We start from the raw sequence: 57,671 nt of genomic DNA, 5'->3' as shown, positions 1-57,671 counted from the left end.
GTTGACGACAGAAGAGGCTGCGGCATCGGTCCAGACGGTTGAGCTTGAATCGAGATTGGCGGCAGCCGTAACGAAGAGATGGCCTCCGAAGCTCGTACCGGACGAGCTGGGGTCGCCGGTAAGACCCGCGTAGAGTACCTCCGATCCGGCGTTCTGGGCGGAGGTGCCGGCGCTGACTGCGCCACCCGCCGCGAGAGACCGCACCACCGGAAGATTGGATGGGCAAGCTGTGGCTGCAGCAGCGGCGAACGGTCGGCTGAGGAGGTTGGAGCTGGACCAGAGGGAGCCGCTGGAGGCTGGGCCTCGCCAGATGCGGCAGGTGCCTATGACGAGATTTGAGGGCAAAGAGGGATCGAGCAACCAGGGGGCGTCGATGGCCGAAGGATCGTTCGAGACCTGGGCTTCACTGATCGTCGGCGTGCCTGCGAAATCGGCTGCAGTGCAGGCCGACCCCTTGCTGCAACGAGCGATGCTGACTCCGGCGGCGGTCGAGAGATACCAGAGCGAAGGAGTTGCAGGATCGATTGCGACGGCTCCTCCTTCGCCAGGAGCCAACTGCGGCCAGGTGTTTGGCGAGTAGGACGTCCCCGCGGTACCCAGGGCTCCCAGGCCGGCCAGGAGTGTGTTGGGATCGGCAGGATCTTGCGCGAAGGAGACTACCTCCGACAGAGAGCCCAGACCGGCGTTCAGGTTCTGGAAGTGGCTTGCGTCGTCGATCGAACAGGGTGCGGCTTGCTCGTTCACCGCATCGGTTGAACGATAGAGACCGCCGTCATTGCCGAGGAACACCAACGCGTCGAGGACTGCGATTGCATGTTGAGCGGGAGCTACGCCTGCGGGGTTAGTACATCCGTTGGCTGCGTTGGTCGTATTCCGCAACTGGCAACCGGACGCCAGGCTGCAGCGATAGAGGTCGATCGTGCCTGCGTAGAGGAGCGTATCGGTGCCAGACGGAACGGCGGCGAGTGCGAGGTTGTAGTCTGCCTGCTGAATCGCGGTGATGCCATTGCCTGTCTCAAGCGGGGTAGAGGTGAGTTGATTGGCGAAGAGAACGGTGTTGCTTGCACAGGCAGAACCCGTGAGGTTGCATGCGTCCTGATAGAGGCCCTGGTCGTTGTTTGTGCTGTCGACCGCCAGGGCGAAGAGATCGCCCGTCGTGGGCTGAGCTGCCAGGACACCCCGGAAGATTGGGCAGGAGGAGGTGGCGGTGTTGGTTGGACAGGCGGCCTGCGTGAGCGATGCAGCGGGCTGATGGATGAGTCGAGTCCAGGTCTGACCGTCTTTCGACTCATAGTAGCCGTGGAAGCGGATTGCGGCGTAGAAACGCTGGCGGATAGGGTTCCAGACGACGGAGGTTGCGGCGTTGTTGGAGGGCTTCTGGGCCGACTGAACGACCTGGCTGCCGTCATAGACGCTTGCCATCTGCCAGGTCTGGCCGGCGTCGGTGGAGAAGTAAAGGCCCATCACGCTGCTCGTCGCATAGGGAGCGTTCACGAGCGTTCCCTCAGTCGCCTGTGAGACGGCCGCTACCGCGAGTGTGGGGGTTGCAGTGGAGAAGGCCAGGCCAGCGAACGACAGACCGAAGAAGCGATGAATTCCAGCGACTCCGTCTTGAGAACTTTGGATGAGAGTCCATGTGAGACCGCCATCGGTGGAACGGAGAAGGCCTGAGCCAAAATAGGAGTCGGAGCTGTCGTTTGGATCTCCGGTACCGGCCAGCAGTACGCCGTTGGCCATGGCGAGCGCACCAATGCTCAACGATGCCGTTGCGCCGGTGCCCGCGTTGGCTCTGAAGACCGGAAGCGTGTCCGTCAGCGGTGTAAAAGTGACCGAGGCGGCTGGACCGGAGGCGTTGGTCGACTTCCAGACGCCGCCACCTGTCGTGCCAACGTAAAGCGTGTTCCCGCTGGTGTCAGACGGGTCCAGGGCAATGGAGGTGATGCGTCCGGTCACCAATCCGTAGGCTGAGCTAAGGACCTGCGCTGGACCAACGGGCATCCAGGGCGCACTGAGCGTAGAGGCCTGGGGTTGGGCCTCCGCCAGAACAGCGTGCTCCGCGCGTGCTTGTGCAAGACGCTCCGCAGCTCCAACCCCGGTCCGTCTTCCACGCAGAAATCTTTGAGATCGAAGTGCGCGAGGCGCAAGCTTTGGTCTGGTCTGGCAGGTCGCGGGAGAGATGGAACCGAGCAGCATCAACGCGCCAAGGACGAGGCTGCGCGGACGCAATACGCGACGGTTTAGAAAACCGGCTTGAGGCATGTTTCGTTTCATCCCGCGGTGCATAAAACCCTAAGGGCGGTATCGGCGGAGAGACGAGGAACTTGAGACAGATCTTGATTTAATGGCGGCTTTTGGTCACTTTACGGGGTGAGGGAAAGAAAGGCAATGCAAAACCTCACGCCATTAGCAGCGGACGATCTTTGCGAGCAGCTCCGGCTCTTCCAGCTTGAGATGACGGGTTGCATTTCTCGTGTCGATCACCAGGCGGGAATGAGACACGATGTCGTCATAGTCATAGGCTGAATGATCGGTGACGATGAGCACACAGTCAAAGCGTTCAAGATCCACGAGAGGCGTGGATTCCATCTTCAGATCGTAATGGCGACCCGTGCCCACGCGCGGCAGAAATGGATCGTTGTAGGAGATGATCGCGCCTTCTGTACGAAGGAGATGGATGATCGTCAGAGCGGGAGACTCCCGCAGATCGTCTACGTCACGTTTGTACGCGACGCCGAGGATAAGGATCTTTGCTCCGTTGAGAGATGCGCCGTTGCGCTCCAAGGCACGAGCCGTGGTCTGGACGACGTAACGCGGCATGGATTCGTTCACCTCACCGGCGAGTTCGATGAAACGCGTGGGGAAGCCGTACTGCTTTGCCTTCCAGGTGAGATAGAACGGGTCAACGGGGATGCAGTGACCGCCCACGCCAGGTCCAGGCTGGAAGGCCTGAAAGCCGAAGGGCTTGGTGGAGGCTGCGGCGATGACCTCCCAGATGTCGATGTTCATCGCAAGGCAAAGCTGCTTCAGCTCGTTGACGAGTGCGATGTTGACGGAGCGGTAGATGTTTTCCAGCAGCTTGGTCATCTCCGCTGCGGCGGGCGTCGACATGGGGACGACATGAGCGAAGAGCACACCGTACAAGGCGCATGCGGCGGCTGTGGCGCAGGGATCGACTCCGCCGACGACTTTGGGAATGTCACGGCGAGGCGTCGTCGTATTGCCGGGGTCTTCGCGCTCCGGCGAGAAGGCCACCATGACTCCATCGAGCGACTGCTGCAGGTCTCCTGAGGTGGCGCGCATGACCTTGTTGCCGTGACGCTCGATGGTAGCGACGATGATCTCTTCCGTGGTGCCTGGGTAGGTTGTGCTCTCAAGCACCACAAGCTGTCCGGGACGCAGATGGGGTGCGATGGCTTCGATGGTGGAGACCACGGAGCGCATATCGGGGGTGTGATCGGGGTAGAGCGGCGTGGGAACGCAGATCAGGATCGCATCAAGCGCACGGACTGCGGAAAAGTCTATGGTGGCGCGGAAGCCAGTGGATTGCGCCTTCTGAATATGTGCGGGTTCGATGCGATGAATGTAGGTTTGCCCGGCGTTCAGGGTGCGGACCTTCTCCTCATCGATGTCGAGGCCGGTAACCCGGAAGCCGTCTTCGCTGAGAAGAAGCATCAACGGAAGCCCGACGTAACCGAGGCCGATTACGCCTATTTCAGCGAGACGCATCCCAGTTTCATTGGGGGCGATGCGTGCGAGCCATTCAGCCAAAGTCATGGGAGTAGAGATGATGCTCAAGAGGAGACTGATTCCATTTTCAGGGACGCTCCATATTGAGCGACGTACCATGCAACGGTGCGCCGAAGACCTTCTTCAAAGCCGACCTGCGGAGCGTAGGCGAAGGCCTCTTGCGCGGCTGAGATATCCGCAAGCGAGTCGCGGATGTCGCCAGAGCGTTCCGGGCCGTACTGGGGAGGCGCTTCATGACCGAGAAGACCGGCAAGGATGCTGTATGTCTCATTAAGCGTATGGCGCTCACCGGTCGCGACGTTGAAGACCCGCCCGGCTACCTTCTCTGCCGGTGCGGTCAAGGCTTTCAGATTTGCTTCAACGGCGTTATCGACGTATGTGAAGTCGCGACCTTGTTCTCCATCGCCATTGATGACGGGCTGCTCACCACGCATCATCTGGAGGATGAAACGTGCCATCACGCCGGAGTATGGGGAGTCAGGCGTCTGGCCCGGGCCAAAGATATTGAAGTATCGGAGACAGACGGTTTCAAGGCCGTAGACCTGCCAGTAGGAACGCATGTAGAGCTCGCCGGTCAGCTTCTGGACGGGATAAGGTGCGATGGGCTGCGGCACCATCGTCTCACGGCGAGGGAAGCCGGGCTGATTTCCATACGCAGAGGAAGAGGCGGCATAGACGACGCGCTTGACGCCGGCGGCGCGGGCTCCTTCAAGGAGGTTGAATGTTCCGTCAATGTTGCTTTCATGGCTGGTCCGTGGGTCCTTCACTGAGCGGGGGACGCTGGGGAGCGCTCCCTGGTGAAGGATGTAGTCGATCCCCTGACACGCTTCTTCCACTGCTGCGGCATCGCGAAGGTCGGCTTGCCGGAAATCAATTCCGGGGATGATGTCCGACAGGTTGGCGAGAGAACCGGTGGAGAGATTATCGAGACCACGGACGGAATCGCCGCGACGCACTAGCGCGTGGGCCAAGTGAGAGCCGATGAAGCCTGCGATGCCGGTGATGAGATAGCTTGCCAATGTTTGAGCGACCAGGCTCAAGTTTATCAGGCTGACTTGACGCGCCCTTCCGGAACTCAGAAGGTCAACTGGTTGCACCAAAGTCGTAGAAACCGGGCGGAACGAGGGCGCACCTCCATGAAACGATTGAAGATGCAGTATTGAGGGCTGGGCAAAGAGCATGGCGGGAGAGATGGAGCAAGCGGTTGACGCAGGGGCACTGGAACAAAGGCGCCTGGCAGCGTTGCGCGAGTGCAATCTCCTCGATACGGAGCGCGAGCTTGAATACGATCAGTTGATCGCGCTGGCTGCAGGTGTGTGCGCTACTCCCATGGGCTTTTTCACGCTGGTCGATGAAGACCGGCAGTGGTTCAAAGCCTCCATGGGTTTAGAGGTCTCCGAAACAAGCCGCGAGGTCTCCTTTTGCTCCCACGCGATCAAGCAGACGAATCTCTTCGTCGTAGAGGACGCAACAGAAGACATACGCTTCAAGGAAAATCCCCTTGTGCTCGGTGGACCCACCATCCGCTTCTATGCGGGGATGCCTGTGGCGGGGCCCGGCGGAGAGTTGATCGGCACAGTGTGCGTGGCCGATGTGGTCCCAAGAAAGCTGACTGCGGAACAGCGTTCGGCGCTGGAGATCCTGGCGATGCAGGTCAGAACCCGCATGGAGATGAGGATTCAGCAGAAGAAGCTTCAGGAGGCTTTGAGCGCGCGGGAAGAACTTCTGTCGGAGCTGCGTTCCAGCGAGCTACGCTTCCGCACATTCATGGATAACGCGCCTTTCCTTGGATATATGAAGGATTTCCAAGGCCGGTTTCTGTATTACAACGAGGTCATGGCGGAGCGCTTCAGAGTCAGCAAGGACCAGTGGCTGGGAAAGAGCGTCATTGACCTTTGGCCGGGTGAACTAGGCGAAAGCATCGTGCGCAACGACCGCGAAGTTCTGGAGGGTGGCCGGCTGATTGAGAGGTTTGAGGAGACGATCGACGAGTTCGGCCAGGTCTTTAGCTGGAAGTCCTCCAAGTTCCCTTGCCTGAATGAAAAAGGACAAATGCTTCTGGGGGGCTTCTCGGTGGATGTGACCGAGGATGTGGCGCGTCAGAAGGCGCTGGAGGACGCGAACCTGAAGCTGGAGCAACTGGCCACACGCGATGGTTTGACTGGACTTCTGAATCGGCGCGCCCTGGACGAAAAGATCGAACTGGAGTTTGAGAACGTAAGGCGCCACAAGGAACCGCTTTCAATCGTCCTGCTGGACGTTGATAACTTCAAGCGACGGAACGATCAGTTCGGACATGCGTCAGGCGATCAGGTTCTGCGGCAGTTGGGCCATCTGGTTTCAAACACCATGCGCGTCCTCGATACGGCGGGCCGCTATGGGGGCGAGGAGATCGTCATCCTTCTTCCGAAGACCGACTACGAGGGTGCTCTCCTCTTCGCGAAGCGGCTGCACGACGGAATTCACCGGGAGCGGTGGGCAATCGAGCCAGTCACGGCCAGCCTCGGAGTCGCTACGACGAGCGCAACGACCAAGGATAGCAATCGTCTGCTGGCACAGGCGGACGATGCAATGTACGAGGCGAAGCGATCCGGCAAAGACCGCATCGTCGCGCACCGGGATGTTCTGGAACGCAAGATGGCGGAGTTGCTGTATGAGCGGTCAGCCTAAGCAACCCCATCCGATTCGCAAATAAATTCCGACCGCGATTGAAAACAGGCATCTTACGAAGATGGCACGCGAAGTTGCGTCCACGGACGGAGGATGAATGACAATCTCAACTCTAAAGAGGCAGGCGGCATTATTGGTTCTGCCCGCAATGCTGGCCTGCGGCCTGCATGCTGGTGCTCAATATCGGGATCATGGCAACTTCAACAATGGTGTGCGCGATGGTGGCCGCGGAGGTTACTACGGCGGCGGGCGGGGCGATGACCGCTACCGGAACGACGACTACAACCGCAACCGGGGTGGCATCGGACCGGGTAAAGGCGCGCTGATCGGTGGCGCAGGCGGTGCGGCACTGGGTGCCCTGCTGGGCGGCGGACTCAAGGGAACGATCATTGGCGGAGCAGCAGGCGCGGGCATTGGTGCGATTGCAGGCAAAGCGCACCAGAATAATCAGCGCAATAACTACTACCGGCGCTAGCTGAGTGGAAACGCCCTGACTTCCGAGCAGGGACCTCATTCACGATGAACAATCTGAAAGGAACGATCAAGATGAAGATATTCCGTACCGCTGCCATGTGTGGCATTCTCAGCACGCTTTCAATACTTCCAATCGCTGCTAATGCTCAGCCTATTTTGCCCCAGGGGATACAGCCGGGTTCAGCCTCCGGACAAGCCGGCGCAACGCCGAACTGGACGACGGAACAGATCGTAACCGCCACCGTTCACGATGCATGGCTGCTGAGCGGCAAGAATGAGGCGACGTTCTTTGAGATGGTGGCCCAGTTGGCTACGCTCTCCGCGAAGAACCGGGGCGTCACCCTGCCCGATAGCGAAGCCGCCGGACGGAAGATGGGCGACTACATCAAGCGGACAGCAAAGCTGGATACGGATCAGTTGCTTTATGCGGTTGTGGACAAGGCTGTTGTCATGACGACGAAGGCTCCCGTTCATCCTGCTGGCGCGGCCCACTAGATTCCGCGATCGGCGGCTGTGACTTAGCCAGCCGCCGGTTCCGGCAAGGCGTTCATCTGACGGATATAGGCCTTGGAATCGAACTTCTTCGAAGTAGACGCGCCCGACATGTAGCGGCGTTTGCCGAAGACGGGGCGGGTGCCCCAGGCGCGGTCGAACTTGCCCAGGATGGCCCAGGCTATGCCGGCGTATCCGTTGGGATCGCGCCCATCGATGAAGTATTTGTCGTTGAGGTAAACACAGACCTTCATGGCGGTGTCTACGTCAGGGGTCCATTCCAGGATTTTCTTGGCCCAGTACATCCGCATGTAGTTGTGCATCCAGCCGTGACGAACCATCTGGATCTGGGCGGCGTTCCAGAGTGTGTCGTAGGTCTCGGCGAACTCCAACTGCTTCGTCGTGTAGATGTGTTCCCGTTCATCGCGTGCGTGCTCCGCGATGGTCTTCTGGGCCCAGTTCTCCGCACATTCTGCGGTGTCATAGACCGAGGAGAATCGGACGAAGTTGACTGCGAGTTCCCGCCAGGCGATCAGTTCATTGAAGTAGCTGTCGCGAGCTGATTGAAGCTTTGGATTTGCTTTTGCTGCCGCGTCTACGGCGAGGGCGATGGTTTGAGGACCGAGGTGTCCGTAGTGAAGATAAGGGGACATGGAGGAGGTACCATCCGCCTCCGGCTTGTTGCGCTGGACCTCGTAGTCCCCGAGCAGTTTGGTGGTGAAGCGCTTGAGTTGGGCGAGGCCGGCATGGGTGCCACCCTTCCAGTACTCGACGGGTCCAACCGAGCGGTCGAGGTCCTTCCATCCCATCGTGATGTCTTCATGGACGCTGTCTGACTTGAAGGATTTGGGGCGGTGCCAGGGGTGCTGGGCGTGGGGGTTCTCGTAGGGGACCAGGTACTCGGGGAGGAGGCGGTAGAGGCGGGGGCGGATGGTATACGCGCCGTACTGCGCCTTCTCGATCAGGGAGGAGGGGATGACGACGTCGGTGTCGACGGTCCAGAAGGGGATACGGATCTTCTCCGCCAGGGTCTTGCGCCAGCGCTCAGGCTCACGCATGGGGTTCTCGTCGCCGATGACGATGGCGGCCTTGACGTCGGCGAGGAGCTGCTCGTGGGACTCATGCGGGGCGCGGCGCATGAGGAAGGTGATGTTGCGTGCGGCGAGGTCTTCCTCGATGTCAGGCAAGCCCTGGTTGAGGAAGGCGTAGTGACGCAGATTGGCGTGCGGAAAGTTGCTGATGGCGGCGAAGTAGACGACCAGGGGGAGGCCCAGATGGTTGGCGACCTCTACGGCCAGGTTGACGGCGTGATTGTCTATGCCGCGCTGAGCCCGCTGCATCCAGTAGACGACGCACCTGCCTTTGGGGTCGGGCGAGCCGTCGCGGCGGATGGTGACTCGGGGATTCTGGGTCAGGAGCTGGAGGGTTTCGTTAGGCATAAAAGTTGAGGCTCGGAGGTCAGCGGGCGTCGAGGTTGAGTGAGTAAGCGTTGGCGGTGGACATGCGCGCGGTGATGATTGGAGCGTCGTCCTGGGTAAGGCCGGAGAAGTAAAAATCGACCACGTCCGTGTTGGCGAGGTCGGACAAGCCTGTGATGCGGATGAGTTCGCCGGAGTCCACGTTGACCCGGTAGATGGGGGAGCCGGGTTCGGCGAAGGCATGGAAGAAGATCCATTTTCCGTCGTGGGACCAGGCGGGGTCGGCGGCGGAGCGGGTGATGAGGTTGCGCCAAGTGTGGGTGCGGGTGTCGAAGAGGCGGATGCCGGACTGATCGAGCGGGAAGGCGGAGATGTAATGGCCGTCCGGCGACCATGAAGGGCTGAAGAGCCCTGCGGAGCCGGGGAGTGGATCGACACGGTGGGTGGCGAGATCGACGATGGCGATGGATTTGGGGTCGCGCTCCACGCCCATGAGGTCCGGGGGGCGGCCGAAGACGACCTGGCGGCCGTCGGGCGAGAAGCTGGGGTCGGCTTGGTCGCGTCTCTCATCCAGCAGCGGCTGGGAGGAGCCGCCGGCGTTGGACAGGACCGAGATCTTCCAGGGGGTGCCGGGCTGGCGGGCCATGATGGCGAGTTGGAGGTCATCCGCCGACCAGTGCATGCGGAAGACCTCCGTGGGGGCGGAGGTGAGTTGAAGGCGCTCCGAGCCGTCCGCGCGGCTGCGCCAGAGGGAGCCGTCCGACTGATTGATCCAGGCGATCCATCGGCCGTCATACGAGACCTGGGTGTGGCCCATCATGCTGGAGTCCTGGCGGAGCGGCTTGAACTGGTGGGTCGCCAGATCAAATCGCAGGAGGCTCATGCGGGCGTTGAGGCCGAGGAAGAAGATGGTGTGGCCGGTGCGGGCGGTGGCGGGGCCCTGGTAGCTGAGGGGTCCGTTGGTGACCTGGAATGGATTGGAGTCCAGCCAGCGGTGCTGATTGTCCACGGCCCAGATGTTCTGGGTGGCGTTGGCGGAGGCGGCACCGCGGGTGGACTGGAAGACGAAGTAACGGCTATCCGAGGTCCAGGAGCCGCAGCACTCGTTGGTGGGGGCAGTGTTCGCGGGGAAGACGGCTTGGGGATGGGTTCCGTCCGATGCGATCTGCCAGAGGGCGGTGTTGTGGGTGGCGGGGTCCAGAAGGGTGAAGCGGAGGAGCTTTCCATCCGGCGACCAGCGCAGCCAGAAGGCTCGACCGGAGAGATCTGCGAACTTGCGGACGTTGCTTCCATCATCCGCGGCGAGAAAGAGCGAGCTGCCATTGGCGAAGAGGATGTGGCGGCCGTCCGGCATCCAGGTGGCGTCATGGGCGAGGAGGTTGGGGATTCGACGGGCTTCATGCCCGAGGGTGGGGACGATCCAGAGGGCCTGCTCTGGGGCGCCTTCCAGGTGATTGCGGACGAGGAGGCGGGTACCGTCCGGTGAGATATCGCCGATGGCGGGGCCAGCGATGTCCGGCGGCAGGTCAAGGGAGGTGGTCTGGCCTTCCGAGATGGAAACCTGTGAGAGACGGGATGCGCCCTCCGTGATGATGGGAGCGATGAGGCGAGGGCCGTCCGTGGCGAGGGATGGAAGGGCCTCCATCTCCGGCTCGCCGGGCGAGATCATGCCGGAGAAGGTGATCTGGTGGATGGCGAAAGGGGTGGGGTGCTGGGCGGAGCGCCACCAGGTGAAGGCGAGGAACGCGACGAGGATGAGAACGGCAGCTTCCGTGATGAGGATGGGCGCGAGATGGTGGCGGCGGCTGGGCTCATCCGGGTACGGGTCTTCCAGCGCAACGGGGATGGGGGGGACGAGATGCGGACGTGCCGGGGCGAGTCTCGCTTCCGGAGCGGGGACCACCGACTCCGAGAGCGAGACGATCCGGTTGGTGGCTGCGGCGTGCCCGCGGGACGGGGCTGACTGGATGACGGCGGAGAGCGGGACTGCTTCCTCTGCGGGAAGCTCAGCGGGAGCTTCTTCCAGGAAACGTAAGGGGGCGATGAAGCGGTAGCCGCGGCGGGCGATGGTTTGGACGAAGCGCGGATTTTCCGCGGAGTCACCGAGCGCCTGACGGATCTTATTGACGGCAGTGCCGAGCGAGTGGTCGAAGTCCACGGTGGTGCCGTCCTGCCAGAGGCGGGCCTGAAGCTCTTCCTTGCTGACGATCTCGTTGTGGCGCTCCAGCAGGACGCGCAGGACCTCAAAGGGCTGGCCCTGAAGCTTGATGCGCATACCCGATTTACGGAGTTCGCCACTTTTGAGGTCGGCTTCAAAGAGGCCGAAGGTGACCTTGGTGGCGTTTTGTAGATCCTCTGGAACGGCGCGGCCTCTTTCCGGGAGGCCGAAATGGTGTCAACCGCCCACCTCCTATTTGATAACAGGGGGTGGGCGGGGTCAACGAGACGACTTCCCGGGAGTTGGACGCTGTGAAGACTATTCAGGTCTATAGACGGCGAAGCCAAAAGGCGGCAGGGTGAGGGTGAAGGAGGATTGGGGGGTGCCGTCTCCCAAAATGGGCGACAGCTTTGAGCAGCCTTCCAGCACGGTGGCCTGGGTGGGAATGGTAAGTGTGCTGGGGGTGGAGGCGCGGTTGACCGCGATGAGTAGCGACTGGCCACGAGCTAACGAGGAGCAGGCGGAGTTTGCATTCGCAGGGGTGCGGACGTAGGCGAAGGTGTCCTTATCTACGAGGACATCCTGCTGCTGACCACCCTGAAGGGCGGGAGAATGGGCGCGAAGCTGGCCGAGCAAGGCGGTGAAGTCATGGAGTTTTGCCTGGGCGGGGGTGCGGCCTGCGGCGGTGAAGGCGTTGGCGGGGTCGCCGGGGAAGCCTCCGGGGAAGTCTCGGCGATTGTCCGGGTCTTCCCCGCCCTGCATGAGGATCTCGTCGCCGATGTAGATCTGGGGGGTGCCGCGAACGGTCATGGTGATGCCCGTGGCGATGCGCATCAGCTCTGGGGTGGCACCTTTTTCCGACATGAAGCGGGCGTTGTCATGGTTGTCCAGGACGGGAACGAGCAGTTCCGGGTGGGGGTACAGCCAGTCCTGGCGGAAGGTCGTCTCAAGGGCTTCAAAGGATTCACCCTTGATGAGGACGTTGCGGAGGGCGAAGAAGTAGGGGTAATCGAAGGGGGTGGTGAGGTGGGTGTCGATGCCTGCGATCTTGCGGTCGCCGGCGAAGTAGGCGTTGATATTGGTGTCGCCGTTGTCCACCTCTCCGACGAAGTTAAGGCGGGGATAGATGTTCTGTAAGGCGGAGAGATAGCCCTGCCAGAAGGTGCGCTGGACGTAGGGGAAGGTGTCGATGCGGAGGGCGTCGAGGCCGGTCTGCTCGATCCACCAGATCATGTTCTGGAGGAGATACTGGGCGACGAAGGGGTTCTGCTGATTGAGGTCTGGTAGAACGTTGGCGAACCACCCGTTCAGCTCCAGGTTGGCGGCTGACTCCGGGTAGTGGGGGTCCATGATGCGGTTGAAGTCGTATTTGGCTTCCTGGTGATCGGCCGGGGTGCCGTGGAAGAGGTCGGGGAGAGGCGGATCAAGGGCCCAAGGGTGTTTGGGGCCGAAATGGTTTGGGACGTCGTCAAAGAAAAGCTTCATATGGCGACGGTGGAGGTCAGTGGTGAGGCGCTGGTAGTCGGCCAGGGTGCCGAGGCGGGGGTCTACGGCGTAGAGGTCGGTTGCGCCGTAGCCGTGGTAGTCGCGGCCTGCGGGATTGTTGGCAACGATGGGGGTGAGCCAGACGGCAGTAACGCCGAGCTGCTGGAGGTAGTCGAGGTGGTCGATGACGCCTTTGAGATCGCCGCCGTGGTAGGCGTGGGGATTGGCGCGATCGATGGGAGGCATGCCGGGGAGGTTGTCATTGGAGGGGTCGCCGTCTGCGAAGCGGTCCGGCATGATGCAGGTGATGACGTCGGCGGGGGAGAAGCCGGAGATGCCTTCTGTGCGGCGGGGGGAGAGCATGTAGTCGAACGATACAGTCCCGCTGGAGGTGTGGGCGGTGAGGTGCAGGGTGCCGGGGCGGATGGCGTGGGTGTCCAGCTCAAGGATGGCCCAGTGGCCGTTGGGCGAGGTGACGGTGTGGGTGCTGGGCGCGCCGGTGAAGGTGGCGCCGGAGAGGCCGGTGCCGTGGATGAGGAGCATGGGCGATGGGAGGGCGGCGAACCAGTTGGGAGGGTCGACCTTGTCGATATGAGGCTGCTGGGCGGCGAGGGGAAGAGCGAAGGCGAGGAGAGTGAGGCGGAGAAAGGCGTGCATGGATGTCCTTGGGTCTGGATGATGCGAAAAAAAGCCGTACGGTCTTTTGGGCCCGTACGGCTTGAGTGTGGAATGTTACGTGGTTAGAAGGTGAAGCGGACTGCCATCTGCATCTGGCGCTCTGAGTACTCGCGTGTGCCGGTGATGCGTCCGAAGTTGCTTACGGTTCCATTGGCGGTGTAGGTGTTGACTCCGGCCGCGTTCTGGACTGCACCGGCATCGGTGGGATTGCTGTCTGGGTTGGTGAACTGAGGGGTGTTGGTGACGTTGAAGACCTCAGCCCGCAGCTCCATCTTGACGCGTTCCGTGAGCGAGACGTTCTTGAAGAGCGAGACGTCTCCCTGGGCGAAGCCAGGTCCGTAGAACTCGTTACGGCCGGTATTGCCTTGGAGCCCGGTGGGCGCGGCGAAGGTGCCGGTGAAGTACGCACCCGTGGTGCTATGAGGCGTTCTGATGAGGGAGACCGCATCGGCACGTTGGCTGTAGACGCCACCGTAGGACGGGATGACGACGGAGAAGGGATTGCCGGTCTCCGCCTGAACGACGGAGTTCAACTGCCAGCCGCCGAGGACGTAGTCGGCAGTCCGGTTCAGGTGCGAACCGAAGCGCTGACCGCGGCCGAAGGGCAGATCATAGACGGCGCTGGCGACGAAGACGTTGCGCTGATCGAGACCGGAGTTCCCCTTGTTGAGGGCCTTGTTGTAGATATCGAGCTGACTGACGGCATAGAAGCCGAGATATCCGTCGGTGTTATCGATGTTGTGCGACCAGGTGTAGGAGCTGGTGAAGTTGAGGCCCTTGGCGGCGCGGTAGTTCAACTGCGCCTGGAGGGAGTTGTAGTGGGAGACTCCGTCGTTGGCGTTGTAGACGACCTGGCTGGCGCTGGTAAGTTCGGTGAAGCGCGGCTGGGTGCGGCCTGCGACGCCGGGGAGGAAGTTGAAGTTATAGCCGGTGGCAAGGTGAGTAGCCTTATTGCCGACGTAACCGACGGTCATGACTGTGCGAGCGCCAAGCTGCTGCTGAAGCTGCAGGTTGTACTGCTGGACGCTGGAGGTCTTTTCCGTGGTGTTGACGGAGAAGACGTTCGCGCCGGGAGGCGGTGCGAGGCGGTTGAAGTTGGGGAAGCCAGGCAGCGGGAGCGGCGCGTTGGCCACGGCAGCCCCATTGGCGGTGTTGACCAGCGTGTTCTGCGGAGCCTGGCCAGTGAAGGCGATGCGGTAACCCTGAGCAGCGGTGTAGCTGACGGAGCCGCCGTAAGGAACCTGCTGGCCGAGCTGATTGTCGATGCCGCCGCGATCCTGGAAGTAGAAGATTCCATAGCCGCCGCGGAGGACCGTCTTACCGGTGCCGTAGACGTCGTACGAGAAGCCGAAACGCGGGGCGACGTTGCCGAAGTTGTTCTGGATGATGGAGCGCGAGAAGCCGTTCTGGCCGGCGAGGTTGATGGCTCCGGTGACGGGGTCGAGGGCAGACTCGCGATTGTGCTCTTCAACCGGGAAGGTGATGATGTCGTAGCGAACGCCCAAATTGAGGGTGAGACGCTGGGTGATCTTCCAGTCATCCTGAACGAAGGCGCCGGTCTCATAGTTGCGAGTTCCAAAGAAGCCGCTCTGGGAGCCGATGCTGTAGTTGTCGATGAAGCCTGCGAGGAGTTCGGCGGGCTCGTAGCCGGTGAAGTCACCGCCTCCGATGTTGAAGTAGCCCTTGCCGGAGATGGGACGGAAGAACGCTACATCCCGACGGATGCCGCTGCCACCGAGCTTGAAGCTGTGACGGCCGCGCACGATGGAGAGTGCGTCGTTGATCTCGTACGTGTTTTCGGGGACCGCGTAGGTGCCGTAGTCGCCGGTGTACTCCAGGTGATTGTTGCCGCCGATGAGAGCTCCACCGCCAAGGTTCGCGTTGCGGTTGGCGTTGACGATGCCGAGATTGGCAGAGATGGGAGTGTTGCTGAAGACGGGATCGTTGGTGAAGGTGTAACGGTTATAGCCGGCGCGAAGCTCATTGATGACGTTGGGGCCAAAGAGGTGGGTTTCGCCAACTGCGTAGCCGCGGCCGTGGACGCTGTTGGCTCCGGAGGCAAAGCCTGCGGGGAGAGCCGCGAACTCCGACGTGCGGGTGAAGTCGGAGTTGTCATAGGTGAAGCGGGCGAAGGCGTGATCCTTCTGGGTGGGGTTGTAGTCGACGCGACCGTCCAGGGTGTTGAAGTGGCGAACATCCTGGCGGATGGTGCGGTAGTTGTTCTGTGTGCCGTTGTTGGTTCCGGGCACGTTGGGCAAAGGGTAGGCATTCAGGTAATTGACCGCTGCCGGGTTGAGGCGGGCAGTGGGGATCACGTTGAGCTGGCCACCGGAGACGAACTGGGCGCAGGTGGTGGGATCGTAGATGGCTCCGCTCGGCTGAACGGCGGGCGTGCAGAAGGCGGGCTTGTTCGTAGTGCCCTGGCCGAGCAGCTGCGTGAAGTTGCCGGTGCGCATGAGTGCAGTGGGAACAGTGAGGATCTGGGGGTTGAGCGGCTGGCTCTCACGCAGGCCCTGGTAATCGCCGAAGACGAAGAGCTTGTCCTTGAGGATGGGGAGGCCGACCGAACCGCCGAAGGTGTTGCGCTTGAAGGGGAGAGGAGCGGCTGGCCCTGCGCCTTCAAACTGGTAGTTGGGATTGGCGTCAAAGAGCGAGGAGCGGGCGAACTCGAAGGCCGAACCGTGAATCGAGTTAGTTCCCGACTTGATGCTGCTCTGGACGACTGAACCGCCGGCGCGGCCAAACTCGGCGGGCGCGGTGCTGGTGTTCACGCGGAACTCTTCGGTCGCGTCGAGGTTGGTGAAGAACTCGAGGGTGTTGACGAGGGACTCGTTATTATCGATGCCGTCCAGGATGAAGTTGTTCGCCTGGGGACGCAGTCCGTTCGTCGACAGCGAACCGCCACCGGAGGAGCTGTTGCGGAACGTTTCCGCGTCGCCGTTAACGCCGGAGGCGGAGTTGCCGTAGTTGCCTCGGGTGACGCCCGGAGTCAGCAGCGCGAGACCAGTGAAGTTACGACCGTTGAGTGGGAGCTCGGTGACCTGGCGGCCTTCGATGGTTTCGCCCAGAGAGGAGGAGCCTGCGTCAACAAGGGGGGCGGCATCCGTGACTTCTACGACCGTGTTTTCGCTGCCGACGGCGAGTTTGAAGGCAAGTGCTTGGACCTGGGATACGGAGAGGGTGAAGCTCTGGGATGCGCCGCCGAAGCCGGCTGCCTTGACCTCTGCCTTGTAGTTGCCGATGGGCAGGGCGTTCACAACGAAGTTTCCGCTGCCATCTGAGGTGATGGTCTGCACCGCGTTGGTATTCACATTCGTGACGATAATCGATGCGCTGGGGATTGCTGCTCCGGATGCATCGGTGACGACGCCTTGGATGCGGGCGGTATCGGTCTGAGCTCCGGCGATGCCGGCTCCGGTGAAGATCAGTGCGCCGGCAAGGGCGAGGGCGCGAAGCCGGTTACGCCGGTCGGCGTGGGTCTTGGGGTGAAACATTGTGCTGCCTCCTGAAGGGTGAACCAGTGACTTGGCGTTAGACAACCGCTCTGCTTTCTGGAACGTCGACTACTGTGAAGCGTGGCAACTACGGCTGGCAAGGGGATTGACATCTTCTTAACCTCAATTGAGGTTCAATCGCTAAGTTCAATTGAATGTGATGCTTGCAGAATCCTATCGATGAGTCATTTAGCTCGGCGGACCAATGCTGCATTCATTCGTTGGAAGTTTTGCCGCCTCTTCGAGATCGTCGCGCTATGCAACGGCTGATATGTGCCTGATATGTGCCTGAGCGAGGTCGGCAAAAAATCTTCAGACTTGAACACTTGTCATTTGAAGGAGCCCGGAAGATGACCGGCGACGCTAGTGAAAGGCTGGCGCTGTAGCTTGAACATCGGGCTACCTAAGCGGATGTGGATGACCGGTTTTTGAATGAGATCGTTTCAGGTTACCTGCGAGCCGGCAGGAGCGTAGCTTGTTTTCTTCAGCCGGGTTGGCTTACGCGAACAACGTTGCTATACTGAGATCACGTTATTGCCGGTCGAAGTGCGTGGTGACATGCCTTTGCCGTTTGGGTCGAAGAGTGTTCGTTCTGTCCGATTCCTTCATTAAGCTGCTTATAACGTAAGAGCGTGAGCCAATACTTGGCGGCTCAGGCTCTGACTTGGATGTAAGCCAAGGCCAGATAGCTCAGTGGTAGAGCGCGGCCCTGAAAAGGCCGGCGTCGGCGGTTCGATCCCGTCTCTGGCCACCACTCTTTTCAGCAATTTACACACGAGTGACGTATAGACTACCCGCGATTGGTCTGTGAGCAGTCCCTTGTATGTGGTCGGCACGAAATCTGTAGCGCATGTAGCTCATCCACTCGGCTGCATTGGCTTTGCCGCTACCAGACTAATGTGACCGTGGTTTGGTGTTGCACGGTTCCGCTGATCGCCGTTACGGTGATGGTGTAAGTCTGCGTTTGAGGCTGCGTTGCCGTGGGCGGATTTGAAGCGCACCCGGTGACGCTAAGCAGGCCAAAAGCCATCGCACAGACAAAAGCAAGGGAGTTTCTGGTGGTGTTGCGCAAGAGCCGAGAACGTCTCAGGCCAACAAGTGGGAGCACCGCGAAGGCCAGAGTAAACGTTAGAGACCCGCCGATCAGCCTGGATGGGGGAATGTCCACCTGTGCTTTGATTGCAGGAGCCTGAAGCGTCATCTGCACGGTCTGCTGCGTGGTCCCAACGTTGACCATCGATGGCGAGAAGCTGGCAACGAATCCGCTCGGCAAGCCCTGCGCGGAGAAGGTTACGGGAGCCGGATAGCTCCCTGCCCCGGGATTGAGCTGCAGTGTGTACACAACGGCTGAGCCTGCTACGGCTTGCTGGGTCGAAGTAGACGAGATAAAGGCGTTATCAGTGCCACTGACAACGACGCTGGTTGTGGTGGTGGTGGTTGCGGCGGTGAAGTTAGCATCCCCTGGGTACGTCGCCGAAAAATGGTGAGTGATCCCGCTGGGCAGAATGGCGCTGTAGGTCGTGCCGCCGTTCGTGAGCGCGAGGGTCGCGACCGAGGCGCCGTTATCCTGCAACGTGACCACACCCGTGGGCGTGCCCGTGGTGGAGGAAGTGACGGCGATGGTGACGGTAGCGCTTTGACCTGGCGTGACCGAGGTACTGCTCGGTGTCAGGCTGACGCCGGCGGCAGCTTGGGTGACGGTGCAGGTTCCGTTGGTCGCAATGACGGTGTAGTTGCCCGCAGCCGCGCCGCTGATCGAGGGAACGATGCTGTAGACGGCGACAGGGGAATTTTGAGTGGCGGCGGTGGTGAAGTTCTCAGAGAGGGTGTCGTTGTTTTTTGTCCCGACGATGACGCCGCTAAACGTGGGGTTGGGCGTACCGTAGATGCGCGAGGCGTTGTTCGCGCTGAGGGTGAGGGGGGCAGTAGAGACCTGAAAAGTCGCGGTCTGGGTCGCTGCCGCATCGTTGCCGCTGGCCGGCTGCGAAGCCTGGACCTGGACGACGCCGGCTCCGTTGATGGAGAGCGTGTTGCCGCTAATCGACGCAGGGCCTGAGACGACCGTATAGGCGATCGCGGCTGGTGACGTGGAGGAGGCTGAGAGCATGAGGGCTGCGTCGCCATAGGTGTGATTGGCAACGGTGAAGGTAAGCACGGGTGGTGTGGGCGTGACGTTGAAGGTGGCGCTTACTTCTGCTTCGGCGTAGTTACCATCAGCAGACTGAATCGCCTGCAGCGTGACCGCGCCGATCCCGGTGATGGTAACCGCGTTGCCGGATAGAGTGGCCTGGCCGGACAGAACGGAGTAGGTGATGGTGCCGGTGGAGTTGGAGGTAGCGTTCACCGCGAAGGCAGCGTCTCCGTAGTTGTGGTCGGGTACGGTGAAGGTGATCGCCGGTGCGAGCAGCGACGTGCCTGCCAGGACGGAGGAGCGGAAGAGGACGAGGTCGGCGTTGTGGTCGATGAATGCGAAGCCGTCTTTGCCCCAGCGGGAAAGATTGGTGGTGTAAAGAAGATTCGTGTCGGTGAAAGCCAGACTGGTTTTGGGCGCGTAAGTCGTGGTGTCGTATGCCGTAATGCTGACGCTCGACGCCGACTGCAATTCGCCGCCATAGTAGACCTGCTTCTGGTTGGGATCGGCGGCGACGCTCGCAAAGCCGGAGTTGATGTTGATAATTCCTACCGGGATGGTGGCCAGAAGCTGCTTCGATCCCGCATCCCATACGTGCCCGGTGTCTGTAAAGATTTGCGTTCCGATTGAAGCCAGAGAATGATCCAACTCGTTGGGAACAGTGGGCGCAGTCCCCGTTGTGGTGAGTGGATGGACTCCCGTGGCGTCGATCGTGAACTGCTTGAAAAAATTGTCTGAACTGGAGAAGGGCGCGCTGTAAAGATGTGCAGGCGCTCCAGCGAAGGTGAGGTAATCGGTGCTGAGACTGCCGTAGGTCGGCGTAGACAGCTCATTGATGAGGCCGGGATCGTCGTAGAGCGAAAGGTAGGAGTCCTGGGCAATGACGAACTGTGTCGGCACGCCGGGGACGGGCTGGATGGCAGTGACCGACGGAGCGGTGCAGGTGGGACAAAAGATGTTTGGCGGGAAAGGATAGGTGCGGTCGACCGCATTGGTGGCGAGCGCGATGCGCTGAATCGTGGAGTCGCTCCTGTTGACTATGAAGAGATAGGCTCCGTCGGTGGAGGCAGCCATCAGCGACGGATCTTTGCCGACGGCGATAGGGGTTCCTATGGTGCCTGTCGTGGGATCGACAGGGACAACGGTGTTGGGCCGGAGCGAGGAATAGCCGCTGTTGCTCGCAAGGTAGAGTTTGCCGGTCGTGGGCACGGACACGATGATCACGCCTGCATTGACGATCTGCTGGTACAGCGTGAGGGTCTGTGGCGCGCTTTCGCCGCCCGGCGCCGGATTGACGACAGTGATTGGGATTTCCCCAATGCTGGCGATCGTGGTGGGATCGAAGGTGATCCCCACCTGCGTGTTACTGAAGAAGGTGGTTGTCGTCGCGTGACCGTTTACGCGGACGACCGACTGCGGGAAGAAGTTACTGCCAGTGAGGGTAAGCGAGGCCTTGGTGGCGCCGGTTACTTGTACCTGCTCGCTGAGTGAGGTCAGCACCGGGGCGGGAAAGCTGGGGAGCACAGTGCCGGCGAGGGGCACTGCCAGTGTGGGATGGGTGGGGTCGTTGGAGAGGAGTGTGAGGATCCCTGGCTTGGACCCGGCGCTGCTGGGGGCCAGCGCTACGGAGACAAAGCAGGTGCCGTTTGCGGCAAGCGGGCTCGTACAGTTTAGCCAGTAAGGTGAATTCGCCGGAGACGCTTGCGCTCGTGATGGTGAGTGGCGCGTTTCCGGTGTTGCGGAGGAGGAAAGCGACGGTCGTTGCGGGTGTTGATCCGAGAACCATTTGCGGGAAAGCAACCGGGCTGGTCGCCGCTGGACTCTGGATGGCGAGCTGAGGCGCCAGGCCCTGCCCGGAGAAGGAGACGCTTTGAGTCGCCACGACAGCGTTGCTCGCAATGGTGATAGAGCCGGTGATGACGGTCGAGTCGGCGGGAGCGAACTGAACCTGGATGGGATAAGACTGCCCCGCTGGCAAAGCGCTGGAGAGAGGAGTGGCGCTCACCACCGGCGACGTCGAGGTGAGTGAGGAGATGTTAAGAGGCGCATTTCCGCAGTTGGTCAGCGTAAAGGTGACGCTGTTGGTATTTCCCACGGCGACTTTGCCAAAATTCACGGAGCGGCTGCTCAGGCAAACGGAGGGTGCGGGCACCGTGAGATCGATGCTGGCGACGAACTCGTGCTGATAGCCCACGCCGGGGTTAGGCTGGGCTGGTGCAGTGGGTTGAAGGGCGCCAGGCGTGGTCAGGAAATTGGTATTGGAGAAAGTGCTGCCGGTTAGAACCAGGCGGCCGGCGGGGCTCACGGTCATGTCGGCAAGAAGATCTCCGGCACCGGGTCCGCTGAAGTAGCTGCCAAAGATGAGCTTGGAAAGATCAGGAGTGAGACCGGCGACGTAGGTGCCACGGGCGTAGAGGTTGGTCGTGTCGTCGAGATAGGAAACGACGGGGTTCTGCAGAGGAGAGTCGACCGAGGTCACGTTGCCGCCGATGAAGACGTTGCCCGTACTATCCAATACGGTGCTGCCATATGCGGTGACTTCGTTGTTGTAATCGATCGTGCCGGAGAGATAGGTGGCGTGGAGAATTTTGCCGCCGTCGCCACTGAGGTTGAGAGCGTAACCGCCATCGCAGGTGCAGTTGGCGCCCGGCTTGAGTGCAGCCTGAAAGGCGTTTGCGCTGACGGGAAGGGTCGTTTCACTGGTGGTTCCGGCTACATAAAGCGATCCGTCAGCGGCGATGGCAAGCGTATTCGCACTGTCGGTCCCGGGCAGATAAGTTGCGAACAGAAGTTGGGCTGCCTTTGGGTCGAGAGCGAAGACGTATCCAGCGTCCCCACTGTATTGGGTGTTTGCCGGCATGGTGTTCGGAAAGGCGGTCGAGGCGGCGTTCGCAGTGGTCGGCATGCCTGCGCTGGCAGTGGCAGAGACGTAGAGGTTACCGCTGGCGTCGACAGCCAGCCCGCCCATGTAGAGATAAAAGCCATAGGGAGCGGCGCTTGGATTGATGGGAGGAACCAGCGTACCGTAGAAGAGCGAGCCATCCGGGCCGATCTTGGCGACGTAAATGCTGGTTGTCTCTCCCGCAACCTTGTTGCCGCTCCCATAGGTCCCGGTGGTTACGGGTAACGGGAACGTGCCGCCATTCACATTTAATGAAACGGCATCGGCGATGTAGACATTATTGCTGCTGTCGATGGCGAGACCATACGGGTTCCCGTTGCTATCGTTGAAAGAAGAGGCACTCTGCCCGGCACCGATAACTTCAGCGTGATTGAGCGCTGTCCCGGCAGGATTGAGAGAGAAGACAAAGGTTCCGGAGCTATAAGTGCCGGGGTAGTTGCCGACCTTGGGAAAGCCTGACGCTGAGTAGCCGACGCCGACGAGATTGCCGAAGTTGTCGACCTTGATGCGGAAGATGTCGGTGAGACCGGAGCCGAGGAAGTAAGTGGAGTAGAGCAGGGTCTTTCCGGTGGGATCGAGCTTGGAGAGCACGCCGGCTTCGCCAAACCCACCACCAGTGCATGTGCCGCAAGAGGATTGATAGGCGTTGGCGATAGGGAAATCGGGCGATGTGGTGTAACCGGCGACGTAGATGTTGCCTGTGTTGTCGGTGATGACCGAGGTGGGCGAATCCTGGTGGGTGCCATCGAGATAGGTCGAGAAGACGAGAACGGGGTCGATGACCAGTGGTTGCGTGTGGTTGTATTGGCCGGCCTGGAAGGAAAGATCGCCCCCGGGACTAAGAACGAAGGCCACGTCTACAGAGGTGCGTCTCCCGTCGATCAACTGATAACCGACCGGCCTACGGAAGAGCAGTTGCGAGCCAGGGGCCTGAATGAGGAGTTCGCCGTTGTCCTTGAGCTTCAGCGAGCCGGCACCATTCAGGCGGAAGACAACGGATTTCGGTTCGACCTGCGGGGAGAGGATGAAATCATGTTCGAGATTATCTCCATTGCCATAAAACGAGAGATCGACGCCAGTCATAAAGTTGCTGTAACGGACCTTGCCGTAAGTGGAGATGCCCTGCAGTTGGGCAGTCGCCGTCTGGCCCAAAAAGTAATTCACTTTTCCCGGAGTCACTTCCTCAGAAGACAGGTCTGTCTTGGTCGCGGGTGTCACCGGTTGCAGCGTTATTCGTGTGCGAGTCTTTGAGGTGCCCATCAGGAACTCGGGACCGTTGGCATGAAACTCGACGACGCCTCCCGCATTGCGCACGACGTAGCGCGTGGAGGCGTCAAACTGACCTCGGTTTTCCTCGAAGACAATGGGAAGGGACGTGTGCTTCGCTTGAGGCACAGGGCCGGAGGTTTGAGCCGTCAAGGTGCAGGAGAAAGAAACGCAAAGGCCGAAAAATAACGCAGGCAGATAACTCGAGAGCTGCATGGAACCTCAGAAGATGTCTGGAATTGGAGCGACGATCTTCTCATACACCTCTCACACCCGCAAGACTTCCATCGCGTTCGCCGCCCGCGATCGACCCGCCTTCCGCGCGTTTCGGCATCCTTCCGCATACTTTTCAACGTCACTTACCATATCAACCTGGTCCTGCCCGTCGACGATACGAACTCGCCGGTCTTTGGCCAGGTCACTGAGGCGCGGCCTCCTGTGACCTGCAGTTCGCATTGAACTTATAAACGGTGAGCGGCCTGCGTTTCCATCCGTCCCGGCTTTCGCTTTATTTCGCTTGTGCCTTACCCCTGGCCACTCCAGACTTGGCTTGCGGATCGCCTTCGTTCGTCGAACCGCACACAGGATTGCTCCCCACGGGGTAAGGACAGGCCATGCTTCTCGACCGTCGCCGCTTCAATTCACTCTCTCTTGCCGCAGCCATCACCGGCTTCGGTGCAGGTCCTCTTGCTTCAGAGGCTGCTGCGAGCGTCGCACAGCCGCCCGCTCCCGAGACCTCCGCGGAGGAGCTCTGCTACATGACCATCGCGCAGGCTGGCGCCGCGCTCAAGGCAGGCAAGGTCACCTCAGTCCAGTTGACCAGGGCGTGTCTCGACCGCATCGATACCTACAACGGCAAGCTCGCGGCTTACATCACCGTGCTGCACCAAGGGGCGCTCGCCCAGGCACAGCGCATGGATGACGAGATGAAAGCCGGCAAGTATCGCGGTCCGCTGCACGGCATTCCCATCGGCCTCAAGGACAACATCGACACCGCCAACATCCGCACCACGGCTGCCAGCGCCGCATGTGAGAGCCGCATCCCCACAGAAGATGCGCCGGTCGCCACGCGGCTGCGCGAGGCGGGCGCCGTCCTACTGGGCAAGACCAACATGGGTGAGTTCGCCGCGACCCTCACCTCTTTCTATGGCATCGTGCGCAATCCGTGGGACCTTACACGCGAGCCGGGCGGGTCGTCTTCGGGCTCAGGCGTCTCGATCGCTTCAGGCCTTTGCTTCGGCGCACTGGGCACCGATACGGGCGGCTCGGTGCGGCATCCCGCGCACTTCTGCGGAGTGGTAGGGTTCAAGCCGACCTATGGCCTTGTCCCCATCCGCAACATCATCCCGCTCACGTTCAGCCTGGATCACTGCGGGCCGCTGACCCGCACGGTCGAAGATAACGCCATCATGCTCAACGCGATTGCAGGCTACGACCCGGCCGACATCAGCAGCCGGGATCATGCCAAAGAAGATTACGTCGCCGCGCTGAAGCAGCCGGTACACGGCTTCAAGCTGGGCCGCCCCTCCGCCGGCTTTGACGTGCTGGACCCGGAGGTGGAAGCCCTGGTCAACACGGCCATCGCGCTGCTGGTCACGCTCACCAAGGGCATTCAGGACGTCAACATGCCGGACCCCGTGCTTGCCACCTGGACCTCCCTCGGAGCTGAGACCTACGCCTGGCACAAGCCGCAGTTCGAGGCGACCAAGAACCTCTATCAGCCGGCCAACCGCGCCATGCTCCAGGCGCTGGCGGACAAAGATGGAGGCAGCGCCAGCTCCTACGTTGATCTTTCATGGAAGCTGCAAGCACTGCGCCGCACGATCGACAGTCACTTCAAGGAGGTGGACCTGGTGGTGCTCCCCACCATGGTCAATCCGGCTCACAAACTGGACTTCGTCCGGCCTCCCGACTACAACTGGCACGACTACACCAACAGCCCGGAGTACAACGCCTACGGCATCCCCGCCATCTCCGTGCCCTGCGGCTTCACCCGCGGCGGCCTGCCTGTGGGACTTACCATCGCAGGACCGACGTTCGCGGATGGCAAGGTCCTGGCACTCGCGCATGCCTACGAACAGGCCACGCAATGGCATCTCAAGCGGCCTCCCATCTCCCCAACGATGGAAATTCCTGTCTAGCCTGGCGCAGTCCGTGTTTAGTTCTGCGGACTGGATTCGAGCGTATCCCGGCGGCTGGCGGGGTGCGGAAGAGGCTGCTGCATGCTGCGGATCAAGTCGTCCTTCTGAGGAACGGTTTTATCCTGCAATCCCAGCAGCGTCTCCGACAGGCAGAGTTTCACGTAGCGGATCAGTTCCTGCTCATCCAGCTTTTCCGGGTTGAAGAGGTGATTCAGAGCCAGCCCATCAACAACGCCGCCAAGCGCGAGCGAATCCGCAAGCCTCGCCGTTGCACCACGCTTGATTGGCTCCGTGAAAAGCTGATTGATCTCCGGAATCGAGCAGCGCAGACACATCATGTTGTGTAGGTCCGCAAGACGTTTGCGCTTCAGAGGATGGCGTATGGCGTAGAGCTTGAACTCCAGGTTGAGCAGCGTGCGCTCGCGATCCATGGTGAGGCCGCTGAGATAGTCCGCAAGTGCAGCCTCCCGCTCTTCCATAACGGGCAGACTCGCGAGCCGAGGGGCAAGCTCCGCGAGGTCGCGATCAATATTCTCTTCGAAGATGGCGTAAAAAACGTCTTCCTTGTCTTTGAAGTTGTCATAGAACGCACCGCGGGTTCGTCCGGCGTTTGCCGCGATGTCTTCAATGCGCGCGTGCTCGAATCCGTCGCGTGCGAAGATGGCTCGCGCGGAGCGCAGTAACTCCTGCCGGGTGACCAGGCCACGCTGCTGCTTGCGCAGGCTTGCAGTGGGTTGCCCGGCGATATTTATTGAATCAACCATCGCGTTCACCGCGTCACATAACAACCATACACGCATGTACGCATCTGCCCAATCGAGCGTCCAGAGGCGAGAAATCCTGAGCCCCTACGGAGAATAGTCAATGAGCGAGCAGCGTAAGAACGCCGCAGCAGCAGTCGAGTCCAACAAGTTGAAGCACGCCGGCACCGCCAGTCTAATCCTGGCGAGCGCCGGTTTTCTGGCGGGTTGCACCCCCAAACCTCCGGCCGCGCCGCCACCCCAGCCCATGCCGGTCACGGTGGTCACGCTGGAGCCGACCGACGTCCCGATCTCGGGCGAATGGGTTGGCACGCTGGACGGTTACGTCAATGCGACGATCCAGCCCCAGGCCAACGGCTACCTGATCAAGCAGGACTACCGCGAAGGCACACAGGTCTCCAAGGGCCAGGTCCTGTTTGAGATCGACCCCCGTCCGTTCCAGGCAGCGCTCGACCAGGCCAAGGGCCAGTTGGAGCAGGCCAAGGGACAGGTTGCCCAGGCACAGGCGCAGCTTGGCTTGGCGCAGATCAACGTGAACCGCGATACCCCGCTGGCGCAGGCCCGCGCGATTGCGCAGAGCACCCTCGATAACGACACGCAGCAGAAGGCACAGCAGGAAGCCGCGGTGAAGTCCGCCCAGGCGAACGTGTCCGCGGCAGAAGCAACGGTGGAGAACGCCAAGCTGAACCTGGGCTTCACGCAGGTTCGCTCCCTGATTTCAGGCGTAGCCGGCCAGGCGACGCTGCAGGTCGGCAACTTGGTCAACACGCAGTCCGTGCTGACCTCCGTCTCCCAGCTGAACCCGATCAAGGCATACTTCTCCATCAGTGATAGCGAATACCTCGCGCTGGTGCAGCGCACCAAGGCGGGCGGCGGAGACCTGTTGAAGAACGCGTCTGCCGTACCTCTGACCCTGACGCTTTCAAACGGCGAAGCATACGCCCAGAAAGGTCACATTGCGTACGTCGATCGTCAGATCAACGCGCAGACCGGCGCCATCCGCATCGCAGCCTCGTTCCCGAACCCCGGCAACGTGCTGCGTCCGGGCCAGTTTGGCCGCATCAAGGCGGACACGCAGGTACGCCACAACACGCTGCTGATTCCGCAGGTCGCCATCCAGGAGCTGCAGGGACTTCAGCAGGCGTACATCGCCGGCCCCGACAACAAGGCTCACCTGGTCACCTTGAAGCTGGGTCCGCAGGTTGGGACCAACTGGGTGGTTGAGGACGGCGTCTCGCCCGGCGCAAGGGTCATCACCGACAACCTGCTGAAGCTGGGCGAGGGCAGCCCTGTTGCACCGCATGACGGTCCGCCCGCGGCTCCTACCAGCCAGGCGACCTCGTCCGCCGGGAGTAAGTAATGTCAAAATTCTTTATCAATCGGCCCATCGTCGCGATCGTTATCGCGATCCTGACCGTGATCCTCGGCACCGTGTCGATGTTCACGCTCGCGACCTCACAGTTCCCCGACATCGTCCCCACTGAAATTCTGGTCACCGCAACCTACCCTGGTGCGGATGCCAAGACGCTCGCCCAGGCGGTCTCAACGCCGATCGAGCAGCAGATGAACGGCGTCGACAACATGATCTACATGGACTCGGTCAGCGCCAACAACGGCGTCGTCCAGCTCTTCGTAGACTTTGACGTCAAGACCGACCCCAACATCGACCAGGTGCTCTCCCAGCTTCGCGTCGACCAGGCCCAGTCCCAGCTTCCGGCTCAGGTGACGACCGCCGGCCTCACGGTGCAGAAGGCTCTCACTTCACCGCTGATGCTGATTGCCGTCAACTCCCCGGGCAACAAGCTGAGCCAGGACTTCCTGACCAACTACGCCATCATCAACCTGCAGGACCAGATCACACGCGTCAAGGGCGTATCCCGCGTGCAGATCTTCGGCGGGCAGTACGCGCTGCGTATCTGGGTCGACCCCAACAAACTGGCCAAGCTGGGCGTGACCGCACCTGAGGTCATCCAGGCCATCCAGACACAGAACAACGTGAATCCCGCCGGTCAGATTGGCGCGGAGCCCATCCCCAAAGGCCAGCAGTTCACCTACACGGTCCGCACCCAGGGCCGTCTGGTCAAGCCGGAGGAGTTCGGTGCGATCATCCTGCGCGCCAACGCCGACGGCTCCATCCTGCACCTCTCGGACGTCGCACGCATTGAGCTGGGAGACCAGGCGTACGCCATCTCCGGCCGCTATAACCAGAACCCCTCCGGCGTCATGGCGGTCTATCAACTGCCCGGCTCGAACGCCGTGGAGACGGCCAAGCTGGTCAACGCCCGCATGAAGGAGCTTTCCGCCACCTTCCCCACCGGCATCTCGTACAACGTGCCGCTCGATACCACGAAGGCTGTGAGCTCCGGTATCAATGAGATCGTCATCACGCTGCTGGAGGCGCTCGGGCTGGTTGTAGTGGTGGTGTTCATCTTCCTGCAAGGCTGGCGTGCGACGCTGATCCCGCTGCTCGCGGTGCCCGTTTCGCTCATCGGAACCTTCATCATCTTCCCGGCGCTGGGCTTCTCCATCAACACGCTCTCGCTCTTCGGACTGGTGCTGGCCATCGGTCTGGTGGTCGACGACGCCATCATCGTGGTGGAGGCCGTCGAGCACCATATCGACGAAGGCATGGACCCCAAGTCCGCCACCATCAAGGCCATGGAAGAGGTGGGTGGGCCGGTCGTGGCCATCGCGCTGATCCTGGCGGCCGTGTTCATCCCCACGGCCTTCATCCCCGGAATCACAGGGCGTCTATATCAGCAGTTCGCCGTGACGATCGCCATCTCGGTGCTCATCTCCGCCTTCAACGCGCTGACGCTCTCCCCCGCTCTGGCTTCGTTGCTGCTGAAGCCGAAGAACAAGGAGCAGAAGCCTGGTCTGCTGGGCAAGGGCTTCGCGCTCTTCAACAAGTTCTTCGGACGTACGACGGAGAGCTTCGTCCATACCTCCGACGTGCTGATCCACAAGTCCTACCTGGCGATGCTCGGAATCGCCATCATTGCCGTCCTTGCAGTCTTTCTCGGCAGCAGCCTTCCAGGTGGATTCCTGCCCACGGAAGACCAGGGCTACATGTTCCTTGCGCTGCAGCTTCCGGACGGCGCCTCCGCGCAACGTACGGATGCGGCCCAGCAGAAGATCACCGCGGCGTTGTTGAAGACGCCAGGTGTGGAAGGCGTCATCGCCGTTACCAACTTCTCTTTGCTCACGCAGGTCCAGAGCACCAACCAGGGCTTCTTCTTCGTCGCACTGAAGCCGTGGGAGGTTCGCAAGAGCAAGGAAGAGCAGTTGACCTACATCACGGCCAGCCTGGGCAAACAGCTTGCGGGCAATCCGGACGGTATCGCGTTTGCGTTCCCGCCGCCTTCGATCCCGGGTATCGGAACCTCGGGCGGCGTGACGATGGTGATCGAGGACCGCTCCGGCAAGGACGATCCCACCATCCTCACCAAGAACCTGATGACCTTCCTCGGCGCGATCAGCAAGCTGCCTGAAGTGGCCTTTGCCCTGCCCTCTTACTCCCCCGCAGTCCCGCAGCTTTACGCGGATGTGGATCAGGAGAAGGTCTTGCAGCAGCAGGTACAGCTCTCCGATGTGTACACCACCATGTCGACCTTCATGGGCGGATACCTCGTCAACTACTTCAACCGCTTCGGCCGCCAGTGGCAGACGTATGTGGAAGCGGAAGGCACCTCCCGCACGGACATCAAGAACATCGATCAGTTCTACGTGCGCAGCGCCAACGGCGGGCAGGTTCCACTGGGCTCGCTGGTGCATGTGAAGCAGATCACCGGGCCGGAGTACATCTTCCGCTTCAACGAGTTCAACGCAGCGCAGGTAAACATCACCGCAAAGCCCGGCTATAGCTCAGGCCAGGTCCGCGCGGCGCTGGAGAAGACGTTCCATGACACGATGCCGCCAGGCGCGGGCTTCGACTACTCCGGCATCTCGTACCAGGAGGACATGGCGCAGAAGGGTGTACCGACCTACGCAGTCTTCGGTCTGTCCCTGCTGTTCGTCTTCCTGATCCTCGCCGCGCTGTACGAGTCATGGACGCTGCCGTTCAGCGTGCTCCTCAGCACACCGGTCGCGATCCTGGGCGGATACATCGCACTCCATATCCGCACCCTTGAGAACGACATCTTCGCCACCATCGGCGTCGTCATGCTCATCGGTCTCTCTGCCAAGAACGCCATCCTCATCGTCGAGTTCGCCAAGACCAACTACGAGTCCGGCATGAGCATCTCAGAGGCCGCACTCAGCGCAGCTCGACTACGCTTCCGGCCAATCGTCATGACGGCACTAGCCTTCGTCTTCGGTTGCTTACCCCTGTGGACAGCAACCGGCGCAGGCGCGGCCTCACGGCGCATCCTTGGCACCACCGTCATCGGCGGCATGTTCCTTTCGACCGCCATCGGCCTCATCTTCATCCCTGTCACCTTCTCCGTGGTCGAGTATGTCTCGCACCGCTTCAGTAAGGGCGGCAAGGGTACGACGATGGACTCCAAGGCTGACTTCGATCCAGTCGCAGCCGGCAAGGCAGCAGGCGGCGGGCCCCAGCACTCGACCCCGACCCCAGGAGGTCACGCATGAGCAACATCTCTACGTGGACAAAACGGGCTTATGCGATTGCAGCCGGAGGCGTGCTCATCGGCACGCTCGCCGGCTGCAACGTAGGCCCCAAGTATAAGCGGCCGGCCTACCAGGCACCCGCAGCCTTCCGTGGCCCGGACGACGCAGCTATCGCCAGCGAAGCAAAGAACTCGCTGGGCGATCAGCAGTGGGCTCAGGTCTTTCGCGAGCCTGAGCTGCAGGCACTGATCACCAGGGCGCTCACCAACAACTACGACCTCCGCATCGCCGCGCAGCACATCGCAGAGCAGCGTGCGCAGGTTCAGATCACCCGCGCGCAGCAGTTCCCCACGGTCAGCGTCGGTGGTTCGGGCGTCGGCGCGGACTTTGACAGTTCGTCCTTCGGGACCGGGTCAGGATCGGGATCGGGTATTACCAGCCCGCTCGCGATCGGCAGTATCAACGTCTCCGCGGCATGGACACCGGACTTCTGGGGTCTTTACCGCAAGCAGACCGCGGCCGCACGCGCCGTACTGCTCGCACAGACCTGGGCGCAGCGTGCGGTTCGTCTCTCGCTCGTACAGGACGTCGTCACCGACTACCTCCAGCTCCGCGCACTCGATCATCAGCTTGAGATCACCAGGCAGACCATCAAGGCCCGGCAGGACTCCGTCGATCTGACCAAGGCCCTCACCGACGGCGGGTCGTCTCCGCTCTCCGATCTTCGCCAGGCCGAGCAGCTTCTCTACACCGCGACCTCGCAGGTCCCGCAGCTTGAGCAGCAGATTCAGGTTGAGGAGAACGCCCTCACCCTGCTTCTCGGCGAGAACCCCGGCCCGGTCGCTCACACCGATCCCAACGCCCTGACGCCACCCCCGCAGGATCTTCCCACGGGCATTCCCTCGCAGCTTCTGGAGCGTCGTCCGGACATCCAGCAGGCGGAGGCTACCCTCATCGCTGCCAACGCGCAGATCGGCGTGGCACGCGCACAGTTCTTCCCGCAGCTTACGATCTCGGCCTCCGCGGGAACGGGTGGAAACAGCTTTGCCAGTCTCGTCGATTCTTCCAGCAAGACCATCTACGGAATCGGCTCGCTCTCCCAGCCCATCTTCCAGGGTGGCAAGCTTCGCGGCCAGCTCAACCTGGCCAAGGAGACCCAGCAGGAGGATGTGCTCGCATACCAGAAGGCCATCACCACTGGCTTTCATGATGTGTCCAACGCGCTCATCGCACTCAACAAACAGCGCGCCTACCGCGAGCAGCAGGAGAAGCTCGTAGCCGCCGCGCAGGACTCGACCCGCCTTGCCCGTCTGCGTTATCAGGGCGGCGCAACGGCGTACCTTGAGGTCCTCACCACGGATACGGCACTCTTCACCGCACAGTTGAACCTGGTCACCGCCCAGCAGGGCGAAGCTCTCACCCTGGTTCAGCTCTACACCGCGTTGGGTGGTGGCTGGCAGTAAAGCTCGATCGTTCCACAATAACGAAGGGCTCCCGCAACGTACGTGTGCGTGGGCCCTTCGCTTTTGTCGCAGCAAGATCGTTGTAACCTCCCGCTGGCTCCCTTCATCAGAGACAATGATGCCTGTGCCAGAGTCCGCCAAATCGCAGTCTGCAACCCTTCCCTCCTGGAACGCGGTCGAAGGCACGCCGCTTCCCCTCGGAGCCACATGGCTCGCGGAAGACAACGCCTATAACTTCGCCGTCTTCGGCCGCCACGCCCGTGCGATGCGCGTGCTCCTGTACGCTGCGGACGAGTTCACCACTCCCTGCTTCTCGTTCGATCTCGACCCCCTCCAGCACAAGTCCAACGACATCTGGCACTGCCGCATCTCCGCCGCCGACGCAGGCCAGGCCATCGCCTACTGCTTCCAGGCCGAGCAGGCCGACCCCATCCTCAGCGGCGAAGGAACCCTCTACCCGGCCGGCAAGCAGTTGCTCGACCCCTACGCCCGGCAGATCGTTCTTCCGCCGGACTTCGATCGCCAGCAAGCCATCGACCCCGGCCCCAACGCCGGTCAGGCCTTCCTGGGCGATCTCCCCCCGCGCCTCCAGCAGCCCTTCGACTGGGGCACGGACAAATCCCCGCAGCACGACGGCGATCTCCTCATCTACGAGATGCACGTCCGCGGCCTCACCCGCGATCCCAGTGCGCAGGTCACCGAACCAAACGCCGGCTGCTATCTCGGCGTCATCGAGAAGATCCCTTACCTCAAGGATCTCGGCGTCACCGCCGTCGAGCTGATGCCGGTCATGCAGTATGAACTCGGCACAGCCAACTACTGGGGCTACATGCCGCTGGCCTTCTTCAGCCCGCACTGCGCCTACGCAAGCTCCGCCGCCAAAGCCGTCGCCGAGTTTCGCCAGATGGTGATCGCCCTCCACGCAGCCGGCATCGAGGTCCTCCTGGACGTCGTCTTCAACCACACAGCAGAAGCCGGAAACGATGGCCCTTGCTATGGCATGAAGGGTCTGGATAACATCTCGTACTACATGACCCGGAGCTTCCCGCCCCCGGCCTACGCAGACTTCTCCGGCACCGGCAACACCCTCAACTGCTCCAACCGCGCCGTCTCCAAGATGATCCTCGATAGCCTCCGCTACTGGGTCAAAGAGATGCACGTCGATGGCTTCCGCTTCGATCTCGCCAGCGTCTTCTCCCGCGACGCCGACGGCAACATCCTCTCAGGCGACCCGCCCATCTTCGCCGCCATCGCCGCCGATCCCGACCTCGCCAACATCCGCCTCATCGCCGAGCCCTGGGACGCCGGCGGTGCCTACCAGCTTGGCCGCAGCTTCCCCGGCCTCAGCTGGCTGCAATGGAACGGCCGCTTCCGTGACGATATCAAACGCTTCGTCCGCTCGGAACCCGGCCTCGTCGCCACCATCATGCGCCGCATCTACGGCAGCGACGACCTCTTCCCTGAAGATCTCGCCGATGCCAAGCACCCCTATCAAAGCATCAACTACTTCACCTCACACGACGGCTTCACTCTCTACGACACCGTCGCGTATGACACCCGCCGCAACCTCGCCAACGGAGCCAACAACACAGACGGCCCCTCCGACGACCTGAGCTGGAACTGCGGCTGGGAAGGCGATGAAGGCGCACCAGCGGACGTGCTCGAACTCCGCGCCCAGCAGGCCCGCAACTTCTGCGCCCTCCTGATGCTCTCGAACGGCACCCCGATGCTCCGCATGGGAGACGAGTTCCTCCAGACCCAGCAAGGCAACTCAAACCCCTGGAACCAGGACAACGCCACCACCTGGCTCAACTGGAATCGCATTGAGGAGAACCGCGCCACCTTCGACTTCTTCCGCACCATGATCGCCTTCCGCAAGCACCACTTCATCGCACGCTCACGCTTCTGGCACGATGACATCCAGTGGTTCGGCGTGACCGGCGCACCGGACCTCTCGTGGAACTCCCACACCATCGCCTACTTCCTGCGCTCCCCGCAAGACGAATCCACCGACATCTACGTCATGATCAACGCCTATTGGGAACCCCTGACCTTCACCGTCCAAACACCCGGCCCCTGGTCCATCGCACTCGATACCTGCCTGCAGCCACGCAACGCTCAGACCGCACCGCTGACCTCGGTGCAGGTCCGCGCAAGATCCATCGTCATCCTCACCCGCACTCCCTAGCTCCGCACCCCGCCCTTCGGCTCGATCAATACCGCCGCACTCAAAGCGCTCGCCACCGCCAGCACCACCGCAATCCAAACCACGCGCCGATACCCAAACACGAACGCCTCCGCAATCGCATACTCCACGCCCGCGTCGGAACTCTGCGCTGCACCCAGCTTGGACCGCTGCTCGTCCACACCTTGTCGAGCCGCAGCCGAAATCGCCAGCCCATCCAGCCGCCGGCTCAACTCCGCATTGAACCCCGCAGAGAGCACCAGCCCAAACGCCGCCACCGCCAGCAGCCCCGCAATGCGAGACACCGCATTGTTCACCCCGGAAGCCACGCCGGACTCGGACGGCGGCACCGCGTTCATCACCGCCGTGGTCAGCGGTGCAACGCTGATCGCAAGCCCCAGACCGAGCACCATCACCGCCGGAAAGAAGTTCGTCCAGTACGACCCGCCGATCCCCGGCCGCACGAACAGCGCAAAGCCCACCCCAGCCACCAGCGGCCCGATCGTCAACGGCACCCTCGCCCCAAACCGCTCCAGCAGCCCACCCGACCAGCGTGACAGCAGTGAGATCACCACGATCAAAGGCAGCATCGCCCCGCCCGCCTCCGTCGGCTTGTAGTGCTGCACCTGGATCAGGTTCAGCGGCAGAAAGTACAGCACCCCACCAAACGCTCCATAAAGAAAGAACGTCAGCAGATTCGCCCCGCTGAAGTCCCGCGAACGAAACAACCGCAGCGAAACCATAGGCGCATGAGAGTAAGCCTCCACTACAACGAAGGCAACCAGACAAGCCACCCCCAGCCCACCCACAAGCCATGAGTGATTCCCCACATTCTGCGCCTCGATCAGCGCATACGTCACCGCCCCCAGACCCACCGTGGCCAGCAGCGCACCCGGCCAGTCCAGGTCATGACTCATCCCTTCATGGAGGCTCTCCGGCACCTTCAGCACCGTGATCGCAATCACCACAACGGCAATCGGAATATTGATCAGAAATACCCATCGCCACGACGCATACTGCACCAGCGCACCGCCCAGCAGTGGCCCAATCGCCGCCGTAATCGCCGTAAATCCTGACCAAGTCCCGATAGCCCGTCCCCGCTCCTCCGCCGGAAACGAAGCGCTGATCAGCGCCAGGCTACCCGGCACCAGCAACGCCGCACCCACCCCCTGCACCGCACGCGCCACGATCAGCGCATGAATGGACCCCGCAAGCCCACACCAGACAGACCCACCCGCAAACAGCACCACGCCGCCCGCATAGATCCTCCGCCGCCCATACAGATCGCCCAGCGCCCCGCCCACCAGCAGCAGCGAAGCCAGCAGCAGCGCATAAGCCTCCACCACCCACTGCACATCGCTCGCATTGGCCTGGAAGCTCTTCTGCAGCGCAGGCAGCGCGACGTTCACCACCGTCCCATCGATGAACGCCATGCTCGTACCCAGGATCGTCGCAGCCAGCACCCAGACGCCGGTCATGCCCGCGCCCGTCTCGGCCGCGCCGCCCTGCAAACTCTTCGCCGCTTCACTCATCCCTGACCCCGCGTACTGCTATGGAGTCCTCAAACCCCGGAAGAGATTCCACAAACATCTCATCCCATCCGGAAAGACTCTACCTGGACACAGTAACCTCCATGTGAGCCGCCGGATAAACCCCGCGCAACGCCAGCGCCGAGTAGTTGCTGAACGTATTGCCGCCAATCAACTTGCCCAGCAGCGAGTTCAGACTCGTATAAAGCGTCACGCCCGATCCACCAAAGCTGATCTTCGGAAACAGCGTCTGTTGCCGCATCACGGCGGTCCCAAAGAACGTGCCCGGCGCATACCACCAGTTCGCCAGAAACGGCACAGCCGAGTTCGGCGGCGGCGCAGTCTCCGGACCGTAGATCGTATAGCGCGTCAGGTCCAAAGCTCCAGCCGATACATACAGATTGCCGTTGCCGCTCGCAGGAGCCGTGTACTCATAGGTCAGTTGCGGATCGTAGTGCGCGGGCAGCCCGGCCCCGATAAACGCCGTCACCAGCAGCGGATTGTTGCTCACGTAGATCAGCGTGTAGTTGTTGATGTCCCCCGTACCATCCGGCGGAACGATGTTGATCCCGATCTGCGAAAGCACCGTCGGCTGCGGCAGTGCGCCGTCCACCGTCACCTTGGAGCAGTTGGTCGCGCGCACCACAATGTTCGCTTCACCGGTTGCACTGCGCGCGATCGTAAAGCCATGCGGCACCAGTGGAGCGGCAGCCGCGTAGGAGATGGGGCCTTCCCCCGCAAACTCCGTGCAGTCGGTGAAGTCGACGGAGAAGCCGCGTTGAAACTGCGCGGACGCAAAGGTTGAACAAAGGAGGGCAAGGCCAGACAAGGCTGCGAAGACGCGCATAAGAATTTTCCTTGATTTGAATTTGGGCCGGGGCAAAACAGGGAATGACAGGGAAGATCCAACGCGAATCACTACACCACATCGCAACGGCGCCGCCAAGTAAAAAAGCGACGCCGTGCCATCAGCTTCTATTCAAACGTTTTGCGAGACCTACTGTTTATAGATTCGCGACTCCCACCCCTTCAGATGAACCGTCGTCACGTTGCTCTCCCCGCCGCCGTAGTTATCCATCAAGGAGCGCCCCGCCTTCATCCCGCCCGGCAGCGTATACGCAATGGGTTCAGCGCTGAAGTTATGCACCACCAGGTACTGCTCCCCGTTCAGCGTCCGCGTGTACGCAAAGATGTGCGGATGCGTCGGATCGAGATCCTTGTAATCCCCATACACCAGCGCAGGCGTGTCCGCCCGCAGCGCGATCAGCCGCGCCGTGTAGTGATAAACCGAATCCGGATCGCCCGTCTCCTGCGCCGCATTGATCGTCTTGTAGTTCGGGTTCACCGCCAGCCACGGCTTCGGGCCCGTCGTAAACCCGCCATTGGCCGAGCCATCCCACTGCATCGGTGTACGGCTGTTGTCACGCCCCATGTGGCGGAGGTTTTCAATGTAAGCCTCCTCCGTGATCACATGCCGAGTCTGCACCTCATCCTTATACCCGTTATGCGCCTCGATATCGTCGAACTGATCCATCGTCTTGAACGGATAGTTCGTCATCCCAAGCTCATCGCCCTGGTACAGATACGGCGTACCGCGCAGAGTCAGGATCATCGTCTCCAGCAGCTTCGCGGACGGCACCCGGAACTGCGCCGAATCGTCCCCAAAGCTCGAGACCACCCGCGGATTGTCGTGGTTCGAGAGAAACACCGTATCCCAGTCATGCTTCGTCAACACCTCGGCATGTTTCGTGTAGATGGCCTTCAACTGCGGCAGCGTCCACGGCACATACTTGCGCCCATCCCGATTCAGCCGCACTGCGTCGAAGTTGAAGATCTCGTTCAGCTCATGCCGTCTGTCGTCGACGAGCTGCTTCTCCTGGTCCAGATCGATCCCGATCGCCTCGCCCACCGACATATCGTCATACTTCGCCAGCACATCGCGATTCATCTCCTTCAGATACTCATCGCGCTTCGGCCCATTCGCCCACAGCGCCACAAACCCGCCAGTCGAAAGCTCCTGCGCCGTAAGATCAGGCAGGCCCGGCTGCTTGGAGATCAGTGGAATCACGTCCATGCGGAAGCCATCCACGCCCTTATCCAGCCAGAACTTCATCAGGCCGAACACCTCCCCGCGCACCTTCGGGTTATCCCAGTTCAGGTCCGGCTGCTTCACCGCAAAGTAGTGCAGATAGTACTCATTCGTCTTCGCGTCGAACTGCCACGCAGACCCGGAGAAGAAGCTCGGATAGTTGTTCGGCGGCCCCATCTTCCCATCCGCCCCCACCTTGCCCGGACGCCAGATGTAATAGTCGCGATACGGATTGTCCTTGCTCTTTGCGCTCTCCACAAACCACTTATGCTCGTCGGATGTATGGTTCACCACCAGGTCGATGATCAGCCGCATATGCCTCTGCTTGATCCCCGCCAGCATCGCGTCGAAGTCCCCCATCGTCCCGAACTCCGTCATCACCTTCCGGTAGTCGCGAATGTCATACCCGTTATCTGCATTAGGAGAATCGAAGTGCGGACTCAGCCAGATCACGTTCACGCCCAGCTTCTGCAGATAGTCCAGCCGCGACGTAATCCCCTTCAGATCCCCAATCCCATCTCCATTCGAGTCCTGAAACGACCGCGGATAGATCTGGTAGACCACCGCCTCCTTCCACCACTTCGGCTCATACCCGTTGATCAGAGTAGAGGTGGAGATGGGCGCGGATGAGACCGGTTGCGCGGCTGGAGGGTGTTTGGGATCGTAAATATTGAAGTTGACGTCAATGTTCATCTTGACGGAAACGGCTTTTCCGTCTTTCATGGCGGGCTTGAAGCGATACGCATGCACAGCTTCAACTGCCTTCTCGTCAAGCCCATAGCCGATGCCGCGAATGACACGGACGTTCTGAGGAACACCCTGCTCATCAATCACCAAGCCAACCAGGACATTTCCATTCAGCTTCTTTTTTCGAGCTTCTTCAGAGAATGAGGGCTGAGGCTGGAAAATGACAACCGGCGCGGTGACGTTGCCGCCGCCACTCTGGGAAGCCGTAGCCTCCTGAGCTGCGCTGAAGAGGAAGGGAGTTGCAAGAAGGGTGGCGAGCAAGGCGGTCTTGAGCGAGAGAGAGGTCATACGTGGCACCCGGCGGAGATAGATTTCGACTCAGTGAGTGTATAGGGCGGGAACTTTGGCTGCCTGGGAAGGACGCATCAGGGAAATCTGTGCGTACATGCATTTCATGTCTTCACCAAACGCATCAGGCTCACGCAAACAATTCACCGGAAAAAGACCCTCCCCGCCCAGCGGCATGTTAGAAACATCTCATCACTAAAAATAGCTGACACCCGCGCGCGGCCATCCGTCCATTTCCTATCCGGCCAGATTCCGCCCGCCTGTGCAGCAACTTCGCATGAGGCCTCCCGTGAAAAACTCGTTTCGCTTCGCACGTCTGCTCGCCGCCTTCTGCCTTGGCGTGTTCAGTCTCGTCCCCGCCTTCGGCCAGTCCGGCCTGCTCATCTCTCAGATCTATGGCGGAGGCGGAAACTCCGGCGCATCGTTCAACGCCGACTTCATCGAGCTCTACAACCCGACCTCCGCTGCGATCAGCACCAGCGGACTGTCGGTCCAGTACGCCTCCGCTGCCGGAAACTTCACCCAGTCGCTGACGCTCGCCAGCGCGTCGATCCCGTCCCATACCTACTTCCTGGTCCAGACCACCGCCTCCGGCACCACCGGCGCCGCGCTCCCCACGCCGGACACCACCGGCATCGCGCCCAATCTCTCCGCCACCGCCGGCAAGGTCGCCCTGGTCAACGGCACCACGGCCCTCAGCACCGACACCACCTGCGCCCTCATCCAGGCCGACACCCAAATCCTCGACTTCGTCGGCTACGGCACCACCGCAAGCTGCTTCAAAGGCTCTGGCCCCGCGCCCACCACGGCAAACAACGCGACCTCCATCGTCCGCAAGGTCGCAGGCACCAACACGAACGACAACGCCGCAGACTTCACCACCTCCAGCCCCATCACGCCGCACAACTCCGGCGGAGGCGTCGTCGTCCCGCCAACCGTTCCCGTGGTCACCATCCATGACATTCAGGGCGTCAAGTCCACCACGGCCATGACCGTCTCGCCCTATGCAGGCCAGCGCGTCACCACCTCCGGCGTCGTGACCACCCTGCTTTCCAACGCCTTCTTTATGCAGTCTTCGGACGCCACCGCGGACTCCAACCCGCTCACACCGGAAGGCATTGAGGTCTTCACCAGCACCAAGCCGACGGTCCTGATCGGCAACGCAGTCACCGTCACCGGAACCGTCCAGACCTACCCCGCCGTCACGGCCAGCAAGACTCCCGCCACCGAGATCACCTCCCCCACCATCGTGGTCACGGCCCCCGCGGTTGCGCTGCCCACGCCTATCATCCTCACCACCTCCATGCTGACGGCCGGCGGCGGTCTCTACCAGCTCACCCCCTATGAGGGCATGCGCGTCTCCGTGCCGTCCATGACCACCATCTCCGGCACCAACGGCTCCATCACGGACGCCAACGAGCCCGCCGAGATCGCCACCTCCGTCGGTTACTTCTACGCCGTCATCACCGGCACCGCACGCCCCTTCCGTGAGCCCGGCGTCGATATCCGCGACCCCGCGGTCCCCGGCCTGCCCGCCGGAGTCGCCAAGTTCGACGACAACCCGGAGCGCATCCTCGTAGACTCCACCATCGCCGGCGGCACCAGCCTCGAGATCCCCACCGGTGCCATCATGGCCAACGTCACCGGCGTCCTCGACTTCACGTTCTCGAGCGACAGCTTCTACGATCCCAGCCGCCTCATCCTCGACGCCACCTACCCCCGCACCAGCGTCACCGGCGGCATGACCGTGCAGGCCGTCACCCTGCCCGCGTCGAACGAGTTCACCGTCGCCTCCTTCAACATCGAGCGCTTCTACAACACCTCCAGCGCGGACGATCTCTACTACGTCCCCGCCGGCGTCAACGGCTACAACGGCTCATCCGGCACGGCCATCGTCTCCACCGGCCAGACCTTCATCTCGGAGGCCGCGGACAACACCCCGGCTGCCTACGCACGTCGCCTGACCAAGCTGTCGCTGGCCATCCGCACCGTGCTCAACTCGCCCGACGTCGTCACCATTGAAGAGGTCGAGAACCAGTCCGTAGCCAACGACATCGCCGCCCAGATCAACTCCGATGCCGGCGTCACCAACCTCTACACCGCCTTCAGCACCGACAACAAGACCTACTACACCCAGGACGGAACCGGCATCTCGGTCGGCTTCCTCATCAAGAACACGGTCGATAACCTCGGCGTAACCCAGTACGGCGCGGGTGAGACCTTCACCCCCACCAGCGGGTCGCTCACCACCTTGAACGATCGCCCCTGGCTGGTCCTCTCCGCCGGCATCAAGCGCGCCGCCGGGGTCAAGGACTACCCCATCACCGTCGTCGTCAACCACATGAAGGCGCTGACCGGACAGAGCAGCGCGACCACCAATTCCACACGGCTCAAGAAGGAACTCCAGGCGGAGGATATCGCCAAGTTCATCCAGACTCAGCAGGCTGCGGGCAAGCACGTCATCTCCGGCGGAGACTTCAACGCGTTCGAGTTCTCCGACGGCTACAACGACACGCTCGGCACCTATACCAACACCAACGTCCTGCCTGCCACGCAGGTCCTTCAGCCTGGCGTCGCCGGGCTGGTCACCCCGCCGCTTACCGATCTCGCCCTGACCATCCCCGCCGCACAGCGCTGGTCGTATGTCGAAGACGGCAGCGCCCAGATCCTCGATCACATGGTCGTCACGCCGGAGCTCGTCGCAGCCGGCGCACACTTCGCCTACGGCCACCTGAACGCGGACTTCCCCCTGACCGCCTACAACGATGCAACCACCGCCGCCCGTAACTCCGACCACGACCCCGCGATCGGCTACTTCATCCTCCCCGCGCCCGTGCTCTCGGCAACCGTCACGCCTAACCCGGCGACTGCGTTTGCCGGCACCACGATCGGCGCAACCAGCGCAGGCCAGGTCTTCACCTTCACCAACACCGGTGAGGGCCCCATCACCGTCACCGGCGTCACCACAACCGGCGACTTCGCCGTCACCAGCGCATGCACCGCTCCCGTGGCCATCTCCTCCACCTGCACCGCCAACGTGGTCTTCCGGCCCACGGCCGCCGGCACCCGCACGGGTTCGGTCACCTTTGCCACCAACGTCTCCGGCTCAACCTACATCGTCGCCCTGACAGGCGTCGGCATCAACCCTCCCGACTTCAGCGTGGGTGACGCTAGCGGCAACGCGACCACCAGCGTCACCGTCGTCGCCGGCAACACCGGCACCGTGCCGCTCACCTTCACTCCTCTGTTCGGCTTCAGCGGAACAGTGAGCATCACCTGCGTTTCGACCGCCACCGTTGCACCCACCGGCGTAAGCTGCACCGCACCCGCAGCCTTCACGCTCACCGGTGCATCCACCCAGAACATTACCTTCACCACCGCGTCCCGCCTCTTCTCCCGCAACGGTGGCCTCGGCTTCGCACCGGATGCATCCCCGCTCACCAAGGTGCTTGTCCTGGCCGCGGCGGGTCTGCTGATGTTGCTGGCAGCCACAAGCCGTAAGCTCGGCCGCGCAGCCCGCCTGGGCGGTCTGCTGTCCATCCTGACGGCAATCTGCTTCGCCACCAGCGGATGCGGCGGATCGTCTGGCCCCACCGTCAACCCCAATGGAACGCCCGCCGGAACCTACACCTACACCGTCACGGTCACCAGCGGCACCGTCGTCCACAAGGAGACCATCAACCTCATCGTCCAATAGATAACCCTGACAACTCCAAGGGGCTTATGACAAGGGCGACAGACATAGTCTGTCGCCCTTTCTCTTTGCCCTGAGGCCTCCACGCTTTTCTGTATGACATCCATGGAAGCCCGGTGTACCTTACCTGCAGGTGACGCGAGTTCCTATGAGCAAGTCTTCCCTCTCCCTGTACGCGCTGGCCCTCGGGCTGGCATCGCTCTCCTCCTCCTTCGCTTCCCTCCAAGCCCAGGCCGCACCCCAAACGCCGCCCCCGGCAGCCGCGCCCAGCCAGCAGATCCAGGCCCCCGTCGCCACCCCGGCACCCGCAGCCGCTCCCGGCCAGGTCGGCGCGCCCGGCAACCAGCCCGTCAAGAATCCCGACGGCACCTACACCATCCGCAACAACGCCCGCCTCGTCGTCCTAGACATGGTCGTCACCGATCCCAAGGGCAAGGTCGTCACCGACCTCAAAAAAGAAGACTTCCACGTCACCGAAGCCGGCGACCCCGAGAACATCCTCAACTTTGAGGTAGCCGGCTCCCGCACGCCCGACCCCAGCATCACCATCAACTCCACAGCCGATCTCGACCGCCTCGCCCCCCGCGCCCCGGTCAACATCATCCTGCTGGACGAGTTCAATACCCGCTTTGAAGACGAAGCCTTCGCCCGTTACTCGCTCAAGAAGTTCCTGGAAAAGCAGCCCGACAAGCTCGACACCCCGACCATGCTCATCGCGGTCGATCTCCAGCACTTCACCGTCCTGCATGACTACACCCAGAACAAGCAGGAGGTCATCGCCGCCCTCGACCATCACTTCGTCGCCTACCCCTGGCAGGTCCATCAGGGCGCCTGGCTCGGCGAGCGCTACGGCACCGCCTTCATGACCCTCCGCCGCGTGGCCGAGGCCGTCATCGGCCACCCCGGCCACAAGAACATGATCTGGATCGGCCGCGGCTTCCCCGCACTCAACTTCGCCAACCAGCCCATCGACACGGAAAACCGCGTCAACAACGCCGTCCAGGAGTGCGTCAACGTCCTCCGCGACGCCCGCGTCACCCTCTACACCATCGATCCCGCAGGCCTCCAGGTGAACCCCGGCGTCTACGGCAACGCCGCCGCCTTCAACGATCCCTTCGGCGGCGAGTACCAGTTCAACAAACTCGCCAAGGCCACCGGCGGACGCACCCTCTACGGCCGCAACGACGTCGATGCTGAGATCGGCTCCGCCATCCAGGACGGCTCCAACTTCTACACCCTCACCTACCGCCCCGCCGGCAACTCACTCGACCCCCAGAAATTCCGCAAGATCAAGGTCACCGTCGACCGGCCCAACGTCACCGTCTACACCCGCGAGGGCTACTACCTCCAGCGTGGCCCCGGCCGCGTCAACCCCCTCAACCCCTCCCGCCGCCTCATGGCGGACCTGGCCTCCGCCGACTCCAGCACCATGGTCTACGACGGCGTTCCCCTCACCATGTGGAACCTCCCCAACGACCCCGACACCTACCGCATCCGCATCGACGCACGCGGCCTCGCCTGGACCTACGCCACCGATACCGAGCCCCGCCACACCGAGGTCATCCTCGCCGTCACCACCTTCGACAAGAAGGGCAAACAGCTTTCCGTCGTCGCCAAGAACGTCATCGCCAAGGCTCCCTCGGACGTGCCCCCCACCGGTCGTCTGGAGCGCCCCCTCATCATCGCCTACAAGGTCGACCACGACGCCAAGGCCGTCCGCGCCCGCTTCGTCGTCCGCGTCACCGCCTCCGGCCGCATCGGCACCGCCGACGCCACCCTCGGCCAGCCCATCCCGGAACAGACCCCCATAGCCTCAATCCCCACGCCAGCCCCGCCCACTCCGCCAGTAACACCTGCACCAACACCAAATCCCTAACCCACCACGACAACCATCTGTTCCCACGCGTACAATTTCCTCTTTAGCCAAGAGGACCTAACCCCATGTTTCTAAAGCACGGTACGACCAATTTCCCAGCCCCATTCCAGACCCGCACCAAGCGCGTCCAGGCCCTCGCTCTCGCCGCCACCCTCCTCGCTCTCCCCGCCGCCTACGCGCAGGCCCCGCATCCCCTGGATGAAGTCGATCAGCAAAAAGTCGACGCCCTCATCCACCAGATGACTCTCCAGCAGAAGCTGGACTACATCGGCGGCACCGGCTTCGCCGCCATGGCCGTCCCCTCCCTCAACATCCCCGCCCTTGAAATGTCCGACGGCCCCTACGGCACCCGTTCCAACTCCGGCTTCCCCAGCACCACCTACGCCGCCGGCATCAACCTGGCCGCCTCTTGGGATCGTGATCTAGCCGTCCGCGTCGGCGCAGGCATCGGCCGCGACGCGCGCGCACGCGGCGTCCACTTCATGCTCGGCCCCGGCGTCAACATCTACCGCTCCCCGCGCAACGGCCGCAACTTCGAGTACTTCGGCGAAGACCCCTTCCTCTCCGGCCAGATCGCCACCGGCTACATCACCGGCATGCAGGCTCAGGGCGTCGCCGCCACCGTCAAGCACTTCCTCGGCAACAACTCGGAGTTCCTCCGTCACGATTCAGACACCGTCATCGACGAGCGCGCCGTCCGCGAGATCTATCTCCCCGCCTTCGAAGCCGCCGTCAAGCAGGGCCACGTCTCTGCCGTCATGGACTCCTACAACCTCATCGACGGCAAGCACGCCACCCAGAACCCCTACTTCAACATCGACATCCTCCGCAAGGAATGGGGCTTCAAGGGCGTCCTCATGTCTGACTGGGACGCCACCTACGACGCCATCGGCGCAGCCAACGGCGGCCTCGACATCGAGATGCCCACCGGCAAGTTCATGAACCAGGCCAACCTCATGGCCGCCGTCCAGTCCGGCCAGGTCCCGGAAGCCGTCATCGACGACAAGGTCCGCCACATCCTGTCCACCGCCGAAACCTACGGCTGGCTCGATTCCACCCACAACCAGCGCGACACCAACATCTCCTTCCTCGACGCCCGCAACAAGGCCGCCGCGCTCGACTCCGCCCGTGAAGGCGCCGTGCTCCTCAAAAACGCCGGCAACATCCTCCCCCTCAACAAGGCCGCCCTCAAAACCATCCTCGTCGTAGGCCCTGACGCCTATCCCGCCCAGGTCGTCGGCGGCGGCAGCGCCGGTGTCGTCCCCTTCGCCGCCGTCAGCGGCTTCCAGGGCATCGTAGAGGCCGCCGGCCCGGGCGTCAACGTCCTCTACGACCGCGGCCTCCCCACCCTCAGTCACCTCTCCTCGGACACCCGCATGACCACCGCCGTCACCGGCGGACAGGCCGGCGTCACCCTTGAAACCTTCAGCAACGTCGATCTCCAGGGCCCCGCCGTCGCCACCTCCATCACCCCCCACATCGCACTCGACGGCTTCAACATCAAGATGCTGCTCGATAACCTCGAAGCCGCCATGTCGATGATCTTCTCCACCCCACCCAAGCAGGTCTCGCACCGCTTCACCGGCTTCTACGACGCACCCACCGCCGGCAAGTACATCCTCGCCCTCGAAGACTCCGGCGAAGGCTCCGGCAACCGCGTCTTCGTAGACGGCCAGCTCGTCGTCGATAACTGGAAGGTCGTCCGCGCCTTCCAGCCCCACGTCGCGCTGGACCTCACCGCCGGCTCCCACAAGGTCATCGTGGAGGAGTTCCAGGTCAGCCCTGTCGGCGGCCATCTCATCTTCGCCATCGCCCCGCAAAACAACATCGTCAACCCCCGCGCAGTCCAGCTCGCAGCCAAGGCTGACGTCGTCGTCATCGAAGCCGGCTTCCAGCAGGAGTCCGAAAGCGAAGGCGGCGACCGCACCTTCGAGCTCCCCTACGGCCAGGCAGAGATGATCCGCGAGATCTCCGCCGCCAACCCCAAAACCATCGTCACCATCACCTCCGGCGGCAACGTAAACTCCTCCACCTGGATCGACCGCGTCCCCGGCCTGCTGGAAACCTGGTACGCCGGCCAGGAGGGCGGCAGGGCCCTCGCAGAGATCCTCTTCGGAGACGTCAACCCCTCCGGCCATCTCCCCGCAACCTTTGAAAAGCGCGCCGAGGACAACCCCACCTTCAACACCTACTACCCCGAAGGCGACACCAAGCGCGTCACCTATAAGGAAGGCATCTTCGTCGGCTACCGCGGCTACGAAAAGAACAACATCCAGCCGCTCTTCCCCTTCGGCTACGGCCTCTCGTACACCACCTTCAAGTTCGGCGGCCTCAAGGTCCAGCAGAAGGACATGAACGGGGAAACCCGCGTCACCGCCACCTTTGAAGTCACCAACACCGGCTCCCGCAAGGGCGCGGAGGTAGCCCAGCTCTACGTCACCGAGGACAAAGCCAAGGTAGCCCGTCCCATCCACGAGCTCAAGGGCTTCGAGCGCGTAGAACTCAACCCCGGCGAGACCAAACACATCACCATCCCCCTCGACGCCCGTTCCTTCTCCTACTACGACGTAGCCGGAAAGAAGTGGACCATCGGCACCCCCAAGTTCACCATCTCGGTAGGGGATTCAGTAGCCAACCTCCCCCTGAAGTCCTCCCTAACCCTGAAAGAAACCAAGTAGCCCACAAAGCCGTGTGCCCCATCCTCACGACAGCTTTACCGTCGTTAGGGTGGGCATCGGCGAAGCCGACCTTCCCAGAGCCCTCAACCCCGCCCATCACACCAGGCGATCACGACGGGTGCCCCATCCTCGGACGACGGTCTTATCGTCGGACAGGGTGGGGTATCGTTTGCGGCAGCAAACGACCGCCGTCCTCTCCGTCTCCACAAATCCTCCTCGGACGTTGCGGTCGCTCTTGTCGTTGCCGTCGCTCTTGTCGTTGCCGTTGCTCTTGTCGTTGTTTGTTTTAGCCCGTCATTCTGAGCGAAGCTCAGAACCTCCGTATTAGTCTTTGCCCTTGCAGTTGCATTTGCTTGCTCTGGCACTTGCTGCCATTGCTCTTACCCAGCAACCTCGCATCTCACGACCCTGCGATAAGCCTCCTCCCATCAGTCAGTGGAGGGGCGTACCATCACTCCCATGAAACTCGCGGCCATCCTCCTAGCCCTGATCCCGCTCGCAGCCCAGGCCCAAGCCACCCTCCCCACCTCCACCGTCTATCCCTACGACCACCTCACCCCAAAAAAATCCCCCAACGGCACAGAAAGCCGCCCCGTCCTCTCCGGCACCCTCCTCTCCGGCGAAGCCGTAGGCCTGCACGAGTCCATGCAGCCCGCCCACGCCGAGCCCGTCCCCCTCCACGTCATCCAGCACTCAGAGATCATCATGGTCCAGGAGGGCACCCTCGGCTTCGAGCACGACGGCAAAACCGAAATCGTAACCGCCGGAGGCACAATCTACGTAGCCCTGGGCACCCTCCACCGGCTCAAAAACATGGGCGAAGGTCCCGCCAGATACTTCGTAGTCCAAATAGGCGGAGACACCAAAAAGTAGCCTTGGACCCACCACAATATCCGTGTGGGCCCCACCCTCACGACGGTCTCATCGTCGTTAGGGTGGGCATCGGCGAAGCCGACCTTCCCAGAGCCCTCCAACCCACCCAACACTCCAGGCCACCACAACCGGGTGCCCCATGTCCCGATTCTGGGACATGGGTTTCCACGACCCTCTGAGGAGCCGCCTAAGCCAAAGCCAAAGGCACAGCCTCATCCCATCTTCCCTGCGCCTTCAGAATCAACTCCACCACCTCCCGAGCAGCCCCCTTACCCCCACCCTTCCCCGTCGTATAGTGACAAACCGCCATCAACTCCGGCACCCCATCTCCCACACAAACCCCCAGCCCGGATCTCCGAGCCACAGGAATATCCGGCAAATCATCTCCCAGGTAGCAGACCTCCTCCTCCGTCACCCCCGCCTTCAACATGCAGTCCTCATAAGCAGCCTTCTTGTTCCCCTGCCCCAGGCAAACGTAGCTGACCTTCAACTCCTTGGCCCGCTGCGCCACCGCAGGCGACCGCCGCCCCGTAATAAACCCCGTCTTGATCCCCATCGTGTGCGCCAGCGACAGACCCTGCCCATCCTGCGCACTGAACATCTTCAACTCCGTGACAACGGCCTCCGCCCCATCGGTAGCAGCCAGCGAAGAAATCAGCCCCACCCCCCCATCGGTCAGAGTCCCATCCACATCCATCAGAAACAGTTTGATCTTGCGCGCACGAGCCAGAACATCATCAGAAGGAGCAGGTCCAGAAAAGGTAGTCGCCATAAGCCCAGCATACCAACCCTATACACGCCAAAGAAGACCGTGTGCCCCATCCTCATCGCGGTTTCATCGCGATTAGGGTGGGCCTCGGCAAAGCCGACCTTCCCAGAACCCCTAACTCACCCCACACTCCAGGCTTACTCCGGAGTCACCCGCATCGCATCATCAGAATCATCCCCATCCCCATCCCCGCCATAGATCACCTGCCCATACTCCAGCAGCGTCACCATCCCCACCCCGCCGCAGATGTTCCCCGCCACGGCCGGAAAGAACCAGTGCGGATAAGCCATCCACGGCGCATGATGCGTCAGGATCGCAATAAACACCTCGCCGGAGGTTGCAATACAGTGTGCAAAGTTCCCCAGCCCCACCAGGAACGTCAGCGTCCAGATAATCATCACGGACCCCGTAATCGAGTGCGACCCCGACACCAGCCACGCCGTCAGCGCAATAATCCACCCACCCATCACCCCCGACCAGAACACCGTCTGCGCCGGGTTCGCCATCGCATCCAGCCCAAGCTGCGTCAGCGCCTCGATGAACCGCGGATTCAGCGCCGGCGTCAGCGACACCAGCGAAGCAAACGCAAACGCCCCCAGCACATTGGCAGGCAGCACCACGCCCCACAGCCGCAGCGTATTCCAGAACTCTTTCTTCTCTGAAAGGATCAGCGCCACCGGATACAACGTGTTCTCCGTAAACAACTGCGACCGCCCCAGGATCACCACAATGAACCCGACCGGATAGAACATCCGCGAGATCATCACCGCCCCCGGCGAGTGACCCAGCATCGAAAGCGCAATCGCCGTCCCCAGCGCCGTCAGTCCCATGAACGTCCCGCCCGCAAACCCCGAGATCCCCAGCGAAACGCTCGACCGCTTCAGCTCCTGCCGAGCGTTCTTCGCCACCTGGTTATAGATATCCTGCGCCGAAGGTCGCGAAAGATGTTTCTGCCCCGCAGAAGCAGGCTGCTCGTCCTTACCCGCCCCACGCCGTCTCAGTCTTGATGCCATCCCCCTTCAGATGCACAATTCCACCATCGTCTGGATCAACCAATTTCACCAACTGGTGTGCCCCATCCTCACGACAGTCTTACCGTCGTTAGGGTGGGCATCGGCAAAGCCGACCGCTTTCCTCCAACCCGGCAATCATCTGGGTGCCCCATGTCCCGATTCTGGGACGTGGGTTTTCAGAACTCCCAAGGCCCTCACACCTTGCGTCACCCCGGCATCCAATCCCAGATGAAGCTCCTTGCGATCCTAACCGCCGCAACCCTCACCCTCCCCCTGACCGCCCAGCAACCCCGCCCCACCAGCACCCCCTACGCCGGCGACCTCTCCATCTTTGAGTACCCCGACCGCGACCAGAAGCTCGAAATCGACCGCGTCATGACCCTCCTCAAGATCACCAAGGGAAAAACCGTTGAAGACATCGGCGCAGGCTCCGGCTGGTTCACCGTGCGCGCAGCGAAGAGAGTAGGCCCCACCGGCACCGTCTACGCCGAAGACATCAACCCCGAAGCCATCAAGTTCATAGACCAGCGCGCCCACAAAGAGAACCTCACCAATATCAAGGAAGTCCTGGGCACCCCCGACGACCCCAAACTCCCCGCCGCCTCCACCGACGCCGTCATGCTTCTGAAGGTCTATCACGAGATCGCACGCCCCATCCCTTTCATGCAGAGCCTCCGAGCCTCCCTCAAACCCGGCGCACGCGTCGCCATCATCGACCGCAACGGCACCGGCACAGACCACGGCCTCAACCAGAACATCGTCGAGCAGGAGATGACCGAAGCCGGCTTCCACGAGATCGCCCACTACGACTTCACCAAGAAGGACGGCCAGGACTATTTCCTCATCTTCCAGTCAAACTAGCGCCGTTGGAGCATGGTCAAGTGTGGTTCGTTTGTGGTGATTTGTGGTGCAAATAGCACCACAAATTCGCCAGACTGCTACATTGATTCTGTGATCTTCAGGGGAAATCGTTGAATAACCGCGAACGAAAGATGTTGGATCTCCTCAACCGTGGCCGTGAAGAGTTCGGCTATGTTGCTGTAAAGGCAGAGTTTGAGGCCGAAGGCACACGCGTGGACGAACTTCTGCGCCTGGTAGAAATCTGCCGCAAAGCCGATTTGAAGCTCGGACTCAAGATCGGCGGCTGTGAAGCCATGCGCGATCTCATTGAATCCAAACAGATTGGCGTCGATTACATCATCGCCCCCATGATCGAAAGCACCTACGCCCTCTCCAAATTCGCCGAAGCGGTAGCAAAAGTCTATTCCGCAGAAGACCAGGAACAAACCGACTTCCTCTTCAATCTGGAGACCATCAGCGCCTTCAATCTCCTTGATTCCATGGCAGATGCAACCGCCAAAGCACCCGAACTCAAAGGCATCGTCTTCGGTCGCGTCGACTTCAGCCTCTCCGCAGGCCTGGGCCGCGACGCCATCAACGGCCCAGAAGTGACCGATTACGTCCTCAAGACCGCTAAAGCCTGTAAAGACAGAGGCTTGGACCTTGTTGTCGGCGGCGGCGTATCCTCGGACTCAATCCCCGTCCTTCGCCAGATGCTCGACATCCACCTCACCCGTTTCGAGACCCGCAAGGTCATTTTCGACGCTAACTCCGCGCGAGAGAGCAACATAGCCGACGGTCTCCTCAACGCCGTCCACTTCGAGATGCTCTGGCTCCTCAACAAGCGCGACTACTACGGCCAGATCCAGCAGGAAGATGCCAAGCGCATCGAAATGCTGGAAAACCGTTGGGCGGTTCTCAACCGATAATGAGCGAGACACCCAGGCTCCTCCTTTTCGGCGCCAGCGGTGCGATCGGCACCGCGATCCTAAACCATTGCAGCGAAAAGGGTTGGCAGGTCACAGCGGTGAGCCGGAAGCGCCCAGAAGCCGTTATGGCCGCCCTCACCTGGATCGAAGCCGATCCGCTTTCCCCTACTTTTGACGCATCCATCTTAGCCACAAACGCCCCCTACACCAGCGTCTGCTGGGCTCAGGGAGCCAACTCCACGGACAGCGTATACACCGTAGAAGCTGAGGCCCACCTCGACCTCTACAAGGCCAACTGTCTTTACATTTTGCTGACTCTAAAGGCTTTACTGGACTACGATCTCTTGGCTCCAGCCTCCCGCCTCTGTGTCATCAGTTCCATCTGGCAGAACCTCGCACGCCAGTCCAAACTCTCCTACTGTATGACCAAAGCCGCCCTCCAAGGCCTCGTTCTCTCCGCCTCGGTCGATCTTGCCGAGCACGGCCACCTCATCAACGCCGTCCTTCCGGGCGTGCTGGACACTCCGATGACTCGCCGCAACCTCGCGCCGGAGCAGCTCGAAAAACTCTCAGGAGCGACTAAGTTCAATGCTTTGCCACAGTTACAGGACGTGGCCAATCTCGTAGAATTTCTCTGTTCCACGTGGAACACGGGGATAACTGGACAGTTTATCGCAGCCGACCTGGGGTATAGCCATGTCCGACTCGTCTAGAACCTTGGTGATTAACTCCTCCACAGGCTCCTACCAGGTCACCATCGAGAGCCATTCCCTCCGAAAAAATCTGTTGCACTTTTCTAAAGCAAAGATTCTTGCGGACGAGTTCTTCGCCCCAGTCCTTGCTGATTTGGCCTCGCCACCACTGCTGATCCGAGCCATCGAGGAGAATAAGTCCCTGGACGTCTCCCCCAGCATCATCGAGGGGCTGCGTCAGTCTGGAGCCAACCGCCAGACCGAACTCGTCGCAATCGGCGGCGGCATCATCCAGGATCTATCAGCTTTTATCGCCAGCATTTACATGCGTGGCCTCACCTGGAGCTACCTCCCCACCACCATCCTCGCCATGGTCGATTCCTGCATCGGCGGCAAGTCCTCCATCAACGTAGGCCCCTACAAAAACTTGGTTGGCACCTTCCATCCCCCACATCAAGTCCTCATCGACCCAGCCCTCGCCCAGACCCTCCCGCCCGATCAGCAGGCCAGCGGCCTCATTGAAGCCGCCAAAATCTGCTTCTGCCGCGGCCCGGAGGCCTTTGATCGCCACATTGCCCTGCTGCCCTCAGTCATGATGGAGACCGGCGCTCTCGAAGCACTCATCTACAACAGCCTCGAAGCCAAAAAGTGGTTCATCGAAATCGACGAGTTCGACAACAAAGAACGTCTTTTGTTGAACTTCGGCCATACCTTCGGCCACGCAATCGAGGGTGCGACGCACTTCGCCATCCCCCACGGCATCGCCGTCGGCCTCGGCATCCTTTGCGCCATCACCTATCAGGTGGCGGATGGGATCGACTACAGTTCAAGCCCACGCGTGGCTCTGCTGGAACTGCATCTCGCCGAGATGATCGCGAACTCACCCGGAACCCCTCGGGCCCTGGCCTCCATGTCCGCCGATGAGATGTTCCAGCGCTTCGCCTCCGACAAAAAACACGGAACGGAAGACTACGCGCTCATCCTCATCGATCAGGCAGGCAAGGTCGTGCTTCACCGCGTTCCAAAGTCTCCTGAAGTATCGAATAAGGTCCGAGCGGCGGTAGAGTCGGTGGTGGGAAGGTTTCGAGGATGATGACCAGAAAATATAGCGACTTGCTTGCCGAATGGCTGGTTTCGCTGGGATACACCCACTGCTTTTTCGTCGCTGGCGGCAACATTATGCATCTGCTGGAGAGTTGCAGCCACCGCCTGACCTGCATCCCCGTAGTCCATGAGGTCGCGGCAGGAATCGCAGCCGAGTACTTCAACGAACTCCAGATGGGAAGCAAAGCCTTCGCGCTCGTCACCGCCGGTCCCGGGCTCACGAACATCGTCACCGCCATGGCCGGGGCTTACCTTGAGAGCCGCGAACTGCTGGTCATCGGCGGCCAAGTCAAAGTCTCCGATCTTTCCAGGGGGAAGGTACGCCAGCGCGGTATCCAGGAGATCGACGGCGTAGCCATCGCCAGGCCGGTCACCGAAAAGTCAGTCCTGATCGAAGCTCCGATGGATCGTTCCGCGTTTGCAGAGACGATCCGCAGCGGCGTTCATGGACGCAAAGCTCCTGTGTTTGTCGAGATTCCGCTCGATGTTCAGGGCGCACAGGTCGAAGAGACCATGCTCAACACGAGCGCCTCTGAAATCCGGCCCGGCTTCACCCCGGTCAGCCCGGAAGTCGTTCGTTCGATCGTCGAGCAGATCAAGCGGGCGAAGCGTCCTGTCGTCCTGATCGGCGGAGGCATCGACCGGGCAACGATCGAGCCGCTCTTGGACTCGCTCACAAGATTGGGCGTGCCCCTGATGGTGACCTGGAACGGCATGGACCGCATCCCGGCGAGTCATCCGCTCTACTTCGGCAGACCGAACACCTGGGGCCAACGTTACTCGAACATCCTCCTGCAGCAGGCGGACCTGCTGCTTGCTCTGGGCACCCGCCTCAGCCTGCAACAAACCGGCTTCAACTGGCAGCAATTCGTGCCGGCAGGAGAGGTCATCCAGGTCGATTGCGATGCCGCCGAGCTTGAGAAGGGGCACCCACGCGTGGCGCTCCCCATCTGCGGCGACGCGAACCAGGTCCTCATCCAACTGGAAAAAGAAGATGCCGGCAACCATGAGGAATGGGTCTCATTCTGCCGCACCGTCCAGTCCAAGCTTCCGCTGATCGAGCCGGTGAACCATACAGGAGAAGGCTTCCTTTCGCCGTACGTCTTCGCGTCGGAACTCTCCCGGCTGGCAACTCCGGACGATATCATGATTCCTTGCAGCAGCGGCAGCGCCTTCACCGTCATGATGCAGACCTTCGCGCAGAAGTCAGGCCAGAGGATCATCACCAACAAGGGACTGGCGTCCATGGGCTATGGGTTGAGCGGCGCAATTGGCTCTGCCTTCGCCGCAAAGGGACGCCGTACCATCCTGGTCGAAGGGGATGGCGGCTTCATTCAGAACCTGCAGGAGCTTGGGACCGTCATGGTCAACAAGCTGAATCTGAAGATCTTCCTGTTCGACGACAACGGCTACGCCTCCATCCGCATGACGCAGCTCAACTACTTCAAGGGCCGCTATGTCGGCTGTGACACTTCAACTGGCCTCGGAATCCCGAAGTGGGAGCCGCTGTTTGCTGCCTACGATATCCCGGTCGTGCGACTTGGCCCCGGCTATCAGGATGATCCCGACTTCCTGAGCCGCTTCAACGCGCCCGGACCCGCTGCCTTTCTGGTCCACATCGACCCCACCCAGACCTACTTCCCCAAGATCAGCAGCCGCGTCACGGAGACGGGCGGGATGGTATCGAATCCGCTTCATCTCATGACGCCTGACCTGGATGAAGACACATCGAGCAAGGTCTTCCACTACCTGCAGGGAGAGTAACCGTCATGGCGGCAAAGCCCATCGCGCAGGACGATCTCGATCACATCCTCGCAGCGACACGTCCGCTGTGGGAGCAGATGCGGGGGGAGAGGATCTTCATCACCGGCGGCACAGGCTTCTTTGGGTGCTGGCTGCTGGAGAGCTTCTGCCATGCAAACCGCTCGTTAGACCTGAAGGCTTGTGCCACAGTTTTGACGCGGAGTCCTGAAGTATTCCGGGCAAAGCTTCCGCATGTGACCGATGACTCGGCGATCACATTGCATGAGGGCGATGTACGCGACTTCGAGTTCCCAGAGGGCGAGTTTCGCTTTCTCATCCACGCCGCAACGGAGGCAAGCGCGAAGCAGGCGAACGAGGCTCCTCTGGAGATGCTCTCGACAATCCTGGCCGGCACGCAGCGCACGCTTGAGTTTGCGGCAAGCCACGGCACCCGCAAGCTTCTGCTGACGAGCTCCGGTGCGGTCTACGGAAAGCAGCCCTCAAATCTGACGCATGTACCCGAAAGCTACACCGGGGCTCCGAATTCGCTCGATCCAGCCAGCGTGTATGCGGAGGGCAAACGGGCTTCCGAGTTGATGTGCGCGCTCCATGCGAAGGCGACGGGGATGGAATGCAAGATCGCCCGCTGCTTTGCCTTCTGCGGGCCGCACCTGCCGCTGAACGCACACTTTGCGATCGGCAACTTCATCAGGGATGTTCTGGCAGGCAGGACAATTCAAATGGGTGGGGATGGCACCCCGAGACGCAGCTACCTCTATGCCTCCGACCTGATGATCTGGCTGTGGACGATACTGCTTGAAGCTCCTTCGCTGGTTCCCTTCAACGTCGGATCGGACGAAGCTTTAAGTATTCTTGAACTCGCTCATGCAGTAATCCGCGCTCTGAATTCCAACGTGGCTGTCCAGGTGGCTAAGGAGGCGATGGGCGGGGGAGCCGTCGCGCGGTATGTCCCCCAGGTGGACCGGGCGGCAGAACTGGGACTCAGGCAGACAGTGGGGCTGGAGGAAGCAATCCGTAGGACAGCCGCGTGGTACGGTCCAGACAAGGAGTCGGGATGAAGCTCGTCAGTATCGTAAGTCCTTGCTACAACGAGGAAGAGAATGTCGACATCCTGATCGAGCGAGTGCGGACCCTGTTCGCGGGGATGCCTCAGTATCGCTACGAACATATCCTGATCGACAACAACTCCTCCGACCGCACCGTCGATATTCTCCGTGGAATTGCGCTGGACGATCCTCATGTGAAGGTGATCGTCAACGCCCGAAACTTCGGCCACATACGGTCTCCGCAGCATGCGATTCTGGAGGCGCAGGGGGATGCCGTGGTGGTGCTGCTGTCCGACCTGCAGGACCCCCCGGAGTTGATCGGGGAGTTCCTGCGGGAATGGGAAGCCGGGTACCCGATTGTGGTGGCGACCAAGAGCACCAGCGACGAGAGTGGTCTGATGTACGGAATCCGCTCGGTCTACTACCGGACGATCGCGCGGCTGACGGATGTGAAGGTGGTGGAGCACTTTACGGGGTTTGGGCTATACGACCGGCAGGTTATCGAGATCCTGAAGCGGGACTTTCCGGACCCGCACCCCTACTTCCGGGGGCAGATCGCGGAGATCGGGCTGCCGACCAAAGTGCTGCACTACAACCAGAAGCGGCGCATGCGCGGCATCACGAAGAACAACTTCTACACGCTGTACGACATGGCGATGCTGGGGATTACCAACCTCTCCAAGGTGCCATTGCGGCTGGTGATCTTTACCGGGTTCGTGTTTGCGTTTCTCAGTTTGATAGCCGGACTGGTGTACCTGGTTTACAAGCTGGTGTATTGGAATCGGTTTGAACTGGGGCTGGCCCCCCTGATGATCGGGCTGTTCTTCCTGGGGTCGATCCAGCTGGTGGCGCTGGGAATCATCGGCGAGTACATCGGGTCCGTACATACGATCGTGCAGGGTCGGCCTCTGGTGACAGAGAAGGAACGGATCAACTTCTAGGGGATTCGAGGGCTTGACCCCCTACCCCTGTTTTGATCCAAATCTTCACTCGAGAGACATTAGGTCCGGACTAGAGGCTCTGGGCCGATCATGACCCATAGGACAAAACGAAGGCCCGGGAGTGACCCCGGGCCTTGCTGTTGCGCGTGCATTCTGGTTACTGAACCGTCAGCGCGACCGTTGCGGTGGGCTGCAGGCTGGGGCTGCTGCCCGCACCGGCTCCGTTGGCAACGATGGTGACCGTGCTGGTGCCGGTTGGTGTGGCGGTAATGGTGCCGCCTCCGCAGCCGCTGGCCGCCGTCATTCCGCAGGCGATGACAACGAGCGTAATGAACTGGCGTCCACGAACCGAGAGACGTTTACGGGTCAGACCCAGGAGACCGGCCAGCAGGATCGCGGGCAGCCACAGGAGACCTGAGTTGGAGGGGGCGAGGGTTGAGAAGGTAATGGCGACCGTCTGCGAGGCGTTGACACCGCCGAAGGCGATGCCGGGTGCGCCGCTGGAGTCATTGACGAAGCTGCAGAAGGTGTCGAGGGGCAGATTCTGGCAGCTCAGTGCGATGGCTCCGTTGTAGTTGCCGAAGGAGGTTGCGGTCAGGGTAACCGTACCGGGCGTTCCACGCTTGACCGTGAGGCTGGCGGGGTTGACCGAGATGGTGAAGCCGGGGGTGACGGCAACGATGTTGACGCCGGCGCTGGTGGTCGAGGTGTAGAAGTTGGCATCACCCGAGTAGACGGCGGTGATGGTGTGAGTTGCTACGGTCG

Annotated in this window: 35 protein-coding genes and 1 tRNA gene (2 of these 36 running past the window's edge); 20 read left to right on the top strand and 16 right to left on the bottom strand. The window is 61.4% G+C overall.

The window, feature by feature from the left end:
• The 3 genes from ACIX9_RS01090 to ACIX9_RS01080 all read right to left on the bottom strand — a co-directional run.
• Positions 1-1,998, bottom strand: the 5' end (the start) of a protein-coding gene (locus ACIX9_RS01090) for a choice-of-anchor D domain-containing protein (RefSeq protein ID WP_013578624.1). The gene continues 2,217 nt to the left of window position 1, outside the view; 1,998 of the gene's 4,215 nt are visible here — the first part of the coding sequence; its start codon is at positions 1,996-1,998; the stop codon falls past the left edge of the window.
• A gap of 405 nt (positions 1,999-2,403) precedes the next feature.
• The gene (locus tag ACIX9_RS01085; RefSeq protein WP_013578623.1) at positions 2,404-3,774 is read right to left on the bottom strand and encodes a nucleotide sugar dehydrogenase; all 1,371 of its coding nucleotides are present in this window, start codon (positions 3,772-3,774) and stop codon (positions 2,404-2,406) included.
• Positions 3,775-3,791: 17 nt separating this feature from the next.
• Entirely contained in the window at positions 3,792-4,766 is a 975-nt protein-coding gene (locus tag ACIX9_RS01080) for an SDR family oxidoreductase (protein WP_013578622.1), read from the bottom strand.
• 223 nt (positions 4,767-4,989) lie between these two features.
• Here ACIX9_RS01080 and ACIX9_RS01075 point away from each other — a divergent pair, with 223 nt between their 5' ends.
• The 3 genes from ACIX9_RS01075 (at position 4,990) to ACIX9_RS01065 (ending at position 7,386) form a co-directional block, all read left to right on the top strand.
• Complete coding sequence (locus tag ACIX9_RS01075) at positions 4,990-6,417, top strand: diguanylate cyclase (RefSeq protein ID WP_198152132.1); 1,428 nt, start codon at positions 4,990-4,992, stop codon at positions 6,415-6,417.
• A gap of 97 nt (positions 6,418-6,514) precedes the next feature.
• Positions 6,515-6,892, top strand: coding sequence for a hypothetical protein (locus ACIX9_RS26225; protein WP_013578620.1), 378 nt, complete (start codon positions 6,515-6,517; stop codon positions 6,890-6,892).
• A 71-nt stretch (positions 6,893-6,963) separates the two neighbouring features.
• Positions 6,964-7,386, top strand: a complete 423-nt coding sequence (locus ACIX9_RS01065) for a hypothetical protein (RefSeq protein WP_232298763.1) — start codon at positions 6,964-6,966, stop codon at positions 7,384-7,386.
• Positions 7,387-7,409: 23 nt separating this feature from the next.
• On the opposite strand, the gene ACIX9_RS01060 is transcribed toward ACIX9_RS01065, so the two are convergent.
• From ACIX9_RS01060 to ACIX9_RS01045, 4 genes are all read right to left on the bottom strand, one after another.
• Positions 7,410-8,822 (bottom strand): deoxyribodipyrimidine photo-lyase, encoded by a 1,413-nt coding sequence (locus ACIX9_RS01060; RefSeq protein ID WP_013578618.1) that lies wholly within the window; start codon positions 8,820-8,822, stop codon positions 7,410-7,412.
• Positions 8,823-8,841: 19 nt separating this feature from the next.
• Positions 8,842-11,076, bottom strand: coding sequence for a winged helix-turn-helix domain-containing protein (locus ACIX9_RS01055; protein ID WP_013578617.1), 2,235 nt, complete (start codon positions 11,074-11,076; stop codon positions 8,842-8,844).
• A gap of 201 nt (positions 11,077-11,277) precedes the next feature.
• Positions 11,278-13,101 (bottom strand): alpha-amylase family glycosyl hydrolase, encoded by a 1,824-nt coding sequence (locus tag ACIX9_RS01050; RefSeq protein WP_013578616.1) that lies wholly within the window; start codon positions 13,099-13,101, stop codon positions 11,278-11,280.
• Positions 13,102-13,184: 83 nt separating this feature from the next.
• Positions 13,185-16,616 (bottom strand): TonB-dependent receptor domain-containing protein, encoded by a 3,432-nt coding sequence (locus tag ACIX9_RS01045; protein WP_013578615.1) that lies wholly within the window; start codon positions 16,614-16,616, stop codon positions 13,185-13,187.
• 679 nt (positions 16,617-17,295) lie between these two features.
• Between ACIX9_RS01045 and ACIX9_RS01040 the strand changes: the two genes are divergently transcribed.
• Positions 17,296-17,370, top strand: a tRNA-Phe gene (locus tag ACIX9_RS01040).
• Between the two features lie 132 nt (positions 17,371-17,502).
• Here ACIX9_RS01040 and ACIX9_RS24415 read toward each other — a convergent pair.
• Together ACIX9_RS24415 and ACIX9_RS01035 are read right to left on the bottom strand one after the other, a co-directional pair.
• Entirely contained in the window at positions 17,503-20,289 is a 2,787-nt protein-coding gene (locus tag ACIX9_RS24415; protein WP_083808357.1) for an MBG domain-containing protein, read from the bottom strand.
• Complete coding sequence (locus tag ACIX9_RS01035) at positions 20,174-23,068, bottom strand: DUF7948 domain-containing protein (RefSeq protein ID WP_198152131.1); 2,895 nt, start codon at positions 23,066-23,068, stop codon at positions 20,174-20,176. Before ACIX9_RS01035 ends, ACIX9_RS24415 begins: the two co-directional genes overlap by 116 nt.
• A gap of 461 nt (positions 23,069-23,529) precedes the next feature.
• Between ACIX9_RS01035 and ACIX9_RS01030 the strand changes: the two genes are divergently transcribed.
• Positions 23,530-25,056 carry an Asp-tRNA(Asn)/Glu-tRNA(Gln) amidotransferase GatCAB subunit A gene (locus ACIX9_RS01030; RefSeq protein ID WP_013578612.1) on the top strand — a complete coding sequence of 509 codons (1,527 nt, stop codon included), beginning with the start codon at positions 23,530-23,532 and terminating at the stop codon, positions 25,054-25,056.
• A 17-nt stretch (positions 25,057-25,073) separates the two neighbouring features.
• On the opposite strand, the gene ACIX9_RS01025 is transcribed toward ACIX9_RS01030, so the two are convergent.
• Positions 25,074-25,820 carry a TetR/AcrR family transcriptional regulator gene (locus tag ACIX9_RS01025; protein ID WP_157477191.1) on the bottom strand — a complete coding sequence of 249 codons (747 nt, stop codon included), beginning with the start codon at positions 25,818-25,820 and terminating at the stop codon, positions 25,074-25,076.
• A 100-nt stretch (positions 25,821-25,920) separates the two neighbouring features.
• Between ACIX9_RS01025 and ACIX9_RS01020 the strand changes: the two genes are divergently transcribed.
• The 4 genes from ACIX9_RS01020 to ACIX9_RS01005 all read left to right on the top strand — a co-directional run bounded on the left by ACIX9_RS01020 (position 25,921) and on the right by ACIX9_RS01005 (position 34,037).
• Positions 25,921-27,177: an efflux RND transporter periplasmic adaptor subunit gene (locus ACIX9_RS01020; RefSeq protein WP_013578610.1), complete on the top strand. Its 1,257-nt coding sequence runs from the start codon at positions 25,921-25,923 to the stop codon at positions 27,175-27,177.
• Positions 27,177-30,407 carry an efflux RND transporter permease subunit gene (locus ACIX9_RS01015; RefSeq protein ID WP_013578609.1) on the top strand — a complete coding sequence of 1,077 codons (3,231 nt, stop codon included), beginning with the start codon at positions 27,177-27,179 and terminating at the stop codon, positions 30,405-30,407. The genes ACIX9_RS01020 and ACIX9_RS01015 overlap by 1 nt, the downstream gene beginning before the upstream one ends.
• A complete protein-coding gene (locus tag ACIX9_RS01010; RefSeq protein WP_013578608.1) occupies positions 30,404-31,849 on the top strand; it encodes an efflux transporter outer membrane subunit in 1,446 nt (481 codons plus the stop codon). Before ACIX9_RS01015 ends, ACIX9_RS01010 begins: the two co-directional genes overlap by 4 nt.
• Positions 31,850-31,967: 118 nt before the next feature.
• Positions 31,968-34,037 (top strand): glycogen debranching protein, encoded by a 2,070-nt coding sequence (locus ACIX9_RS01005; RefSeq protein WP_013578607.1) that lies wholly within the window; start codon positions 31,968-31,970, stop codon positions 34,035-34,037.
• On the opposite strand, the gene ACIX9_RS01000 is transcribed toward ACIX9_RS01005, so the two are convergent.
• The 3 genes from ACIX9_RS01000 to ACIX9_RS00990 form a co-directional block, all read right to left on the bottom strand.
• The gene (locus tag ACIX9_RS01000) at positions 34,034-35,566 is read right to left on the bottom strand and encodes an MFS transporter (RefSeq protein ID WP_013578606.1); all 1,533 of its coding nucleotides are present in this window, start codon (positions 35,564-35,566) and stop codon (positions 34,034-34,036) included. The genes ACIX9_RS01005 and ACIX9_RS01000 overlap by 4 nt on opposite strands.
• A gap of 79 nt (positions 35,567-35,645) precedes the next feature.
• Positions 35,646-36,410, bottom strand: a complete 765-nt coding sequence (locus tag ACIX9_RS00995) for a hypothetical protein (protein WP_013578605.1) — start codon at positions 36,408-36,410, stop codon at positions 35,646-35,648.
• A 150-nt stretch (positions 36,411-36,560) separates the two neighbouring features.
• Positions 36,561-38,687, bottom strand: coding sequence for an alpha,alpha-phosphotrehalase (locus ACIX9_RS00990; RefSeq protein ID WP_013578604.1), 2,127 nt, complete (start codon positions 38,685-38,687; stop codon positions 36,561-36,563).
• 289 nt (positions 38,688-38,976) lie between these two features.
• Between ACIX9_RS00990 and ACIX9_RS00985 the strand changes: the two genes are divergently transcribed.
• The 4 genes from ACIX9_RS00985 (at position 38,977) to ACIX9_RS00970 (ending at position 47,808) form a co-directional block, all read left to right on the top strand.
• The gene (locus ACIX9_RS00985) at positions 38,977-42,384 is read left to right on the top strand and encodes a choice-of-anchor D domain-containing protein (protein ID WP_041596869.1); all 3,408 of its coding nucleotides are present in this window, start codon (positions 38,977-38,979) and stop codon (positions 42,382-42,384) included.
• A 145-nt stretch (positions 42,385-42,529) separates the two neighbouring features.
• Positions 42,530-44,257, top strand: coding sequence for a VWA domain-containing protein (locus tag ACIX9_RS00980; RefSeq protein ID WP_013578602.1), 1,728 nt, complete (start codon positions 42,530-42,532; stop codon positions 44,255-44,257).
• A 65-nt stretch (positions 44,258-44,322) separates the two neighbouring features.
• Complete coding sequence (locus tag ACIX9_RS00975; RefSeq protein WP_013578601.1) at positions 44,323-46,935, top strand: beta-glucosidase; 2,613 nt, start codon at positions 44,323-44,325, stop codon at positions 46,933-46,935.
• A gap of 459 nt (positions 46,936-47,394) precedes the next feature.
• Entirely contained in the window at positions 47,395-47,808 is a 414-nt protein-coding gene (locus ACIX9_RS00970) for a cupin domain-containing protein (protein ID WP_013578600.1), read from the top strand.
• A gap of 187 nt (positions 47,809-47,995) precedes the next feature.
• Here the strand turns inward: ACIX9_RS00970 and ACIX9_RS00965 are convergent, their stop codons facing one another.
• Together ACIX9_RS00965 and ACIX9_RS00960 are read right to left on the bottom strand one after the other, a co-directional pair.
• On the bottom strand, positions 47,996-48,580 hold the full coding sequence (locus ACIX9_RS00965; protein ID WP_013578599.1) for a KdsC family phosphatase: 585 nt from the start codon (positions 48,578-48,580) through the stop codon (positions 47,996-47,998).
• Positions 48,581-48,714: 134 nt separating this feature from the next.
• The gene (locus ACIX9_RS00960) at positions 48,715-49,590 is read right to left on the bottom strand and encodes a formate/nitrite transporter family protein (protein WP_013578598.1); all 876 of its coding nucleotides are present in this window, start codon (positions 49,588-49,590) and stop codon (positions 48,715-48,717) included.
• Between the two features lie 150 nt (positions 49,591-49,740).
• On the opposite strand from ACIX9_RS00960, the gene ACIX9_RS00955 reads away from it, so the two are divergent.
• The 7 genes from ACIX9_RS00955 to ACIX9_RS00925 all read left to right on the top strand — a co-directional run bounded on the left by ACIX9_RS00955 (position 49,741) and on the right by ACIX9_RS00925 (position 56,906).
• On the top strand, positions 49,741-50,451 hold the full coding sequence (locus tag ACIX9_RS00955) for a class I SAM-dependent methyltransferase (protein ID WP_013578597.1): 711 nt from the start codon (positions 49,741-49,743) through the stop codon (positions 50,449-50,451).
• A gap of 110 nt (positions 50,452-50,561) precedes the next feature.
• Positions 50,562-51,359: an aldolase/citrate lyase family protein gene (locus ACIX9_RS00950; protein ID WP_013578596.1), complete on the top strand. Its 798-nt coding sequence runs from the start codon at positions 50,562-50,564 to the stop codon at positions 51,357-51,359.
• The gene (locus ACIX9_RS00945) at positions 51,359-52,072 is read left to right on the top strand and encodes an SDR family NAD(P)-dependent oxidoreductase (RefSeq protein ID WP_013578595.1); all 714 of its coding nucleotides are present in this window, start codon (positions 51,359-51,361) and stop codon (positions 52,070-52,072) included. Before ACIX9_RS00950 ends, ACIX9_RS00945 begins: the two co-directional genes overlap by 1 nt.
• Positions 52,073-52,079: 7 nt before the next feature.
• Positions 52,080-53,144, top strand: a complete 1,065-nt coding sequence (locus tag ACIX9_RS00940) for a 3-dehydroquinate synthase family protein (protein ID WP_232298842.1) — start codon at positions 52,080-52,082, stop codon at positions 53,142-53,144.
• On the top strand, positions 53,141-54,919 hold the full coding sequence (locus ACIX9_RS00935) for a thiamine pyrophosphate-binding protein (protein WP_013578593.1): 1,779 nt from the start codon (positions 53,141-53,143) through the stop codon (positions 54,917-54,919). Before ACIX9_RS00940 ends, ACIX9_RS00935 begins: the two co-directional genes overlap by 4 nt.
• 5 nt (positions 54,920-54,924) lie before the next feature.
• Complete coding sequence (locus ACIX9_RS00930; protein ID WP_013578592.1) at positions 54,925-55,977, top strand: NAD-dependent epimerase/dehydratase family protein; 1,053 nt, start codon at positions 54,925-54,927, stop codon at positions 55,975-55,977.
• Entirely contained in the window at positions 55,974-56,906 is a 933-nt protein-coding gene (locus ACIX9_RS00925; protein ID WP_013578591.1) for a glycosyltransferase family 2 protein, read from the top strand. Before ACIX9_RS00930 ends, ACIX9_RS00925 begins: the two co-directional genes overlap by 4 nt.
• Before the next feature lie 157 nt (positions 56,907-57,063).
• Here ACIX9_RS00925 and ACIX9_RS00920 read toward each other — a convergent pair whose 3' ends face one another.
• Positions 57,064-57,671, bottom strand: partial view of an Ig-like domain repeat protein gene (locus tag ACIX9_RS00920; RefSeq protein WP_013578590.1) — the 3' end only. The gene runs 3,901 nt beyond the window's last position; the window shows 608 of its 4,509 coding nt (coding positions 3,902-4,509); its start codon lies beyond the right edge, outside the window; its stop codon occupies positions 57,064-57,066.

Source organism: Granulicella tundricola MP5ACTX9, from assembly GCF_000178975.2.
GTDB lineage: Bacteria > Acidobacteriota > Terriglobia > Terriglobales > Acidobacteriaceae > Edaphobacter > Edaphobacter tundricola.
This window is presented reverse-complemented; position numbering and strand designations above follow the sequence as displayed.

What these genes read in the sequence shown, in the direction of transcription:
- ACIX9_RS01085 (WP_013578623.1), bottom strand. Translation starts at nt 3,774, where the DNA reads ATGACTTTGGCTGAATGGCTCGCACGCATCGCCCCCAATGAAACTGGG.
- ACIX9_RS26225 (WP_013578620.1), top strand. Translation starts at nt 6,515, where the DNA reads ATGACAATCTCAACTCTAAAGAGGCAGGCGGCATTATTGGTTCTGCCC.
- ACIX9_RS01065 (WP_232298763.1), top strand. Translation starts at nt 6,964, where the DNA reads ATGAAGATATTCCGTACCGCTGCCATGTGTGGCATTCTCAGCACGCTT.
- ACIX9_RS01060 (WP_013578618.1), bottom strand. Translation starts at nt 8,822, where the DNA reads ATGCCTAACGAAACCCTCCAGCTCCTGACCCAGAATCCCCGAGTCACC.
- ACIX9_RS01055 (WP_013578617.1), bottom strand. Translation starts at nt 11,076, where the DNA reads ATGCGCATCAAGCTTCAGGGCCAGCCCTTTGAGGTCCTGCGCGTCCTG.
- ACIX9_RS01050 (WP_013578616.1), bottom strand. Translation starts at nt 13,101, where the DNA reads ATGCACGCCTTTCTCCGCCTCACTCTCCTCGCCTTCGCTCTTCCCCTC.
- ACIX9_RS01045 (WP_013578615.1), bottom strand. Translation starts at nt 16,616, where the DNA reads ATGTTTCACCCCAAGACCCACGCCGACCGGCGTAACCGGCTTCGCGCC.
- ACIX9_RS01030 (WP_013578612.1), top strand. Translation starts at nt 23,530, where the DNA reads ATGCTTCTCGACCGTCGCCGCTTCAATTCACTCTCTCTTGCCGCAGCC.
- ACIX9_RS01025 (WP_157477191.1), bottom strand. Translation starts at nt 25,820, where the DNA reads ATGGTTGATTCAATAAATATCGCCGGGCAACCCACTGCAAGCCTGCGC.
- ACIX9_RS01020 (WP_013578610.1), top strand. Translation starts at nt 25,921, where the DNA reads ATGAGCGAGCAGCGTAAGAACGCCGCAGCAGCAGTCGAGTCCAACAAG.
- ACIX9_RS01015 (WP_013578609.1), top strand. Translation starts at nt 27,177, where the DNA reads ATGTCAAAATTCTTTATCAATCGGCCCATCGTCGCGATCGTTATCGCG.
- ACIX9_RS01010 (WP_013578608.1), top strand. Translation starts at nt 30,404, where the DNA reads ATGAGCAACATCTCTACGTGGACAAAACGGGCTTATGCGATTGCAGCC.
- ACIX9_RS01005 (WP_013578607.1), top strand. Translation starts at nt 31,968, where the DNA reads ATGCCTGTGCCAGAGTCCGCCAAATCGCAGTCTGCAACCCTTCCCTCC.
- ACIX9_RS01000 (WP_013578606.1), bottom strand. Translation starts at nt 35,566, where the DNA reads ATGAGTGAAGCGGCGAAGAGTTTGCAGGGCGGCGCGGCCGAGACGGGC.
- ACIX9_RS00995 (WP_013578605.1), bottom strand. Translation starts at nt 36,410, where the DNA reads ATGCGCGTCTTCGCAGCCTTGTCTGGCCTTGCCCTCCTTTGTTCAACC.
- ACIX9_RS00990 (WP_013578604.1), bottom strand. Translation starts at nt 38,687, where the DNA reads ATGACCTCTCTCTCGCTCAAGACCGCCTTGCTCGCCACCCTTCTTGCA.
- ACIX9_RS00980 (WP_013578602.1), top strand. Translation starts at nt 42,530, where the DNA reads ATGAGCAAGTCTTCCCTCTCCCTGTACGCGCTGGCCCTCGGGCTGGCA.
- ACIX9_RS00975 (WP_013578601.1), top strand. Translation starts at nt 44,323, where the DNA reads ATGTTTCTAAAGCACGGTACGACCAATTTCCCAGCCCCATTCCAGACC.
- ACIX9_RS00970 (WP_013578600.1), top strand. Translation starts at nt 47,395, where the DNA reads ATGAAACTCGCGGCCATCCTCCTAGCCCTGATCCCGCTCGCAGCCCAG.
- ACIX9_RS00965 (WP_013578599.1), bottom strand. Translation starts at nt 48,580, where the DNA reads ATGGCGACTACCTTTTCTGGACCTGCTCCTTCTGATGATGTTCTGGCT.
- ACIX9_RS00960 (WP_013578598.1), bottom strand. Translation starts at nt 49,590, where the DNA reads ATGGCATCAAGACTGAGACGGCGTGGGGCGGGTAAGGACGAGCAGCCT.
- ACIX9_RS00955 (WP_013578597.1), top strand. Translation starts at nt 49,741, where the DNA reads ATGTCCCGATTCTGGGACGTGGGTTTTCAGAACTCCCAAGGCCCTCAC.
- ACIX9_RS00945 (WP_013578595.1), top strand. Translation starts at nt 51,359, where the DNA reads ATGAGCGAGACACCCAGGCTCCTCCTTTTCGGCGCCAGCGGTGCGATC.
- ACIX9_RS00935 (WP_013578593.1), top strand. Translation starts at nt 53,141, where the DNA reads ATGATGACCAGAAAATATAGCGACTTGCTTGCCGAATGGCTGGTTTCG.
- ACIX9_RS00930 (WP_013578592.1), top strand. Translation starts at nt 54,925, where the DNA reads ATGGCGGCAAAGCCCATCGCGCAGGACGATCTCGATCACATCCTCGCA.
- ACIX9_RS00925 (WP_013578591.1), top strand. Translation starts at nt 55,974, where the DNA reads ATGAAGCTCGTCAGTATCGTAAGTCCTTGCTACAACGAGGAAGAGAAT.